We start from the raw sequence: 57,671 nt of genomic DNA on the forward strand, positions 1-57,671 counted from the left end.
TGCGTGAGGACCCCGCCGCACGCCAGGAGTTCCTCACGCTCACCCGACGGACCTGAAGGAGGCGACCATGCCCAGTAGCCCCACAGCCATCGTTGTCATCGGAGGCGGCCTCGCCGCCGCGACGGCGGTCGGGACCCTGCGCGACGAGGGCCACGAGGGCACCATCACGCTCGTCACCGAGGAGCCGGAGCGTCCCTACGAGCGACCGCCGCTATCGAAGAAGGTGCTGATCGGCGACGACCCGCCCGATGTCGCGTACGTCCACCCGGCCAACTTCTACGACGAGCACGGCATCGCCTTGTTGACGGACGACGCGGCGACGACCATCGACCGCAACGCTCGCGCCGTGACCACCCGCTCCGGCCGCCACCTCCGCTACGACCGTCTCCTGATCGCGACCGGCGCAGCGCCCCGCCGGCTGCCCGGCAACGACCTGGCACGCGTCGTGACGCTGCGCACCATGGCCGAGGCGATGTGGCTGCGCGACTCGTTGGCCGACGTGACCCACGTGACGGTCGTCGGCGCAGGCTGGATCGGTTGCGAGGTCGCCGCCGCGGCCCGGACCGTCGGGACCGACGTCACGATGGTCGACCCGCTACAGGTACCCCTCCAGCGGGTGCTCGGCGAGCACATCGGATCGGTCTTCGCCGGACTGCACCACGACCACGACGTGGACCTACGGCTCGGTGTCAGCGTCGACGAGATGAGGGGCGACGGGCACGTCGCCCAGGTGCGGCTGAGCGACGGATCGAACCTCGACACCGAGCTCGTCGTCGTCGGCATCGGCGTCGTCCCCCGCACCGAGCTCGCCGCACAGGCAGGTCTCGACGTCAGGGACGGGATCCTCGTCGACGCCTCGCTCGCCACCAGCGACCCGCGGATCCTGGCAGCGGGAGACGTCGCGAGCGCCTGGCATCCCCGCTACGGACGTAACGTGCGCGTGGAACACTGGGCCAACGCGCTCAACCAGGGCCGCACGGCGGCACGCAACCTGCTCGGGGCGGGGGATGTCTACGCGCGGCTCCCGTACTTCTTCAGCGACCAGTACGACCTGGGACTCGAGTTCGTGGGTCACACCGCCGAGGCGGACGACGTCGTCGTGCGTGGCGACCTCGATGCGCGGGAGTTCACGGCGTTCTGGACGGCGTCCGATCGCGTCGTGGCGGCGATGGCCGTCAACACCTGGGGCGTCGTCGAGGATCTCGAGGCCATCATCGACAGCGCGGCCCCGCTGGATCGCCGCCGACTGGTGGATGCCGACATCCCCCTGCGGGAGCTCTCGCCGCTCGCGAGCTGACGCCGCCGGCCGCCCCAACACATCGGCGTCGTCGACGCGTTCCGGGCGCAGGCGTGGGGAGCCGCCGTTCCCGGTCGCGCTGGGGGGGCGACCGGCTACCCTCCTCGTACGCCGAGCCCGGACACCGTCCGGGACGGGGGACCCAAGGTTCTGGGGCGAGTCCCGGCGCGAGCCGGGTAGGGCGGCCCTCCGGCCCGAGCCCGTCAGCTAACCCCGTAGGCGCGAGGAGGACGCCGGCCACTCGGCTCCTCGACCTAGCCCCGCGGTAGCTGCCGCGGCCGTCCCGCCGCCCTGCGCGAGCGAGGAGCGAACGTGACCCTCGGAACCACGATCGTCGTCCCGATCGCCAACCCGTCGTCGATCCGACGGCTGCTCGAGATGGCGGCGCCGATCGCCGCGCCCGACGCGGGACGCGTCGTACCGCTCACCGTCTTGCGCCCCGATGCGGATGCGGATGAGCGGGCGCACGCCTGGCGTGGCCTGGCTGACGCCGAAGCCTTGGGGCAGGAACTGGGCATCTCCGTCCGAGGCCGCGTCATCGAGTCGTCCGATGTCGCCAAGGGCGTCCTCGAAGCGATGGGGGAGCTCGAGGCGACGCTGGTCGTGATGGGCTGGCGCGGTCGCAGCTCCACGAGCAACATCTTCGGCGTGCTCATCGACACGATCGTCGGTCGCTCGGCGGTGCCGCTGGCGGTGGTGCGGCTGGGCACCGAGCCGGTACGTCGGATCGTGCTGCCGGTCAGCGCCGACCACCTGCTCCCCGGCGGTGGCCGGGGGCTCGGACTCGCTGCCGAGATCGGTCGCCGGTTGGATGCGGCGTCTCCCGAACCGATGACCGTGCTGCGCACGGGACCGCGTGAGGTCGAGCTGCCCGAGGAGGTCGAGCGTCTCGCCGACCGCGTGCATCACGACCCCCGCCGCACAGACGATGCCGTCGGAGCGTTCGCCCGCCCCGACGATGCCGTGGTGGCGGCGGTCGCCCCGACCGTGTCGGGACTGCGCGCGGCCACCACCCACCTCGCCTGGTCGGCTCCGGAGTCGACGCTCGTCGTCGCGATCGACGTGGGCCCCACTCCCCAGGATGGTCTCGCGTCAGCCGTGGAAGGGGCGGGGCGGCCCGCCCCGCGCCAAGCCGAGCAGCCGGTAGGGCGCACCGTGCGGATCGTGGTGACCGCCCGGATGCCGGATCAGAGCTCGACGCGAGCCGACGATCTCGAACGGGTGCTTCGGGGTGCCGGGGCGACCGAGCACGTGATGGCGTGGTGGCCCGCATCCGATCCGCATCCGCACGTGCGGGCGACGGTGACCGTGCGAGCATCGTCGGTGAACGCGGCGATGTCCGCGGTCATGGTCGCGGTGCACGAGGCGCCGGCGTTCCGGGGCGCCGAGATCAGCTACGACGTGGACCGCGCGAGCCAGCTCTGAGTCCGGTGAGGACGGGGTCGCGGAAGCGGCCTGGGCACTCAGGCTGTGCTACCGCTTCGCTACTTGAGCACTAGGCCACCAAAAGTGCCCTAGCCGGCGCCGCGACCGACGGGCCAGAGCAGGACCGGGATGGTGCGCAGGAGGAGCACGACGTCGCGCCCCACCGATGGGTTGCGCGCGTAGTCGAGATCGAGCGCGACCCGTTCGTGGTCGGGCAGACGGTTGCGGCCCGAGACCTGCCAGGGGCCGGTCAGTCCCGGCGTGACCGCGAAGTAGGTCCCGAGGTCGGGACCGTACGCACTGAGCTCCGACGCCGACCAGCGTGGCCGCGGGCCCACCAGGCTCATGTCGCCGCGTAGGACGTTCAGCAGCTGGGGGAGCTCGTCGAGGCTGAGGACACGCAGGATCCTGCCGACCCGCGTCACCCGAGGGTCGTTGCGGAGCTTGCCGTGCTCCCGGAAGTGGTCGCGGTGATCGGGGTGGTCGAGCAGCGCCGTGATGCGCTCGTCGGCGCCGTCCACCATCGTCCGGAACTTCAGGATGTGGAACGAGCGCCCGCCTCGGCCGTAGCGACGCTGCCGGTAGAGCACCGGCCCGCGTGAGCTGAGCGCGACCAGGAGCGCGACGAGGAGCCCGAGCGGCAGCAGCACGACGAGCGCCACCGACCCGACGGCCACGTCGAGGACCCGTTTCGACAGCGGTAGCGGTTGCGGCTCGGCATCTTCGATGACCGCGACCGGAGGAACGAGAGCCAACTCACCGATGTGCTCGGTGAACGGGACACGTTCGACGACGGCGTCGGCGCTGACGGTCGACCTCCCCTTCGGACCGGGCGGAACGTTACACGCTGGCGCCGCCCGGTGTGGTCACGTCGCGGTAGACCCCCAGCGTCGCCCGAGCCATGAGCGCGACGTCGAAGCGCTCCGTGAGTTCCTCCGCTGCGGCACGCACCAGCCCGGAAGCGAGTCGATCGTCAGCGAGGACTCGCCGGACGGCCGCTGCCAGGACGACCGGATCGTCACGCGGGACGAGCAGGCCCGTCACCTCGTGCGTCACCACGTCGACGGTCCCGACGACGTCGGTGGCGACGACGGGGACGCCCGCCCGGAAGGCCTCCAGCGGCACGTACGGGGCTCCCTCCCACCGCGATGGCAACACGAGCACGTCGAACTGCGGCAGCAGCGCCGCGGCGTCCTCGACGTGGCCCAGCAGGTGGACCCGTGAGGACAGGTCGGTGGCGTGCACCTGGGCGGCGACGGCCTCGGCTCGGGGACCATCGCCGACCACCACGACGTGGACGTGGCTGGGGAGCAGACGGGCGGCCGTCACGAGCACGTCGGGGCCCTTCTGCCGGGCGAGTCGGCCGACGAAGCCGACGATGGACGCATCGTCCGGCACCCCCCGCTCGTTGCGAAGGTTCCTCCCCGAGGGTCTGGGCGCCCGTGGGTCGATCCCGTTGGGGATCACCACCACCTGGTCCGGGCGCGCCGCCCCGGCTGCCAGGAGCAGGTCGCGCTCGCTGCTGGAGACGGCGACGATGGCGGTCGCGAGCGGTGCGAGCGAGCGTTCCACTAGGCGAACGGCGCGGGAGGGGTGCAGCCCGTTGGGGGTGTAGACGACCGCAGCCCGACGCGCGGCGGCGAGACGAGCGACGGTTCCTCCGACGGTGGCGTGACCGTGCACGACATCGGGCCGCAGGCGGGTGGTGAGGCGACGGACCTCGATGATGGCGCGCCCCAGGTCGGGGTGAAGGGGCTGGCGCCGCATCGGGGCGCGGTGGACCGTCACCCCGAGCTGTGCGAGCGCGCGAGCGGTGGCCTCCGGGTCGTGCTCTCCACGGATGCTCGGCTTCCGGGGTAGGACCACGTGGTGGTCCGCCGGGACGTGGCGCACCAGGTCGAGCAGGTGACGGCCGGTGCCGTGAGCCGTCGCCTCGATGACGTGCAGGACCTTCAACCGGTCAGGCACGCGGCGTACACCTCCTCGGTCCTCGCCACGGTGGAGTCCCACGTGAACGTCCTCGCGCGGGAGCGGCCACGTGCCGTCAGGTCCGCGACGAGCTGGTCGTCGCGCGCCAGCTCATCCAGCGCCTCGGCCCAAACGCCGACATCCAGCACGTCGAGTAGCCACGCCCCGTCACCGACGACCTCGGGGATGGCACCGGTCCGCGCGGCGAGCACCGGTGTCCCCGCGGCCATCGCCTCGAGCGGTACCAGCCCGAAGCCCTCGTCGAGTGCGGGGTGGAGGACCGCTCTGGCACCGGCCACCAGGGCCGGGAGGTCGTCATCCGGGACGAACCCGACGAACCGCACCCGCTCGAGCACCCCGAGCTCCGACGCGACGTCCCGGAGCGACCGCTCGGCTCCGCCGGGAGGACCCGCGACGACGAGTGGGAGGTCAGAGCGCGCCCGCGCCAACGCTCGGACCGCGGTGACGAGACCCTTGCGCGCCACGAGCCCGCCGAGGGCCAGCCAGTACCCCTCCGCCGGTAGGCCGAAGGGCACCGGCCCGCCGGGAGGCTGTCGGAAGCGATCGTCCACGCCTTCGTGCACCACGTGCACGCGAGTCGGGTCCACAGGGAGCGCGCGTGACAGGCGGTCCGCGACGACGCGGGAGGGCACGATGACCGCCGCCGCCTCGGGCAGCCGTCTCGCGATGCCGCGGAACAGCAACCCCCCACGGCGCGGGGACCACCTCGGCTGCTCCAGCGGGAACAGATCGTGGACGGTGTAGATGGTCGGTACGTCCGCCGGGACCGCGACGACGCCGTCAGCGACGTGCACGAGGTCGACGCTCGGCACCAGACGGTCGATGCGAGGTCGACCCGTCAGGGTCCATGCCGCCAGGACCCCGCGCCGGGTCCCGCCGATGCGCACGGTCGGGGCGGGCGCCCAGGACGGCGCCGCATCGCCGCGGTCGAACGGGGCGACGAGGACGACGTCGTAGACCTCCCGCCGCACCAGCCCGCCCGCGAGCTGCACGAGGTAGCGGCCGAGCCCCGTCATGTGCTCCAGCGGCGCATCGAGGCGGTGGGCAGCGAGCGCGACCAACGGGGCGGTCACCTCGTCACCAGCCCCTCGTACAGGCGGACCCAGGTCTCGATCGTCGTCCCGGTCGAACCGTGTCGCGTACCAGGTGGGGTGCGGTCCGGATCCTCGGTGCCGAGGTCCAGGGCGCGCTGCAGGGCGGCCACCAGGGCGGCAACGTCCTCGACCGGCACGAACGAGATGGCGTCGCCGTCCGTGCCCTGCTCGCGGAGCGCTGGCAGATCGCTGGCGACCGCCGGGATGCCGACGCGGAGCGCCTGCGCGAACGCCAGTCCCTGGGTCTCGGTACGCGAGGGTTGCACGTACACGCGAGCGCGAGCGACGAGCGGCCAGGGATCATCGACGTGGCCCCGGAAGTGCACGGCACCGACCAGGTCGCGAGCCGCGGAGCGCTCGCGGAGTGCCCGCTCGTAAGCGGGTTGGTGCGGGTCCGCGGCACCCACGAGATCGAGTTCGATGTCGGGGCGCGAGGACCGGAGCTGCCCGACCGCCTCGAGCAGCACGTCCTGGCCCTTGGTCGGATGCAGCCGGCCCACGGTGGCGATCCGGGCGGGGTCCCGAGGGTCCCACCTGACGGACGCCGGGCCGATGTGCCCTGCAACGACCGCGACCGGTGCCCCGAGCCCACGCAACCGCGCCGCCGCCGCAGCCGAGGGAGCGACCGCGAGGTGGACGATCGCGGCGCACACGCGGTCGAGGGGGCGAGGCGCAGCGAGAGCGTGGGCGTGCCACACCACCTTCGCCCGGGCCAGCCGGGCGGGCACCCCGTACAGGAGCACCGCACGATGGTCGTTGAGGTGCACCACGTCGGACCCTCGCAACGCGGTCGCCGAACGCCGCCAGTAGCCCGGCAGGCGGCTGAGTGCAGCCGCCCCGGCGCGCCCGCCGTAGGAGCTGAGCGGACCCGTGGCAGGGACGACGACGGTCGCTACCCCGTCCCGCGCGAGCGACCGGGTCAGCGGGCCCAGGGCCGGGGCGATGACGCGGACGTCCCACCCCGCACCGCGTAGCTCCGAGACCAGCCAGCGCAGCTGCGACTGACTACCGCCCCGCAGATGGGGGTAGGCATCCGCGAGCGTGATACGCCGTGCTCGGGTCACGCGGCCTCCAGCGCGCGGAAGCGGAGGGTGGGACAGCGCAGCCTACGAGAGCAGCCCGGCCACACCCACGCGCGCACCCCGACCCGGGGCGGGAGCCGCTTCGCCGTGCTGGACGAACGAGGTTGACGCATCCGTGCTCGACATGCTCTACAGTGTCCCGCCGACAGCATCCAGCACCATGACGCGCCGTCCCGGCACGGTCGGGCGCGGAAGAGGGGTAACCATGAACCGGATCCCGATCATCACCGCGATCCTCACCGGGCTGCTGTTGCTGCTGCCCGCGGCCGGCCACGCGCAGGACTACCCGCCGACGTCAGGCGGGATCTCGGTCGCCTGCTCGTTCGACGGCACCACCGTCTCCTGCAGCGGCCGCGGCTTCCAACCCTCGAGCGAGGTGACCGCGCGGGTGTTCGCCGCCGGCTCCACGACCGCCCGCCGCACGGACACGCTGACCGCGAACGCGCAGGGCGAGGTCCTCCACCGCTTCGAGCCGGTGTGCGACGTGAACTCGATCGACGTCGAGATGAGCGGGACCGACGCCAACGGCAGCGCCGGCTCCGCCCGCGCGACCGTCGACATCTCGAACTGCACGGGCGCGACGCCTCAGACCGGCGGTGGTGCGGCCCTGCTCGGACTGGTCGCGCTCGGCGGCTTCACGGCACTCGCCCGGCGTCGCCGCTGACCTCCCCAACCCCGTGATCCCGCGCCCGGTGGCGCGGGATCACTCGTTGGTCCCCGTCGCGTCGGTGTTCACGTGGACCTCGAGCGTGACCGGCCGGGTGACGTCGCCCGTCACGAGCACCTGACCATCCTCGACGCGGACCTCGACGGGTGGGCCCGGGACTCCATCGGGTCCGAGCATCGGGTCGTTGCCCCCGCCCTCGACCGCCGCCGACACGATCCGCCAACCCTCGGGTACCCCGAGGCGGAGGGACAGGCGGTCCGCTATCGCCTTGGCCTGACGATGCAGCCGCAGCCGGTACACGAACCCAGTGTCGGTCGGCTGGATCTCCGTCGGTCCACCGAGGGCGTACGAGAACGATCGGGTCGACCGTGCCGGCGTCTCGACGACGTGATCGACGGCACGCAGGCCGTGCAGCTCCACGACCCGTGGAGATTCGAACAGGTCGCCGTCGGCGTTGGTGATGCGCAGGTCCGTCGTTCCGCGCGGCACCCAGAGGGTGAACCAGCTCCGGTTGAGCCCGCGGGGGCCGGTGAACGCCTCGACGAACCCTCGCCCCGGCTCGCTCGAGCCGAGGATGTAGATGTCGTGGCCGGTCGTGCCGAGCGGGTTCTCCACCGCGACGTCGACCGAGCCCTCCCGCCGGACGTGACCATCGTCGCCGGGGACGAGACGCAGATCGATGCCGACGCGGTGGGCGACGTGGACGTCGGACTTGTTGCCCGCACCGTTGTTGACCGTGAGCGCGAGGAAGTCCATCCCCTCCGGATCGCGCAGCTCACCCGCGATGCCGAGCTCCTCGAGGACGGCTTGCTCGTGGGGCTGGGTGCTGTAGATCTGTAGGTGCCCGGCACCGGCCGCGGTGCCCAGGTGACGCAGCATCGTCAGCGCGCTCCACCGCCCCGACGCGATGCCCCGGAACGCGGATTCCGCGACCGCCTGCAGGTAGATCTTTCGCTCGAGGGACTCGCCGCCCATGTGGTCGTAGGCATCCACCAGGAGCGTCGTCGCGAGCGCCGCCGGCGGGATCTCGCTCGGCATCACTCCGTCGGTGACCTCCGGCGGGACGACCACGGGGCCCAGCGGGGCGTGGGCGTAGGCGAGCCCGAGCGGATCGATGACGAGCACACCATCGAGGCGACGGCCGCGCTCGCGCTCGTACAGGTCCAACATCACCTCGGCGACGGTCGGGAGGTCGGGGTCGAGGTTGGCGTTGCCGAGGAAGGTCAGCGCCCCGGCCTTGCCGTAGCGCTCGACGAAGGCCGGCTCGACACCGCGCGGGAGCGGGACGTCGGCGTCGTCGGCGACGACATCGGTCTGGTCGAGCACCTCGTAGCGCTCCGGACGACCGAGTTGGAACCCACCGTCCTCGAGGCGGATCGTCGTGAAGAACCCGATCAGTCCGCCGGTGCCACGGAGCTCGCCGGGGTTCTGCATCGCCAGGAAGTACTCGCGGGGTCCGTCCGCGCCGAAGAAGGACGGCAGGACCGACGCGAGCGCACGCGCATCCTCGACGAAGGCGAGCAGGCGTACCCCCTGGTCGAGCACCTCGGCCCGCCCCTGCAGCACCTGCTGGACGACTCCCGCGGCGGGGCGTGCTCGGAGCTCGCCCAGGGCCAGCTGGAGGGGCGCGACGTCGAGCGTGACGATGGCGTCGGCGACCTCCTCGACGCGCTGCAGGTCGAAGCGTCCGTCGGGGGTGCGTACGCCGCTACCGCGGTCGCCGCTCAGCTGCTGGAGCTGGCCCAGCGCGGTGGCGGCGATGGTCGCCGCCTCGTCGGCAGCCTCGATCCCGATCCGAGCGGTCACGAGCGACCGCCGCGCCGGCGGCAGCTGCTCGGCGAGCGACCACACCGGCCCGTGCGCGACGGCGGAGGCCCGCGCAACCGACGAGGTCATCTCCTCGAGCGCGACTCCGAGCCGATCGGCGTCGCCCGCCTGCAACGCCGCCAGCCCCTCCGTCAGCGCAGCCCGGCCACGGTCGACGGAGTTCTGGACGATCACGAGCTCGCGCGCGAGGAGCCCGCCAACGAACAGGACCACCGCGACCACGCCGAGGGCGAGGTAGGACCACCAGGAGTCGGTCACCCGTCCCGCCCCGGCGCGATCCGTCGGGTCCGAGCTCACCGAGCTGTCTCGAAGCCCGGGATGAACGGCGACCCGGGATCACGGTCGAGCTCGTCGCGGTACCACTCGATGGTCCGCTCCAGGCCCGATCGCAACGTGTGGCGCGGCTCCCAACCCAGCAGCTCGCGCGCCCTGCTGGCGTCGGCGTACATCCGCGGGATCTCGATCGGTCGCTCCGCCAGTACCCCGAGCTGCGCCTCGATCGGGTCGCCCATGAGCTCGAGGATGGTGGTGGCCAGCTCCGCGATGGCCACCTCCTCGCCACACCCGAGGTTGAGCAGCTCCCCCTCGACACCGGGCACGGTCGCTGCCCGCACGAGCCCGTCGACGAGGTCCTCGACGAAGTTGAACTCGCGGGTCTGCGTTCCACGGGTCATGAGGAGGGGCTGACCACGCAGACCGCGCAGGATGATCTCGGGGATCACCCGGTCCGGTGTCTGGGCGGGGCCGTAGGCGTTGAAGGGCCGGATCAGCACGGCGGGGAGTCCGCCGTGCTGCTGGCTCAGCCGGACGTACATCTCGGCGGTGTACTTGCTCACCGCGTAGGGCGACACCGGCCGGGGGTGATCGGACTCGCGGAACGGCACGTCGATCGCCCCGTAGATCTCGGACGTGCCGACGTTGACGAAGCGGTCGAGTTGCCTGCTCGACAGGGCCTGGACGAGGTTGACCGTGCCCTGCACGTTCACCTGCACGCACTCGTCGGTACGGGTCCAGGACTTGCCGACGTGCGTGTACGCCCCGAGGTGGAACACGACTCGGGGCGCGGCAGCCGAGACGACCGCCTCCATGGCGGTGCGGTCGCTGAGGCTGCCCTCGTGGAGGGTGATCACATCGCGGAGCGAGGTGAGCCGGACCGGGTAGACGCTCGACACCCCGCTCGTCAGGACGTGCACGTCGGCGCCCTGGTCAACGAGGCGGCGCACCAGGTGCGAGCCGATGAAGCCGGAGCCACCGGTCACGAAGACCGGGACACCGGCCAGTTGGGTCACCTCCGCCACGGCGCGACCCCCGGACCGGAGGCCAGCTCGGCCAGCTCGAGCGCGTCCTTGTACGTGTCGAGCGAGCGCCAGAAGCCACCGTGACGGTGGTGGTACAGCTCTCCTGCTGCGGCGAGCGCCGGCAGGACCTCGCGTTCGAGGTCCTCGCCCTGCCACAGCTCGAAGACCCGCTCGTCGAAGACGAAGTAGCCCCCGTTGATGCGGTGGTCGTCCAGCTGCGGCTTCTCGTGGAAGTCCACGACCCGGTCGGTCGCGTCGATGTCGAGCGTCCCGTACGGCGACGGCAGCGGCACCGAGGTGAGCGTCGCCGCTCCGGGATGGGACCGGTGGAACGCCAGGAGCTCGGCGAGGTCGACATCAGCGAGGCCGTCGGCGTAGTTGGCGAAGAAGGCGCCGTCGAGGAGGTGGCGGACCTTCGCGATGCGGCTGCCGGTCGCGGTTGCGTCACCGGTGTCGACGATCTCGACCGACCACGACCGGGGAAGTCGCCCCGCGAACTGCTCGATCTGCCCCGCCATGGCCCCTGCTGCGAGGACGAACTCGGTCCAGCCCTGGTCCGCGTAGATGCGCAGCAGGTGCAGCAGGACCGGCTCGCCCGCCACCTCGAGCAGCGGCTTCGGGACGGCGCGGGTATAGGGGTAGGCGCGGGTGCCCCGTCCCCCGCACAGGATCACGGTTCGCATGCGCCGCACGGTACCGGGTCGACCGGAGCGTCCTCACGCCGAGGACCGGACCCGACCCTCCCGGCATTACCGTCCCCCACGGCAGGAGGAGGCGACGTGGGGTCGGACGACCGGGGCGTGACCGTCCTCGTAGCGACCCGCGCCTGGGGTACCTCCGTCGATCGGTTGCTGCGCGCCCTGGCGGATCTCGACGCCCCCGGTGTCCCTTGGCAGATCCTCGTCGTCGTCAACGCTCCGACCCCGGCCCCGTCCTCCGCGGCGACCCCGCCGGAGGCCACCGTCCCGGGCGTCGCCGTGCACGTGATCCACGAGGGGCGGCGGGGCGCGAGCCACGCCCGCAACGCGGGTATCGATCACATCACCACTCCGTGGACGGCGCTGCTGGACGACGACGTCGTGCCCGACCGGGGCTGGCTGCGCGAGCTGATAGCAGGAGCGATCGACCACGGCTTCGATCTCGCGGGTGGGACCGTCCGGCTGGACCCGACCGTGCGGCTGCCGACCTGGCTTGAACCGTCGCTGCACGGCTTCGTGACCGCCATCGACCTCGGACCGGACGCCCGCCAGCTCGACACGGACGAGTTCGTGCTCACGGCGAACACGATCGTCCGCACCGCGCTGCTCCGCACCCTGCGGTTCGATCCCCGCCTGGGTCCCCGCCCCGGCAGCCACCTCACCAACGACGACCTCGATCTCGTGCGACGCGCACGGTCGCTGGAAGCACGCATCGGCTGGATCCCGCGAGCTGCGGTCACCCACGACGTGCCGTCGGAACGGTTGCGGCTGAGGTGGCTGGTCGCCCGCGCGTACCAGCAGGGGCGGTCCGACCGACGCCTGCACGCCGAGGAGGCCGACGTCGCCCGGCTCGGCGGTGTGCGCGCCGGGTGGTGGTACCTGCGAGACCGCATCCACCACTGGTGGCGGCGACGCACCGGCACACGCTCGTTCGCGATCCGCGGGATGGTCGAGCTCGCACGCACCGTGGGGTGGTGGCGCGAGAGCCTGACGACGGTCGTCGAGCGCTACCGTCGCCGGCCGTGACCTCGACCGACCCCTGCATCTCGGTGGTGGTGCCGACCTACCAGCGGCGCCACCACGTAGGTCTGACCGTGCGTGCGCTGCAGGCGCAGGACATCGAGCAGCCCTACGAGATCATCGTCGTCGACGACGGCACGACGGATGGGACCGCCGACATCCTGGAGGACTTCGCCCGGGACGACGCCCGGGTACACGTGCTCCGACGCCCACGGAACGAGGGACCGGGCCCGGCGCGCAACGCCGGGTGGCGGGCGGCGCGCGGCCACGTGGTCGCGTTCACCGACGACGACTGCGTCCCCGACCGAGGGTGGCTGGCGGCCGTCCTCGCTGCGTCGGATCGGGGAGCGGACGTCGTCATGGGAAGGACCTGCGCCGATCCCGACGGACTCGCGGCAGCGGGACCGTTCAGCCATTGGGTCGAGGTGGACGCGCCAGTGCCGTGGTTCCCGACCTGCAACATCGCCTACCGCCGGTCGCTGTTGGAGGAACTGGGCGGCTTCGACGAATCCTTCTCGGCACAACTCCGGCTGAACTTCGGTGACGACACCGACCTGGGCTGGCGCGCCCTCGGGCGAGGAGCCGAAGCACGGTTCGCGCCCGACGCGGTGGTGGTGCACGAGGTGACCGCGTCGGACTTCGGGGCGTGGTGGCGGGCACGGTTCCGACGCGTTGGGGTCCCGGATGTGGTGGCACGGCACCCCGGCCTGCGCGCGCAGCTGCCGTGGCCGTGGGTCTACCAGCGGTCCCACCCGCCGGCCCTCCTCGGCGCCCTTGGCATGCTGGCCTGGTCGCTGCGACCGAGGTCATGGCGTCGAGCGCTGCTGGCCGCCGTGGCGTTGCTGCCGTACGTGCGCTTCCGGGTGCGTGGGGACGGCGTGCTGGCAGTGCGGGGCGCGACTCGCCCCACCGCTGTGGCGGGGCTGTTCGTCGGCGACGTGCTCGAGGCTGCGGTGACCGTCCGGGCAGCCGTGCGGGCCCACATCGTGCTCATCTGACCGCTTGCGCGGTGACCGCGGAGAACGGGACATGCGGGGAGCCAGCGACGAGGCGCCAGCCGAGGTGCTGGACGAGCCAGTGGAGCCGACCCCGTAGTCCCTCGGGCGCGGGCTCACCGGCGGGACCCCAGGGGATGCCCACTATCGTGCCCGGCTCGGTGTCGAACCCGCTCTGGTGCAGCAGCTGAACGTGGCCACGCACGTTGGGGAGCCACCAGGTGCGATCGTGACCCACGATCCGCGCGAACGGAGTCCGCCGGTGCAGCAACGACGAGCGCGTGTCCACGTGCTCGACGGACAGCAGCTGGCCCGAGCAGACGCCGTGGATGGCGAGCAGCGCACCGAACGGATCGCGCAGGTGCTGCAGCAGGGCCCCACAGACGACGACGTCGAACATCCCGTGCACGCCGGGATCGAGGTCGTAGACGTTGCAGGTCAGCCGCTCGACCTGGCTGCTCAGCGCCCGATGCGCCACACGGAACCCATCACCGACGCGCTCGTCGCCCCGAAGGAGCTCCTCGGGGCGCTCACGCGGGAGCCAGTCGAGGTCGACCGCGTCATCGAGGTCGATCGCGACGACCTCGGCCGCTCCGCGGCGTTCGAGTTCGAAGGCGTAGAAGCCGTCGAACGTCGCCACGTCGAGACAGCGCTTGCCCCGGACGTCGGGCCAGGGGAGGTCGTCGACCACGGGCCGCAGGTCGAAGAAGCCGGGAGTGACCACGCCGGAACCGAGGTCGAGGGTGTGGTACCAGTGCGGGACCGCCGCGACCGCAGCGGCCAGCTCGCCCTCCACTCGCGGTGAGCGCACGCTCCTCCATCCGCACGTCGGGGCGCGGAGCCTACTGCCACCCGGTCGCCCCCTGGCCGCCGCTACGTTCCCAGCCGGACTGCGTCCCCGCCGGAGGTCACGTGAGCCGGCCCATCCTCGTCGTCTCCGCCTCACGGCACGCCGGGGGGGCGCACGTGGCCCACCAGTTGGCGCACCACCCCGACGTCCACCCGGTGCACGCCCGGGCCCTCGGCGGCACCGCGAGTACCGGGGTGCGCACACCCGACCGGGCGCGGTCACTGTCGCTGATCGACGCCCCACACGACCTCGATCCGTTGATCGGACCTCTCCCCGAGGTGGACGTCGTGCTGGTCGTGCGCGAGGGCCTCGACACGATCGCGGCGGCGCGCCGCGACGGGATCGGCTTCGAGACGGCCATGCACGAGTGGCGCACGGGCACCCGCGCCATCCTCACCCTGATCGGCAAGCCGCTGCTGCCACGGGTCCGGGTCCAGCTCGTCCACTACGAGCGGTTCGTGGAGGAGCCGGTAGGCACGGGGTCCTCACTCGCGGCGTGGCTCGGACTGCCGTCCGCGGCTGGCCCCATCGGTTGGACGAAGGTCGTCCACGACGCGCGCAACGACAGCGGCTCGGACCTGACGGCACTCGAACGCGCGCGCTTCGCGTGTGCGTCCGCGACCCACGCACGCGCGCTCGGGTACCCCGTTCCGCCGATCCGCCCCGCGCTCGCACCGCTCGCCGTCGCGATCGAGGTGGGGTTCGCACTGCACCGAGCCTTCGGACGGCTCCTGGCGTGACGGGGGCAACGAACCCGTCACCTCGGCGTACCACGGTACAGGAGCAGCTGCGAGCCTCCGTCGTGCACCGTCTGCGAGACGATGCCTCGCGCGCGGGCACGTCCCACGAGATCCCCCACGGTGAGGCGTCGGCCCGTGGCGTCGTTACCACCACCCGGATCGTCATCGGGGACGGTGACCGCCACCAGCCGGGCGGAGCGTTCGAGCCGGTCGAGCAAGTCTCGCGGATCGGCGAGCCGCTCGATGGCGTCGAGGACCAACGCCCCGTCGTAGCCAGCGGGGAGCTCGTCGCGGCCGAGGTCGTGGATGGGCGCGTCGATCCCTCGCCGCTCGAGTCGCCACCTCAGGTAGCGGCCCGCGGGGCCGACCTCGGCGAAGTCGACGTGGTAGCCCTCATCGAGCAGTCCGAGCCCGTCCGCTCCGCCGCCCCCCGCGTCGAGCAAGCGCGCCCCACGGGGGACGTGCCGTCGCACCTCGTCGAGGTAGGGCTCGGTCCTTCCCGCGAGCGCGCTCGCGGTGAGGCCGTACAACCTCGCTTCCTCTGACGCCTCCGCGGCTGTGGCAGCGGCCGTCGACGCGGGGCGCAACAGCCGGGATGCGTCGAAGTCCTCGCCGAGGTAGCGCCGGAGATCCAGCAGGTGTTCGGCACGCGCCCAGGCTGCGAGGAAGTCATCGGCGACCTGCTGCAGGTACCAGCGATCGGCGCGCCACTCGAGCGCGGCTCGGGCACGCGATCCCGCCGGAACCAGGTCGACCAGACGGGCCCATAGCGGCCGGACGGAGGGCTGCGCGGCGGCGCGCGCGATCCGTTCGTGGAAGTACGGGGGGTCGAACCACGGATGGGTGTCCGCCATCAGCCGCTCTCCCACCGCGATGCCAGCGAACCGGTTCCGCAGCTGGTCGAAGTCGTAGCCGTGCAGGTGCTCGGCGATGGCCTGTGGTTCGTACAGCAGCACGAGGCCAGCCTCCCCGAGCCGGTAACCGAGGTCGAGATCCTCGTAGTAGAAGATGAAGTCGGGGTCGAACCCGCCGACGCGCTCGAACAGCGTCCGCTTGACCGACACGTTGCTGGAGTAGAACCGACCGAAGCCCACGTCCCGGTGCGCCCACCCGTCGAGCTGGACGTAGTCGAACTGGGTCGCGGACCAGTCGAGCCACGAGCGGATCCGCCGTCCGCCAGCCTGGCGATGCCAGCGCACGTGCCCGAGCACCGCCACCTCTGGCTCCGGGTGCGCGGTGTGGAGATCGAGGTGTCCCTCGACGAGGACCGGCGTGGGGATCATGTCGTCCCCGAGGAACAGCACCAGGTCGCGTTCCGTGGCGGCAACGGCCCGGTTCCGGGCCGCGCCGGGTCCCGCGTGCGCATCGACGAGGACGTGGTTCACGTCGAGATCGTCGGGAACCGCCTGGTCGAGGCCATCCACCGCGACCGCCACCTCGAAGCCCTGCACGGTCTGGGACCGGAGCGCCGCGATGGTCCGGCGCAGGATGTCCCAGCGGTCGCGCGTGGGGATCACGACCGTCAGGTCCTGGGGCGAGGAGCTCATCCGCCGGCTCCCCGGAAGACGACGCGCAGGTGGCGGCCGGCGAGTTGCAGGTCAGCACGCAGCTGGCGACGTGCCGGGGGGTCGCGGCCGGGACGGGATACCGACGCCACGAGCCGGCCGAGCGCGACGCGCAGCTCACCGAGCAGGTTGAGCGCCGCGAAGACCCGCGTCCGGAGCGTGCCGAAGGCGAGCTCGTACCAGTCGTAGGTGGCGGCCGTCCACGGGGGTCCCGAAGCCGCCCCGGCGCGCTGCCGTGCGGATGCGCCTCCGACGTGCTCGACCTCGACGTCGCCGACGAACCACGTCCCCCACCCGTCCTGAGCCAGGCGCCAGCACAGGTCGACATCCTCGGCGTACATGAACCACCGCTCCCGGTACGGCCCGCCGTCGGGGAGCGCCGATCGACGCAGCACGTGTACCGCACCCACGACCCAGTCGACCTCGCACGTCCGGCCCGGCCGCACCGCCCCGGTCAGCCAGAACCGGTCGCGGACCCCACGCGGCAGCAGACGCGGGGGCACGAGGTTGGCGACGGCGAGCAGCGTGAGGCTCGGGAAGCGGTGGACGCTGTGTTCGACGGTACCGTCGGGGCGCCGCAGCAGTGGCCCCACGACCGCGGCTCGAGGTCGGCGCTCGAGCTCCTCGACGAGCTGGCGCAACGAGCGCGGTGGCGGGACCGTGTCGGGGTTGAGCGCGATGAGGACCGGTGCCGGCGAGTCACGCAGCGCGGTGTTCATGGCGCGGGCGTAGCCGAGGTTCCGCGGCGACCGCACGACCTTCACACCTGCTGCCTCCGCGACCTGCACGCTGTCGTCGGACGAGGCGTTGTCGACGACGACGACCTCGGCCGGGAGGCCGTCGAGTGCCGCAGGCAGCGACTCCAGGCACCGGGCCAGGTGGTGGGCGACGTTCCACGACACGATGCCGACCGTCACCTGGGTCGTGTCGGTCACGACGGACGGCACCGCACCGCGGAGGTGGGCATGCCGGTCCCCCCGAACCGCAGGCGCCGCACGGCATCGGTAGCGCGTCGACGCAGGTTCTGACGCGACCGCTCGGCCACGGCGGGGTGACCGGCCCCCAGCGGCTCGTCGAGCAATGTCTGCTCCTCCAGATCGAACCCGGCGATGTGCAGGAGCTGTCGGTGCCCCGCGGTGTTCGGCAGCGTCCACCTGCCGTTGCGCCCCTCGATGAACAGCAGCGGCCGTCGTGGGTGTAGCACGCTCGTGGCGAGGTCCACCGGCTCGATGGACAGCAGCCAGCCGTCACAGACGCTGCGGACCGCCTCGAGTGCGCGGAGTGGATCGCGCAGGTGCAGCAGCAGCGATCCCAACACGACGACGTCGAAGCTCCCGACTCGGTCGGGCGAGAGGTCGTAGACGTTGATGAAGCGGCGCTCGACCTGCGATCGTAGGAGTTCCCGCGCCACTTCGAACCCACGCCCCTTCTGCCCGGCCATGCCGGCCATCGCGGCGACGCCACTCTCACGTGCACGGATCATCCAGTCCCAGTCCGCGTGGTCCTCGATATCGGTGGCGACCACCGCCGCGGCGCCTGCGCGCTCCATCGTGAACGCGAAGAAGCCGTCCCAAGTGGCGAGGTCGAGGCAGCGTGCGCCAGCCAGCTCCGGCCAGGGCAGCACGTCGACGCGTGGACGCAGGTCGAACCAACCCGGCGTCACGACCGAGGGAGCCAGCTCCATCGTGTGGTACCAGAGGGGCACCTCGGCGACGGCACGCCGGGCAGACGACACGTCGGGCGGGACGACCTCCGGGTCCGGTGTGGCGGTCACAGGTACCCCAGGAGACGCATCTGCGCCTCCAGAGCCTCGACGTCGTCGTGGTGCTCGTTGCGGGCGTCCGGCCCCGCCCCGCCGGCATCCGTGGGAGCCGCGGTGTCCCAGACCTCGGGGCGCCGCAGCGTCCGTCGAAGGGCGGCGAGGGCGGGGTCAGGGGGGGTGGTCGTGCGCGGACGCAACTCCAGCGGATCCTCCGCGAGGTCGTACACCAGCTCTTGCTCACCCCACCGGAGGATCTTGTGGCGACCATCGGTGACGCTCGTGAGTGGCTCGGAGAACATCCGCCGGCCGCGTTCGTCGAGGTGCCACCGTTCGGTCACCTCGTCCAGCCTTCGCGCATCCGGTGCGACCAGCGGATCGAACTGGGCGACCGCCCCGTAACGGTCCGTCGCGGCCCAGGGGTGTGCCTTCAGACCGACCGTCTCAGCGATCGTGATGGGGAGTCGCTCGAGGCCGAACGGCTCGTCCGACAGCTCCAGGCCTCGCGCGACCAGCGGGACCCGGATGAGGCGCTCGTCCAGCGAGAAGGCGTGACCGATGAGGTGGCCCTCGCCGAAGTTCTCGCCGTGATCCGACGTGACGAGGACGATCGTGTCGTCCAGCACGCGGTGGTCGTCGAGCAACCCGAGGATCCGACCGATCCAGTCGTCGAGCGCCAGGATGGAGCGGGCGTACAGATGACGCATCCGTGCGAGCGCCTCGTCCGGCACCGCTTCACCGGTCGTGCAGTGCCGCCACACGGCTTCGAGGCTCTGGTAGCGGGGGACGTCCCGCGCGGCGCGCAACCGTTCGCGGAGCGGGAGGTCGTTCCAGGGACGGGGGGGCAGGTAGGGCGAGTGGCACTCGACGAGGTTGACGAACCAGAAGAAGGGCTGGCTCCCGTTCCAGGTGTCCAACCACCGTCGCAGGTGCGTCGCCACGGCCTCCGCACCGTCGTCGAGCTGCGCCCGCGCACCGTGCCACAGCCAACGGAGGGAGCCGAGGATGCCGCCCCCGCCGTAGACGTCGGCGCGTGGAAGGTCGACGTGTTCGAACACCTCGAAGCCGGTGTCGAACCCGGTCGCCGGGCTGATCCAGCTGTTGCAGCTCGCCCCGGCTGTCGTGTACCCGGCACGCTGCAGGACCGTGGGCAGGAGCCGTGGGGCTAGCTGCCGTACCACCTCGCGGACCCCCGCGGGCGTTCCTCCCGGCGCCTGCCCCAACCCGAGAGCTCGCGGCAGAGTCCCCGCGAACATCGCCGCGTGGCTGGGGACGGTCCAACTGCTCGGCGCGTAGGCCAGCGGAGCGTGGTCGCCGCTGGCCGCCAGCTGAGCGACGGCTGGTGATGCGCCGCGCGCTGCCCCGTAAGGTTCGAAGGCATCAGCGCGCGCGGTGTCGAGCACCAGCAGGAGGATGTTGGGGCGCATGGGACAGGATGATACGACCAGCCACGCACGCCGGTACTGGGACGAGCGCGCGGGCGAGAACGCGCTGTGGTACGTCGACACCTCCCTGGACTACGACGCGCCCGACGTCGAGCGCTTCCTGGCGGACGGTGACCGGGTGGTCACGTACGCGCTCGACCGGCACGAGCACCTGTTGCCTGGCCACGACCGCGCGCTCGAGATCGGCTGCGGCGTCGGCCGGATCTGTCGGGCGCTGGCCGACCGCTTCGACACGGTCATCGGTGTGGACATCTCGCCCCGCATGATCGAGCGGGCCCGCGAGCTGGTCCCCGACGACCGGGTCCGGTTCATCGTCGGTGATGGCGCGTCGCTCGGGCCCGTGGAGGATGCCTCAGTCGATGTCGTGCTCTCTTACACCGTCTTCCAGCACATCCCGGACCCGACCATCGTCGCGGCCTACATCCGTGAGGCCGCGCGGGTTCTGCGTCCCGGCGGGCTTCTCGTCGTGCAGTGGAACGGCCAGCCACGTGCCAGGTGGTGGGCGCTGCAGCGGCGCGCCCGCGTCCTGGCAGCCAGACTCGGGTTGGGGTCCCAGGCGGCGCGGTCGCGGGAGGCAGCGCCGTTCATCGGCGCACGCGTGCCCGTGGATCGGATGAGGGCCGTCGTCACCGACGCGGGTCTCGAGGTGCGCGAGGTGGCCAACGCAGGGACGTTGTTCAGCTGGATGTGGGCGCAGCAGCCACCTGCGCCCGCGTTGGGCGCTGCCGACCGGGGAACGGGGTAGTGCGCATCGCGCTGCTGCACCTGTTCGCGTGGCCGCAGGTCCGACGCGGCGGGGAGCGCTACCTGCACGAGCTGTCGCGCTACCTCGTGCAGCGCGGACACGAGGTCGAGGTCGTCGTCGCGTCCGCGGACGAGATCCACCACGAGGACGGGAGCCGCAGCACCGCCCTGCGCCCGCACGACCCGCACGTCTCGCCCGACGACCTCACCCTCACCGTGCGCACGGCCCTCACGCTGCTGCGGACGCGCCCGGATGTGGTCCACGCGTTCGTCCCCAACCTCGCACTCGCGGGCGTCGCCGTGCGGCGGCCGACCGTCTTCACGCTGCTGGGCTACGTCGCACCGCAGGAGCTGCGGACCTCGGCGTGGGAGCGAGCGGCCCACGCCTGCGACGTCGTGACGGCGCTGAACCCCGAGATCGCCGCCGACCTCCGGGCCGCCGCGGGCCGACCAGCCGAGATGCTGACTCCGGGGGTGGACCTGGCACGGTTCCCGCTCGAGCCGGGGGTGCGCGCGGGTCCTCCTCGGCTGCTCGTCAGCGGCAACCTCGGACCGGACACCGCCTACAAGGGTCTCGATCGGATGGTGGCCGCGTTCGCCGTCGTCCTCGACCGGCATCCGGGTTCGCGGCTGCTGCTGTCGGGTCCCGGCGACCCGGAGTGGGCGCTGCGCGGTACGGCGGCGGACGTCCGCGCACGCGTCGACGTGCTGGGCGCGGGCGATCTGGCCTCGCTCGTCCACCGCTACCAGCAGGCCACCGTGACGGTGAGCGCAGCTCATGACGAGGCCTTCGGTCTGGGGTTGCTCGAATCGCTCGCCTGCGGCACACCGATCGTCGCCGCACCCCGTGGCGGACCGTTGGGGATCGTCACTCCGGAGACGGGGCGCCTGGCGGATCCGTCTGACGAGCTCGCGTTCGCGGAGGCGATCGATGGGGCGATCGAACTCGCGCGGCGCCCCGAGACACCCGGGCGCTGCCGGGACCGTGCCGCTCGGTGGTCGTGGGACGTCGTCGGACAGGACCACGAGGCGCTCTACGCGCGACTCGTCGGCGCGCCCGCGCCGGTGCGGAGCAGGCCCCGCGTCGCGCCCGCACGGACGTCAGCCGCAGCGACTGCGGGCGGGCACGTCTCGGTCGTGATCCCAGTGCGTGATCGCGCCGGACTTCTGCGCGACTGCCTCGAGGGTCTCGCCGCCCAGACGATGCAGGACTTCGACGTCGTGGTCGTCGACGACGGTTCGACCGACGACAGCGGCGACGTCGCACGCGGCTTCCACGACCGGCTCGACGTTCGCGTCGTCACGACATCAGGCGTCGGCGCGGTGGAGGCGCGCCGGCGCGGCGTCGCGAACTCCGACGCCGACTACCTCGCGTTCACCGACAGCGACTGCATCCCGGACCCCGGCTGGCTCGCCGCCGGTGTCCGCGAGCTCGAGCGGGGCGCCGACGTGGTGCAGGGACGGACCCGCGCGGCGGGCCCCGTCACGCCGCTCGACCGCACGGTGGCTGCTGCCCCCGGTGACGGCCTCTACGCGACCTGCAACGTCTTCTACCGACGTGCCGCGTTCGAGCGGGCCGGCGGTTTCGATCCCGATCTCGGTGCCCGCGTGGGCTTCCGCCCCGGCCGTAGTCAGCGCGCACTGGGGATGGGCGAGGACACCGTGCTGGGGTGGAGGGTCCGTCGTCAGGGCGCCGCGACGCACACCGAGGACGCCGTCGTGCGCCACCAGGTGTTCCCACCCGACCTGCGGGACGACCTGCGCCGTTGGTGGATGGCGGGGGGGTTCCCCGGACTCGTCGACGAGGTGCCCGAGCTGCGCACCGAGTTCCTCCGGGCGCGGGTGCTCGTCCCCGGACCTGTCCGCCCGCTGCTGCTCGCCGGCGTGGGGCTGCTGGTCCTGAGACGGCGGGGCGCGGGTGTCGGCGCGCTGCTCGCGTGGGTGCTCGCCCACGGACGCCGCAACGGCTGGCGTCCCCGCTGGTGGGCCCACGCGCTGCTGCGCGACGCGGTCCTCGAGTCCGCGCTGATCGCCGGATCGGCACGCCGCCGCACGATCGTGCTCTGAAGGTTGGTCCCCCGCGTGTCACGAAGCCCGCCGTAAGCTCCCGCGCATGGACCTCGAACGCCTGCCGTGGAAGCTGCGGTACCGGACCCTGCGGGGTGTGGCGTCCACGCTGCGGCGATGGTCGGTCGAAGTCACGCACCGCCACACGACCGTCCGGTTCGGCCCCGGCTGCTACGTCGGACCGGGCTTCCACCTGACGATCCCCTACCTCGGCGGGCTCATCGTCGGTCGTGACGTCGAGTTCCGGCGCGGCTTCACCTGCGAGATCGCCGATGCGGGGCGGGTGACGATCGGTGACGGGGCGGTGTTCACCTACGACACCGTCATCCAGTGCTCCACGACGGTGACCATCGGCGAGCGGTGCGCCATCGGACGCGCTCTGATCGCGGACGGGACCCACCGCTTCCGGGACGCCACGACGCCCATGGACGAACAGGGCTTCGACTTCCGGCCCATCACGATCGGGGCGGACACGAGGATCATGACCGGGGCGGTCGTCACGAACTCGGTCGGACGGAGCTGCGTGGTCGGGGCGAACGCGGTCGTGCTCGATCCCATCCCCGATTTCAGCCTCGCGGTCGGGGCACCGGCCCGTGTCGTCGAGCACTACGGTCCCGACGTCCCTGAAGCGTGAGACGCCCCCGCCGCCTGCTGAAGCGACGACTCGAACACCTCGCAACCGTCTGCACCGGCAGCACGCCCGGTCCGGCAGGCCATCTGTTCCTCGCCTACCTGCGACTCCTCACCCAGCGTCAGCTTCATCATCTCCACGGGACGCGCGCCGGCGCCGTCCGGGTGCTGGGTCTCACGATCGCCTACGACGACATCGACCTACTGATCTTCCAGTTCGAGGAGATCTTCATCCGCAGGGCGTACGAGGTCGCACTGCCGCCCCGAGCCGTCGTGGTCGACGGGGGGTCGAAACATCGGTGTGTCCGTGCTCTACCAGCGGTGGCGACACCCGACGTGCCACATCATCGCGCTGGAGCCCAACCCGGACGCCTTCGCCCTGCTCCGACGCAACGTGGACGACAACGGCCTTGCGGAGGTCGAGCTGCACCCGCACGCGGCCGGTGCCACGAGCGCGCAGGTCGAGCTCCACATCCCCCGGGGCGAGGACGTGTACGGGGTGACGGACAACTCGCTGCGCGCGAGCACCGAGCGGCCGCCCGCCGGGGTGGCATCGGTCGCCATCACGGTTCCCTGCGTCCGGCTCAGCGACGTCCTCCCAGCCCGGGTCGACCTGCCCAAGCTCGACGTCGAGGGGGCGGAGTCGGAGATCGTCGAGGAACTGGTCGCCAGCGGCGGCATCTCGGCTGTCGACCGGGTTGTCCTCGAGCACACGGTCGGCGACTCGATGGCGGAACTGACCGCCATCGTGAGCCGACTCGAGGCCGCTGGCTTCCACGTCCGGCTCTCCTGGCCACGTACTGGATCCAACGACGTCCTCGTCCGCGCCAGGCGGGCCGCCTCAGATGACCAGCGTCCCGTGACGCACTGAGGCGCCGACCAGGCTCGCGACCTCGATGAGGTCGAGCGCGAACCGGATGGGCAGCGTCGGTAGCACCCGGCGCCGTGAGAGGACGCCGGGGCGCAGCCGCAGGCGCAACCACGGCAGCGTCAGCAACAACGCGACGGGCAGACGCTTCCCGGCGAGCAACCCCACCGCCGCCAGGACGGTGTACTCGTGCGTGTCCTTCCAGAAGATGCCGTGGCGCAGGTGCTGGGCCCGCAACTCGGGGTGCTTGCCGAAGAGCAGAGGCACGCCCGTCCAGCGTGTGGCGTCGTGGAACGCGGTCGCCAGCCGGGACGGATGGACGTCGTGGTGAACGACCGCGTCCTCGGCGTACCGCGACTCGGCTCCGGTCCCGAGCACACGCAGGGCCAGGTCGACGTCCTCGCCACCCGGTCGGGTGAAGCGCTCGTCGAAGCCGCCGACACGCTCGAGGTCCGCGCGGTCGTAGAAGATGTTGCAGGTCTCGTAGAAGCGCACCCCGGCGATGTCGAGGGTCCGAGAGAACGGACCGATGTCTCCCATCTGGTCGGGGTTGGCGCGGGTGCGGCCCACGACGATGCCGTGGCCAGGTGCGGCTGCATCGAGGCCGGCCGACAGCCAACCAGGCTGGGGGACAGTGTCGTCATCGGTGAACGCGATGACCGGGGCGCGGCTGATACGCCACCCGGTGTTGCGCCCCGCAGCGGGGCCGCGTGACCGCTCGTGGCGTACGACCCTCAGGTCGAGCGTGGTGCGCCGTTCGAGGTCGACGAGCACCTGCGGGGTCGCATCTGCCGAGCCGTCGTCGACGATGACGACCTCGAACGGTCTCCGCAGGTCCTGCCGTTCCAGCGCATCGACCAACCGCGGGAGAAGCGCGGCACGGTCGCGGGTCGAGACGACGACCGCCACGTCCGGCAGTTCGCCCACGGTCCTCTCGCGACTCGACAGGTCGGTCAGCATACGGACCAGTGCCGCAGCGCGACTCAGCCGTGGTCAGCGTGCTGCGGAAGGTCGGAAGCCGGGCGCGCGTGGACGGCCGAGAAGGGCCAGTGGGGCGTTCCCGTCAGTACCTGCCGTCCCAGCCGGCGCACCCACCTTCGCAGCAGACCGGGCAGACCAGGGCCGCTGGGCCGGTCACGCCCGCTCGGCCCCAGAGGGATGCCGACCATGCGCGCGTCGACGATGTCGAAGCCGGTCACCTGCAGCATCGCGAGGTGGCCCGCCCGGTTCGGCTCGCTCCACGTCCGGGTGTGGCCCACGAGCCGCTGGACCGGGGTGCCGCGCAGCAGCACCGACGTACGCAGGTCGACCTGCTCGACCGACAGCAGCACGCCCCGCGTGACCGACCGAACCGCCTCCAGCGCCGCGAGCGGATCGCGCAGGTGCTCCAGCAGCGCCCCGACGATCACGACATCGAACACCCCGATGCGCTCGGGCGACAGGTCGTAGACGTTCACGATCTGCCGTGACACCTCGGAGCCCAGCGCCTGGTGAGCCAGATCGAAACGCGCGCCCGTGGACTCGCGTCCGCGTTGCAGATCCGTCGGTCGCTCGCGCGGGAGCCAGTCGAGGTCGGCCTGGTCCTCGATGTCCACCGCGACCACCTCGGCGGCGCCCCGACGCTCGAGTTCGAACGCGTAGAAGCCGTCCATCGTCGCCACGTCGAGGCAGCGCAGGCCCTCGATGCGGGGCCACGGCAGCGCGTCCACGACGGGGCGGAGGTCGAAGAAACCCGGGGTCACGATCCCGGGGGCGAGCTCCATCGTGTGGTACCAGGAGGACTGCTCCTCGACCCGTCTTCCGACGTCGTCGGCCTCGATCACACGACGCTCCTGGTCGACTGCCCCGCGTGCGGCACGCTAGCTAGCGCTGGCAGGGGAGCGCCTAGGGGACCGCGGATACGCTCGTGCCATGTCCTCCACCTCGAGCCAGCCCGCCGCGGCTCGTCCCGTCCTCGAGCTGCGAGCCGGTCCCGTGTCGGTCCGCGAGCTGCTCGGGAACCTGACCGCGCACCTCGACCTGCTGCCGCTGCTCGCGCGTCAGCACTTCCAGGGACAGTTCCGGGCGGCCCGTCTCGGCCTCGCGTGGAGCGCGATCCAGCCCCTGATCCGGGGCGCGGTCCTCGCCGTGATCTTCACCCAGGTCGTGCCCATCGGGACGGAGGTCAGCTACCCCGCGTTCATCTTCGCCGGGACCGCGGTTTGGGCGTACCTGTCGCAGGTCGTCACGACCGGCACCACGTCGATCAGCGCGAGTGCGGTGCTGGCGAACAAGGTGTACTTCCCGCGGCTGTTGCTCCCGGCGATGCCGGCGGCTGCCGCGCTCCCGGCGTACCTGCTCAACCTCGTCGTCGTCGTGCTTCTGGTGCTCGTCTTCGGCGAGCCGCTCACCCTCCACGTGGTGACGCTGCCGGCCACGGTCCTGCTGGGCTGCGTGCTGGTCACCGTCGCTTCCGCCGTGCTCGGGTTGCTGCACGTCTACTACCGCGACGTCGGTCCGTTGGTCACGGCGTTGATGGGCGTCGCGTTCTACGCGACGCCCATCATCTACCCCGCGGAGCGGCTCGGGCAGTGGCGCTGGTTGCTCGAGGTCAACCCTTTGACCGGTGCCGTCGCGGCGGTGCGCTGGTCGCTGTTCGGAGGCGACGAGGACCTCGGCAACGCGGTGTGGTGGGCCCTCGCGTGGATCGTCGCGCTCTCGATCGCGGCCGTACTGGCGTACCGAAGTCACGACGCGCTGTGCACGGACCGGCTGTGACCGCCGACGCAGCGATCGTCGTCGAGCACGTCGACAAGGTCTTCCGCCAGTACCGCGACCAGGGGATGCTCCTGCAACGCCTGCTTCACCCGCTGCGCAGCCGGCGCCACGAGGACATCTGGGCGCTCCGGGACGTGTCCTTCCGGCTCGCGCCGGGCGACACCCTGGGCATCGTTGGACGCAACGGGTCGGGGAAGACCACGTTGCTGCGTCTCCTCGCGGGTGTCACCGCCCCCACGACCGGCCGCGTGCGGGTCGAGGGTCGGCGCGCCCCGCTGATCGGGGTCGGCGTCGGTTTCAACAACGAGCTGACGGGGCGCGAGAACGTGCACGTCAACGGCCGTCTCCTCGGCATGACCGCGGACGAGGTCGAGGAGCGCTACGACGCGATCGTCGACTTCTCCGAGATCGAACCGTTCATCGACACCCCCGTGAAGTTCTACAGCTCCGGGATGTTCCTGCGGCTGGCGTTGTCGGTGGCGCTGCACACCTACCCCGACGTGATGCTGGTCGACGAGGTGCTGGCCGTCGGCGACATCGCGTTCCAGAGCAAGTGCTTCGACCGCATGCGCGAGCTGCAGGACCGCGGCTCGTCGCTGGTGCTGGTGACCCACAACCTGCAGCTGCTGCAGAGCGTCACGCCCCGAACCATCATCCTCGACGAGGGACGGAGGGTGTACGACGGCGCCACCGAGGACGGGGTCGGCCTGTACCACGAGATCCTGGCGCGAGGTCCGCTGCTCCCCCAACGGCGACCCCCGCAGGGTGCGGTCCCGGTCCCATCCCCCGACCGCGGCGCCACGGTGACAGCGACCGTTCTCGACGAACACGGCGACCCCACGAGCCAGGTGGCCGCGCACCGATCGCTGACGATCGCCGTCCACGTCCGGTTCCGCTCGGAGGTCAGCGATCCGATCGTCGGGCTGGCTTTCGACCGGCCCGGTCTGGGTCCGCTGTTCGCCACGGCGAGCCGACCCGGTTCCTACCGCGCGACCCACGGGCCGGATAAGGACCTGCACGCCGAGATCACCTTCGCCGACCTCCCGCTGCTGTCCGGCACGTACGCGGTGCGGACGATGGTGCAGACCGAGGGCGACATCGAGCCGCTCGGCACGGGGCGACCGGTGTTGTTCCACATCACCAACAGCAACCCCGGCGCCGGAGCCGTCGACCTCCGACCGAGCATCCGGGTCGAGGGTGAGCCCGTCGAAGTGGTCGATCCGAGGCTGGCACCGTGACGGCGCGACGCCCGGCTAGGAGCGAGCGATGCGACACCTGATGATCGTTGTGCTCGAGAGCCTGCGTCACGACGTCTGGCTCGAGGCCAACCCGACGATCCTCGGGCGTCTCGGACCGGTGGAACGCCGTTTCTCGTACGCCTCGTGGACCGCTCCCTCCCACTACAACCTCCTGATGGGTCTGCTCCCCCACGACAGTCCCACGCACGTGCACGCCTCGGAGCACTACAAGGCGGACATCGCGCGCTACTCGATGCGGCTCGATGTGCCCGACGTGGAGTTCCGATCGATGTTGCCCTCGCTGTACCTGCCGACGTTCCTGCGCGGGACCCTCGGGTACCGCACGGTGGCCCGCGTGTCGATGCCGGTGCTCAACCCGCACACCCCGATCAACCACGACTTCGACGACTACCGGCTCATGCCGAGCCACAACGACTTCCACGGCATCCTCGACGACCTCGATCTGGCGGGCGACGTGCCGACCTTCTGGCTCCTCAACGTCGGCGAGACCCACTACCCCTACGCCACACCGGAGGAGGACCCGGCTGAGTGGCCCCGCATCTCCGGCCTGCACGGCACCCTCCGACGGGTCGGCGAGGACACCGAACGACCGCCGCTGTTCGACGCGGACGAGCTCGCACAGCTGCGCCGGCGTCAGGTCCGGGCGTTGCGCTACCTCGACGGCGCTTTCGAACGGCTCCTCGACACGCTGCCGGAGGACACGTGGCTGATCGTCACGTCGGACCACGGCGAGCTGTTCGGCGAGGACGGCTACTTCGGGCACGGGCCTATCGCCCACCGGCTGGTCCACGAGGTGCCCTTCGTCGAGCGGCTCGCCCGCTGAGAGGATCACGCCCACGGGTACGCTCGACGACCGCGCCCGAGGAGGCTCGGATGCGTCGCGATCACGACCGCCTGCGTGAGCTCGTGACGGAGCGGTCCTGGTACCACACGATGGAGCTGGCACCGGGCATCGTCACGCCGGGCTGGTTCGACACGCGCGCGATCGTCGACCTCGTGCCGCTCCCCAGGGACCTGTCCGGCCGGCGCTGCCTCGACGTGGGGACCTTCGACGGTTTCTGGGCGTTCGAGATGGAGCGGCGTCGGGCGAGCGAGGTGGTAGCTCTCGACGTCCCCGACGCATCCGAGTGGGACTGGCCGGTCGTAGCGCCGGAGGATGTGCGCGAGGCCGTCTCCGCCCGTCACGAGGGTGGTCGCGGCTTCGACATCGCGCACGCGGCCCTCGAGTCCCAGGTCCGGCGAGAGCGCGTCAACGTCTACGACCTCGACCCCACCGACATCGGCACCTTCGACGTGATCTACCTCGGCAGCCTCCTGCTGCACCTGCGCGATCCGGTCGGCGCGCTCGAGCGGGTGCGCTCGATCTGCGGGGGGATGCTGGTCCTGGTCGAGACGATCGACGCGGGGTTGACACGTCGCCACCCGGACCGCGCGGTGGCGGCGTTCGACGGCAGGGATCGTCCGTGGTGGTGGACGCCCAACGTCGCCGCGCTGGAGCGCATGGTCCGCAGCGGCGGCTTCGAGGTCACCGAGGGGCCCGTGCGGCTGCGTATCCCCGCCGGACAGGGTCAGGGCAGGGTCGCGTTGCGCCCCGCGACGCTGCTGACCTCGTCGGGCCGCGCGGCGCTCCGGACCAACTGGCATGGGGATCCGCACGCCGCCCTCGTCGCGCGTCCCCGTGGTTGATGGTTCGGGGCCGGGGGTCGTGACGCGGCGGTTGGTCTGGGTGACACCGGAACCACCCGACCTCAGCGGTGGTGGCGGACAGCTGCGCCAGGCTCACCTGCTCCGTGCCGTCGCGGAGCGGTTCACGACTCACCTGATCGTGCCCGAGACGTTCGAGGACCAGCGTGTGCGGGAGTGGATCGACCGGATCACGCCGGTGCCGCACGACCCGCCGCCTCCACTCGAGAGGTGGGGGCGCCGCAAGCTGCGCCTGCTGCGCCACCAACTGATCGAGCGCCTGCCCTGGGACGAGGCACTCGCGACGGCACAACGTCGCCACCTCGGTGCGGCGCTGGCGAGCGAGATCGAGCCGGGAGACGTCGTGGTGCTGGAACACCTCAAGCTCGCCCCGCTGCTCGCCGACCTGCCCGGATCCGTCCACCGCGTGCTCACGGTGCATTTCGACGGCGCCCGCCAGGCCGCCCAGCGCGCCGCGGTCGCCCCGACCGCTCGCAACCGGTGGTTCTGGCGCTCGCAGGCGCGACGCGTGCGGCGTCTACAGCTCACCGCCCGGGAGGAGACCGACGTTCTCATCGCGGTCTCAGAGCAGGACGCCTCCGCGCTCGGCGCGGTCGTCGTGCCCAACGGCGTCGACGTGGACAGCTTCTCCCCCACCCCGCTTCCGGCTGCCCCGCGTGCCGTGCTGACCGCCACGTTCGACTACGCCCCGAACGTCGACGGTGCGGTGTGGTTCGTGCAGCACGTGTGGCCACGCATCCGCGCCGACGAGCCCGACGCCGAGCTCCACCTGGTCGGACGACGACCGCTTCCAGCCGTTCGCGCGCTGACGGATCTGCCGGGCGTCCACCTCCACGTCGACGTCCCGTCGGTGCACCCGCACCTGCAACAGGCGCGCGTCGCGGTCGTACCGCTGCGCCTCGGTGGCGGGACACGCGTGAAGGCACTCGAGGCGCTCGCCGCGGGACGCGTCCTGGTCGGCACCACGGTGGGCGTCGAGGGCCTCGACGTCGAGGCAGGGGTCCACGCGCTCATCGGGGACGAGCCCGAAGCGCTCGCCACGGCGGTCGTTACGGCGCTGCGCGACGACGCGCTGGCGACGCGCCTCACGGCCGCCGGTCGTGACCTGGTCGAGCGGCGCTACGGCTGGGACACGATCGGGGCGCGGTTCCTCGAGGTGCTCGAGGGACTTGTCGACGCACCCTCCGCACGATCGTGAAGCCCGAGGATCAGGCGGAGGTCGCTGCCTCACCCAGCACGCGCGCGTACGCGGACGCGGCCGCCGGCCAGGTGTGCTCGCGCGCCCGCTGCAGCCCCCGGGTGCGGGCTTCGTCGAGTGCGTCCGGATCGTCGAGGATGCGCCGCAGGACGCCCACCATCGCGTCCACGTCACCATCGGGCACGAGGTAGCCGGCACCCTCGACGAGCTCGTGGATCGCGGTGTTGTCGAACGCCACCACCGGGGTGCCGCAGGCCATCGCCTCGAGCGCGGTGAAGCCGAAGCCCTCGTAGCGGCTGGTCACGACCACGACCGCGGCGCCCCGCAGCAGCGCGGGCAGGTCCTCGACGAACCCCAGGGTGCGGAGCCCGGGACGCTCATCGAGCCGGCGACGCACGTCTGGAGCCAGCGCGCCGGCGATCCGCAGCTCGTGTGGCAAGCCCAGCCGCTGGACCCTCTGGGCGACGAGCGCCGCCTCGTCGAGTCCCTTGCGGGGATCGGGTGTGCACACCGACACCAGGTACGGCTCGCCGTCACCGACTGGCCCGTCCGGGCCGAACGGCGGGCCCACCCCGTGGGGGATCACCTCGACACGGTGCGGGTCGAGGCCGAGCAGGCGGATGCCCTCGTCGGCGGAGAAGCGAGACACCGCGACCACCCGTGCTGCCTCGTGGAGGCGCGGCGCCAGCAGACGCCACTGGCGGCGCGCGAAGCCGTAGTCGGGGTGGTGCAGCGACAGCGGCGCCAGGTCGTGCAGCGTCTGGATCCAAGGGCGGGGCGCGCGGCGTGGCGGCAAGGTGCCCGGCGACAGCAGCACGTCGTGCTCGATGCGGTCGAGGTCGCGCGGCAGGCGCAGGACGTGCTCGACCGTCCCCGCACGGATGCGACGGCGCGGGACGATCCGACGACTGGCGGTCGCGGCCGTGCCGGCCGGGACGCGCACCGCGCCATCGGGGTCGGGGCGCTGGAGCACCTCGACCGTCAGAGCCGGCTGAGCCGCCAACTCGGGCAGCAGACCATCGAGGAAGCGCCCGATGCCGCGGCGGTCGGCGCCCGGGTGCAGGTCCCATCCATCCACGAGCACGTGCACCGTCACCCCGCAACCGAGGCCCATCCGGGCACCGTTAGCATAGGCACGGTGACAGCCCACCCCGCCGACGCCGAGGCACTCGCAGACCAGCGGGCATCGGATGAAGGTCCCTCCAGGATCCCCATGACGCTGCCCGAGGCGGCCGCGCTGGCTCTCGTTGTCCTGCCCGTCCTGCTCGTCCCGGTGCTCGCCGCGGTGCACCGCATCGGCACGCCCCCGGTCGCGGTGCGCGTGCTCGGCTTCGCCCCCGACGTCGCACTGCTGCTGCTGGTGCTCGTCGGGGCGCGCGCAGCCGTGCGCGCGGGCTCGCGACCGGATCGCCTGGACCTGGTGGTGGGCGCCTACCTCGCCGTGGTGACCGTCTACGCGATCGCTGCGTTCGTCGGACCGTCGCTGGGGTGGCGGCGTCTCGCTCCCACGACCGACATCGAGCGCGTGCTCCTGTCCATGCGGGGACTGGGGGCCGGGATGGTGCTGCTGCTGGCGTGCCGGGCGCTCGGGGCGCGGGTCCGCACGCCGGTGCTGCTGTGGTGGATCATCGGCGCTGCGATCGCCCTGAGCATCGCGGGGATCATCGAGTGGCTGTGGCCGGCGGGGTGGGCGCGGGTGTTCGGCTCGGAGGGGATCGGTGTGCGGTTCATGCAGGCCGATGTCTACGGGATCGAGGAGACGGTCCTGACCGTGCACACGTTCGCAGGCGATCAGCTGCTCGTACGGGCGGGATCGCTGCTGTTCGAGTACCTGCAGCTCGGGTTCCTCCTCCTGGGTGGCCTCACCGTGGCCTTCGTGGCCATCACGCGGGAGCGTTCGCGCGCCTGGATCGCGGTCGCGGGCGTCACCCTGGGCGCGATCGTCCTCACGCTCACGCGTGCCGCGGTAGCAGCGGCGGTGCTGGCTACGGTGGCGGTCGTCGCGGCGACCCAGGACCGTGTCGCCCGGCGCCGGCTCGTCCGGCCGGCAGCGTTGGCCGCGTTGCTGATCTTGGTCCTGGCGGTGCCGACCGGCCTCGCGGCGCGGGTCGGGGCGGCCGTGACCGGGAGCGAGACCTCGACACCGATCCACCTGTCCTCGATGGAGGAGGGCGTACGCGCCATCGCGGAGCGTCCTCTCGGCCAGGGGCTCGGCGTGGGCGCCTCGGCGTCCGCCCGGGCGCCGGACGCGACCCTGCTCACCGAGAACGCGTACCTCGACGTGGGCCTGCAGACGGGGGTCCCCGGGATGGCCCTGTTCGTCGCCGCCATCGCGCTGCTCGGGATCGCGCTGTGGCGCGCGCGCGTCCGCGGACGGCTAGCGGTGATCGCCTTCGCCTGGTGGGTCGGTCTGGCCGCCGGGGCGCTGGTCCTGCACACGTGGACGATGCTCGAGACGACGTGGTTGTTCTTCACGGTCGCCGGACTGGCCTTGCCTCGGAAGGCCTGAGTCGTGGATGGCTCCGCGGCCGCCCTTCACGCACCGCGGCTCGGTCCCCTGGTGGCTGTGCTCGGCCTAACGTAGGGGAACGTCAGCGATCGTCTCCAGGGGTCCTCGATGCCAAGCCGCACCCCGTTCAAGATCATGAACCGCACCGTGAACCACTTGCTCCACGGGCTCCTGCGCTCGCCACTGCACCGGCTCATCAGCGGCAAGGTCGCGCTGCTCAGCTACGGGGGTCGCCGCACCGGGCGACGGTACACGATCCCGGTCTTCTACCGCGACAAGGGTGAACGCATCACGGTCGCCGTGGGATGGCCCGACCGCAAGGTGTGGTGGCGCAACCTCACCGGCGCCGGGGCACCGGTGCAGCTGGTGGTCCGAGGCGAGGAGGTCAGCGGGCACGCGGTCGCCACGAGAGAGGGTGACGAGGACGCCATCGTGCGCATCGACCTCGACGACGACGGACAGACCCGCCCTGGGGTGGTCCGGTGAATCGCACGGAGAACCCGGAGGCCGCGGACGAGGCCTTCGAGGCCCACGAGTGGTCGCGCGCATGCGAGCACCTGGAAGCGGCGGAGGGACGAGCAGCGCTCGACCACCGCGACCTCGCGCGGCTCGCGACCGTGCGCTACCTGCTCGGACGAGAGCTCGACAGCATCGATACGTGGGCGCGAGCATCCCGGCTCGCCCACGAACAGCAGGATCACGTCCGGGCGGCACGGTGCTGCCTCTGGGCTGGCTCGTATCGCTGAACCGAGGTGATCTGCCGGCGGGCGACCTGACCCTGAACGTGCAGGATGCGCCCCCTCGACCGTAGGGTTCCTCGGACGCGCTCGATGGCGGAGGGCACGTGGACGGATCGAAGGTCAAGCACGACCTCCAGCGCTACCTGCAGGGGGGCCGCGAGGCGCTGCTGTGGAAGCTCGAGGGCCTCTCCGAGTACGACGTCCGCCGACCGATGGTCGCGACGGGCACCAACCTCCTGGGCCTGGTCAAGCACCTGGCGACCATGGAGGCCGGCTACCTCGGCGCGGTCTTCCAACGCCCCCTCGGCGAGCCGATGCCGTGGACAGGCGAGGGGGCCGAGCCGAACGCGGACCTGTGGGCGACGGCTGACGAGTCACGGGAACGCATCGAGGACCTCTACCGACGGGTCTGGGCACACACCGACGCCACGATCGACCAGCTCGATCTGGATGCGACTGGTCGCGTGCCCTGGTGGCCGCAGGATCGCAACCCGGTCACGCTGCACCGCATCCTCGTGCACGTGATCGCGGAGACCCACCGGCACGCAGGACATGCCGACATCGTGCGAGAGCTCATCGACGGCGCCGTCGGACTGCGACCTGACAACGACAACATGGCGCCCGGCGACGCGGCGTGGTGGCAGGACTACCGCGACCGACTCGAACGCGTGGCACGGGACGCCGCGGAAGCTGATCGGCGAGCTGCCGACCGATGAACGACACGACATCCGCCACGGCCGCGAACGGTCTCGTCCGGAGAGCTCGCTGGCTCGCGTACCTCACCATCGCCTGGAACGCCGTCGAAGCGGTCGTCGCGATCGCGGCCGGAGCCGCCGCTGGCTCGCTCGCGCTGATCGGGTTCGGGATCGACTCGACCATCGAGACGATGTCGGCCCTCGTGGTCGTATGGCGACTCAACGACGTCTCCGACGACCGCGAGGAGCGGGCGCTCAAGCTCATCGCCGTGAGCTTCTTCCTCCTCGCCGCCTACATCACCGTCCAGTCGGCACGCGACCTCATCACCGGAAGTCAGGCCGAGACGTCGATCCCCGGCATCACCATCACGGCCCTCTCCCTCATCGTGATGCCGCTGCTGGCGAGGGCCAAGCAACATGTCGGCCAGCGGATGAGGAGCCGCGTCGTCCTCGCCGACGCGGTCGAGACCTGGCTGTGCACCTACCTGTCCGCGATCGTCCTGGCGGGACTGCTCCTGAACGCCACGGTCGGCTGGTGGTGGGCTGACCCGGTCGCGGCCCTCGGAGTCGCCTACCTCGCGCTGCGCGAGGGACGCGAGGCGTGGGAAGGCTGATCAGCCTCCACCCCGCTCCTGGTTGCCTACGCTCTGCCCCTCCCACGGCACCGGGAGGCCGCGTGACGTCGATCCGCCGGAGCCTGCCGCAGATCGCGACGGTCGGCACGGCGATCGTGCTCGCCGGTACCGCCGTGACCGGCGCCCACGGCCAGGATTCCGACCTCTCCGGGGTGCCGCGCGCCGACTGCGGCCCGGGATCGGAGCCCGAGACCGCCGAGCAGGGACGCGTGCCCGCCAGCGACCACGAGTCCGGTCGCGCCGACCACCCCTACACCTGCAACACCGAGATCGTCGGCCACCACGGCTCGACCGGCGGCTTCAAGGTGCACCGGTACGTGGACGCTTCGGGGACCGAGTGCGCGTACTACGACTCGACCGTGCTGCTGCCGATCAACGTGCTGAACCAGGCCAGCGACGGCGCGGGCGTCATCGTCCTCGACATGTCCGATCCCGCCAACCCCGTGGCGACGACCACGCTCGTGACACCGGCGATGCTGTCGCCGCACGAGTCCCTCGTCCTGCACGAGGGCCGGGGGCTGCTCGCCGCGGTGATGGGGACGGCAGCCAGCTACCCCGGGATCGTCGACATCTACGACGTCTCGCAGGACTGCACCCGCCCGACCCTGCTGTCCTCCACACCGGTCGGCTTCCTCGGTCACGAGTCGGGGTTCTCGCCCGACGGGATGACCTTCTGGTCGAGCTCGGAGGCGACCGCGTTCGTCGCGGCCGTGGACGTGTCCGACCCGACCCTGCCCGTCACGCTGTGGGTGGGCACCAACCCCTCGCACGGCATCACCATCAGCGAGGACGGGACCCGCGCCTACCTCACGCCGGTCGGGACGAACGCCACCCCGCCGTTCCCGACGGGTCCCGACTTCCGCAGTGGCGTGACCATCCTCGACGTCACCGACATCCAGGAGCGACGTCTCGACCCCCAACCCCAGGTCGTGTCCCAACTCACCTGGCCTGAGGCGAGCATCGCCCAGACCGCCATCCCCGTCAGCATCGACGACCACCCGTACCTGGTGGAGATCGACGAGTTCGTCCCGGTCCCGGATCTGTTCGACACGGACGGCGTTCCCGGCGCGGCGCGGATCATCGACATCGCCGACGAGACCGCTCCGAGGGTGGTGTCCAACATCCGGCTCGAGGTGCACGATCCGCAGGTCCGCGAGGCGTCGGGGCTGCGGGACGACCCCAACGGCAGCAGCGGGGTGCTCGGGTACGTCGGCCACTACTGCGCCGTGCCGCGGCGCGAGGACCCCGGGATCGTGGCGTGCAGCTTCGTGGCATCGGGACTGCGGGTGTTCGACATCCGGGACCCGCAGAACCCCCGTGAGATCGCCTACTTCAACGCCCCGCCCGACCCGGAGTCGTTCACGGGACAGGGCGGCACGGCGTTCGCGATGTCCGCCCCGGCGTTCGTGCCGGAGCGGGGCGAGATCTGGTACTCGGACGTGAACAGCGGGTTCTGGGCGATCCGCGTGACCAACGACGTGTGGCCGTTCCCCGCGGACCGTTCACCCACGGAGGGGCGGGCTCGGGACGAGTCCGCTCCGGACGCCGGTCCAGCACCCGTGAGCAGGCCCAGCACGCCGGGGACGGGCAACCCTCTACCCGCAGGCGCAGCGGCCGCGGTGCTTCTCGCGATGGGGGTGGCGGCGCGACGTGCGTCGCGGCGTGGGACGGGCCCGCAGCGGCGGGGTGGCCCGTGACCGGGGCCGTGGAGTCCGGCGGGGCGCGCGACGGCGAACGGCGGCTGCCCCGAGGCCCTGTTGCCACGGCGGCCTCCCTGGCCATGACCATCGCCGCCACGCTGGTCCTGTCGATCGTGCCTGCGGAGGGCCACCTGCCCTCCGCCGCGGACGCCTACCGGTGGGTCGACCCGCCCTCTGGGATCGCGCCGACCTCCCCGGCCGAGGCTCGTCGCGCCCAGGTACCCGCCGAAGTCTTCGCTGCCGGACGAGCCGACGTCTGGACCCCGGACCTCCAAGCCATCGTCGCACTGGGAGCGACCGCCACCGGGGGCGGGGCGGCGCACGTGAGCCTGTCCCCCATCGCCCCGGCCCGTTTGCCGGCGCTCCCCGCGTCGCTGGTGCCGAACGGCAACGCCTACCGCGTGGAGGTGTCGACGCCGGGTTGGCGGCCGGCAGGGGTCGAGCTGCGGCTGGCGACCCCGTTCCCCGCAGCATCGATGTGGTCCCTCGAAGGCGGCCGGTGGATCGAGCTCGACGGCTCGACCGGCCCGGACCGCGTGTCCGCGCCGGTTGGGGGTACCGGGGTGTTCCTGGCCGGAGCTGTGCGGACCGATGGACACGACAGCTGGTGGGCCCGCATCTCGCACGACCCGCTACGTCCCGCGCTGCTCACCGCGGCGTTGATGAGCGCGCTCCTCGGCGGCCGTCGGCGACGCTCGGCGCACCCACCCCGGGCCCGTCGAGGAGGCCAGCTCGTGACGATCCGGCTCGACTGGCCTCCTGCTTCATCGTAGGCCGTCTCGCGACGACGGTTCACGAGCCAGACTCGTGTGGGGTCGGGACATCAAGCAACAGGTCGGTCGCGATGCGCTGCACCTCTGCGCGGGTGCGCCCTCGATGGTCGGAGGCCAGGAACTGGCTGCCGATGAACACGGTGAACACCAGGAAGCAGCGGGCCTCGACCTCGTCGTCATCGGCGATGAACTGGCCGAACAGCGAGCGCAGGTAGTCCATCCGGCGGTTGTCGACCCGCCGGAGACGGTCGGCGACGGCCTCGTCGTGTCGGGCCCAGTTGCGGATGGCGAGCTCGATCCTCGGGAGCTGCTTGCTCGACGACGCGAGCGCGAACAGCCGAGCGAGCTTTGCCCGCGCTTCACCGCCGGCAGCGTCGATGTGCTCGATCACGCTATCCACGACGCTGTGCTCCCACGTGTCGAGCATCTCGTCGAGCAACGCGCGACGCCCATCGAAGTGCCAGTAGAAACCGCCCTTCGTGACCCCGAGGTCCCGCGCGAGAGCCTCGATGCGGACAGCGTCCGGCCCACCAGCGGCGACGGTGCGCAGCGCTTCCTCGATCCAGCGCGCCCGGGGCGTGCGTACGTGGGCCATGCGTCTATCCGAGGATGCGAGTTGACGGCGCCGCCGAGCGCGCTACGGTTCTTCCATACGGTACCGTATGGAAGGTCTAGGTGTGAGACTTCCGCCGAGTGCACACAGATCGCGACCATGGCGCATCCACGAGATCGCCCCTGACTTCCGACTCGAGGACGTCTGGAAGCTGCCCACTCCGGGCAGTCCCGAGGACTTCCCTCGACTGGTCGACGGCTTCGCCTCCGGTGATCCGCTGCGCAGCGATTCGTCCATGGTTCGCGCACTGTTCGCGATCCGGTGGAAGCTCGGAGACCTGCTCGGCTGGGACCGCCCGGACTCCGGCGTGCACTCACGGATGCCGACGCTCCGCGATCGCCTCCCCGAGGACCTCCGAGGTTCGGCATCTCTGGTGGAGTTCGAGACGCTGCCCTTCGCGCCGCTGTTCCTGCTCGCCGACGAGTTCGCTGCCGAGACCGCGAACCGGACGATGCACGGGATCCTGCACCTCGGATGGGTTCCCGACGCGGGGGGCGGCTACCACGGGCAGATGGCCGTCCTGGTCAAGCCGAACGGTTCCTTGGGGAGTGCGTACATGACCGCGATCAGGCCGTTCCGGTACCTGATCGTGTACCCCCAACTCTTGCGGCAGATCGAACGGACGTGGACGCAGAACGAGGTGCGAACATGACGTCCCCGCTCACGGACCACACCGCTCGGCCCCACGACAACGTGCGTGCGAACACCAGCACCGACCGCTGGACGGTACGGGGGTGCCTCCCGTTTCTCCTAGGGTGAACACCGGCCAGTGCACGGCGGGCCAGCTCACGTTCGTGAGGGTGTCCTGCTTGGTGGAGTGAGGAGACCTCGGTGCCCAGCGGGGCGTTGTTCGGCTTCATCGCGACCGGTGTGACCCTGGCCATCTTCCTCTGGTGGACGGCACGCGAACTGCGTCGGGTGGAACGCCCCGATGACGAGCCCCCGTCCTCGAAGGAGGCCGGGGTGGAGCGGTGAGCACCAAGGACCGCGCGACCCTCGAGCCACACACGACCGAGCTGTCGCGGTCGCTGTCGGAGTTCGACATCACGATGATCGGCGTCGGCGCCATGATCGGCGCTGGCATCTTCGTGCTGACCGGGATCGCCGCCGGGACCACCGGCCCGTCGTTGATGCTGGCGTTCGCCCTCAACGGCGTCGTAACCATCTTCACCGCGATGGTGTACGCCGAGCTGGGATCAGCGATCCCGGAGGCGGGCGGGGGCTACCTGTGGGTCCGTGACGCCCTGGGACGTTCCCAGAGCTTCCTGGCTGGCTGGATGTCGTGGTTCTCACACGCGGTCGCGGGCAGCCTCTACGCCTTGGGGTTCGGGGCGTTCGCCAACCTACTGGTCGAACGTGCGGGTTGGGGGCTGCCTCACATCGTCGGACTGGGCCCGGAGAAGTACGTCGGGGTGCTGATCGCCGTGGCGTTCCTCGCCATCAACTTCCGGGGAGCCTCCGAGACCGGGCTGGCGGGCAACATCGTCACGCTGGCCAAGTTGATCGTCATCGGGCTGTTCATCGGCTTCGGCCTTTTCTCCATGCTGCGGGAACCGTCCACCTCGGTCGAGCACTTCGAGCCGTTCATCCCGCGTGGGTACGGACAGATCTTCGTGGCGATGGGGATCACGTTCATCGCCTTCGAGGGCTACGAGATCATCGTTCAGGCGGGTGAGGAGGTCCGTGATCCCAAGCACAGCATCCCGCGCGCCGTCTTCAAGTCCCTGCTGATCGTCATCCCGATCTACGTCCTCGTGGCGATCACGGCCGTCGGCGCCATCGACGCTCAGGGCGATCAGGCGACCTGGCAGTTCCTCGGCGAGCAGAAGGAACTCGGTCTGGCACTGGCCGCGGACGCGTTCATGCCGTTCGGCACGGTCATCATCCTGATCGGCGGGTTGCTCTCGACGATCTCGGCACTCAACGCCACGACCTACTCCTCCACCAGGGTGGCGTTCGCGATGGGACGCGACCGGGTCCTGCCTGACGCGTTCGGCAAGGTCCACCAGCGCTTCCAGACCCCCCACATCGCCCTGGCAGCCTCCGGGTTGATCATCGTGTTCATGGTCCTGGCGATCCCGATCGAGGACGTCGCCGCAGCCGCGGACGTGATGTTCCTCCTGCTGTTCCTCCAGGTGAACTACGCCGTCATCCGCATCCGCGGCGAGTTCGGAGATCGGCTCGACTACGGCTACCTGATGCCGTTCTACCCCTGGGTGCCGATCATCGGGATCATCACCAAGGCGTTCCTGGCCGTCTACCTGTTCAACTTCTCCCCCCTCGCCTGGCTGTTCGCCGGCATCTGGATCGCCGTCGGGGCGGGCGTGTTCGTCGCCTACGCGCGCACCCGGGTGGCGTCCGAGGACCGGCCCCAGATCACCTACGAACGCAAGGCGGGCCCGCGGGAAGAGCATCCCGTGTTCGCCGCCATCGGCAACCCGCAGACCGCCGAACCGATCCTCACGATCGCAACCGCCGTCGCACGGGCGCGCGGCGTGCAGGTCGTTGCCATGCCCGTCGTACGGGTGTCCCGGCAGATCCCCATCCGCCAAGCACGCCAGCGCACGGACGAGGCCCAACCCGCCATCGACGCGATCGAGGCGTTCGCCGCCGAGGTCGACGACGTGGCGATCAACGTGGTCGTCGGTGTGGGACGCGCCATCTCCAAGACCATCGTCAGCATCGCCGAGCGAGAAGGCGCCGACCTGCTCGTCATCGGATGGCGTGGGACGGTCCACCCGGGCAACGTCCGCGGCTCGGTGGCGCAGGAGGTGCTGCGCCGCGCCCCACAGGATGTCTACGTGGTCAAGCCTCCGAGCGACGTCGCGACGGTGGAGCACGTGCTCGTGGGCGTCAGCCCAGGGATCCGATCACCGGACGCGGTGAGAGCTGGTTCGGCGCTGGCTCGCGGCACTGGAGCACCGCTGCGTCTGCTGACGGTCCGGCGTCCGAACCAGGCGCAGAGCGGCGAACTTGAAGCGCACCTCGAGGCTGCGCGGCAGCACGCCATCGATCTCGGTGTGCCGCCTGCCAGCACCGAGACCGAGATGCTCGAGTCACCCTCGGCGCTCGACGCCTTCGAGGAGGTGGCTAGCCCGAACACCGCGTTCGTCACCGGGGCGTCCCGGGACTGGATGTTCCGACGCACGCTCCTCGGCCAGTTCTCCGACGCGGTCGCCAACCGGTTGCCCGGCATCACCATCGTGGTGCGACCGGGCGAAGCGCGAGCCCTGTACTGGTGGCGCCAACTCACCGATCTGGTCCGGCGACGCAGCGCGTCGCGAGAACGTTCCATCGGTAACTGACCGCCGCGACCCCCGCATCACCAGTCAGCGCACCAACGAGGATGATGGTGTGCAGCGCGGCGCAGGCGACGTCCTCGAACGAGATGGTGCGGAAGCCGAAGCTGGGCGCTGGTGACCGGGTTCGGTCCCGTCGCCAGCCAGCAGGTACCCCAGATCCGTCGCGGGGCGATGCGTCGGCGCGAGCGGTCTCTCACCGCACCTGGTCGTGGCGTTCGACGACGACGACTCGCTGGACGCAAATCCGTTAGATTGTTCAACTATATGGAGCTGCAGCGGGAGGGTGACGCACCATGGCCAAGGGCAACGAGGAGATAACGGGCTGGAAGGTCTACAGCCGCCTGATCCGGAAGATGTCAAGGCCGGGTGTGCTACCAGCGTTCGTCAAGGCTCGCCGACTGGACAACGACACTGTCGACTCTCTCGGTCAACGCGTCGTTGTCGCGTCCGCGACGTGGCCTGACGAGATCGCGATCAAGTACGAGGACCTGGCGATCACCTGGCGCGAGTTCAACGAGCGCACCAACCGCTACGCCCACGCACTCGCCGACAGAAGCATCGGCAGGGACGACGTCGTGGCCGTCGACGTGGTCAACCGGCCGGAGATGCTCGTGGCGACGATGGCGGTCCTGAAGCTCGGGGGGATCGCGGCGCTGATCAACACGGGGATCAAGGGCGACCCGCTCGCCCACTCGCTGCGCGTCGTGGATCCGAAGGCGATCATCATCGGCGAGGAACAGGTCGCCTCGCTCGAGACCATCTCCACCGACGGGATCGCCGAGACGTGGCTGTGGATCTCGGACGGGGGCGGGGCGGGCTGTCCTCACGAGTGGACCGACCTCGACGAGGCTGCCGCCAGCGCCCCGACGACCAACCCGCCCGTGACAGCGAGCCTCAAGCTCGGGCACCCGGCGATCTACATCTACACATCCGGGACGACGGGCCTCCCGAAGGCGGCTATCACCAAGCACCTGCGACTGCGCATGGGAGGCATGCTCGTCGGCAAGGCGATCCTGGAACTCACGCCGTCGGACACCGTCTACTCGCCGCTGCCGCTGTACCACTCCACGGGCCTGCTCGGTGCCTGGGCCTCTGCCGTCCACACCGGGTCAGCGATCGCGATCGGCCGCAGGTTCAGCGCATCGACGTTCTGGGACGAGATCCGTCGGCACGAGGCCACGGCGTTCAACTACGTCGGCGAGGTACTGCGCTACCTGCTCAACCAGCCCCCGACACCCGGGGACCGCGACCACAGCGTCCGTGGCATCTACGGGGCGGGGTTGCGGCCGGAGATCTGGGACGAGTTCAAGGAGCGCTTCAACATCCCCAACATCTACGAGGTTTGGGGGGCGTCCGAGTCGCCGAACGGCTTCCTCAACCTGTTGAACTTCGACAAGACCATCGGCTGGAACCCGATGGGGTGGAAGACCGTCGAGTGGGACATGGTGCGGGAGCAGCCGGTACGCGGCGCAGACGGGTTCATGCGCGAGATCGGTCCCGGCGGCACCGGACTGCTGATCATGAAGATCGACGCGCACCAGGAGTTCGCGGGCTACACGGACGCCGAGGCGACCGAGAAGAAGATCCTCCGAGACGTGTTCGAGCCGAGCGACGCGTGGTTCGACTCCGGCGATCTGGTCCACAACCTCGGTCACGGTCACGCCCGGTTCGTCGATCGGACCGGCGACACGTACCGCTGGAACGGCGAGAACGTCGCCACGACCGAGGTCGAAGGCGTCGCCGGAGCGTGGCACCAGGTCGATCAAGCGGTCGTGTACGGCGTCGAGGTCCCTGGCACGGAGGGACGCTGTGGCATGGTGCTGCTGATGCTGCACGAAGGCCAGGAGCTCGACGCCGAAGGGTTCGCCAAGCACCTGCGCTCGCAGCTGCCCAAGTTCGCCGTCCCTCGGTTCGTGCGGATCAGCTCCACCGTCGCCATGACCGGAACCTTCCGGCCGCAGAAGTTCGACCTCAAGTCGGACGGCTACGATCCGGCCAAGATCACCGATCCGCTCCTGATCCTGGTCCCGGACGAGGACGCCTTCCGGCCCGTCACGCCCGAGGTGGTCGACCAGGTCGCCTCCGGCGATATCCGCCTCTAGCGACGCTGCTCGTATGACCGATCAGGCCCCACCCCCCACCCATGGCGCTGCGCGGCGAGCCCCGCGGCTGCGGCTGGTCGCGACGCCCGAGGCCACGATCGCCACGTGGGAGTGGGAGGGGGACGGGCCGTCCATCCTCCTCGTCCACGCAGCCGGCTTCCACGGTCGGTGCTGGGACCGGGTCGTCGACGCACTGCCCCCGACGTACAGGGTGCTCGCCGTCGACTGTCGAGGCCACGGTCGTAGCAGCACGCCCGAACCTCCCTACCCCTGGTCGAGACTCGCCAACGACCTGGTCGAGGTCGTGGACCAGCTGGATCTGGACACGTTGATGGGGGTCGGTCACTCGATGGGAGGCCACCTCGTGACGCGGCTCGCCGCTGCACGGCCCGGCCGCTTCGATCGTCTCCTGCTGCTCGACCCGGTCATCGTCGCGCCAGAGCTCTTCGACCTCATCGCAGCCGCCGCGGACCTCGTTCAGCCCGTCCGTCGACGCAGCGACTTCACATCCGCACGCGACATGGCGGAGTGGCTCGCCACGCGCGAGAGCTTCGTCCGCTGGGACCCCGATGTGCTCGACGACTACTGCCAACACGCGTTGCGCTCGGCCACCGACGGCGACGGCTTCGAGTTGGCGTGTACACCGGAGATCGAGGGTGCGGCCTACGTCGGCCAGACGGAAGCCGACATCTACGACGACGTGCGATCGATCGAGTTCCCCGTCCACGTGGTCCGCTGCCCGCAACGCCTCGAGGCCCGGGGCCTGACCGACCTGTCGATCTCGACGGCGTTCACGTACTCACCCACATGGCCCGAGCTGGCTCAACAGTTCCGGACCGCCACGGACCAGCTGCTGCCCGACGGCATCTCTCACCTGTTCCCGATGGAGAGTCCGCGCCTCGTCGCCGAGCTGATCGCGGCGCAGGCAGAGGCGGGAAGCGAACCGATCCCGTAGGACGCCGTCTGGGCCACACATCCGTATCAGGGGTGCAGTCGTGCGTCTACGGTCCGCGGCATGGAGCTGTCGGCAACACGGACGGCGACGATCGTCGCGCTGCTGGTCCACGTGCTCGTGACGGCCGGCCCGGTCTGGGCGCAGACGGATCTCGTGACCATCACGGTCGACCCCTCGGTCACCGTCGGCCCCACGAACCAGCACCTCATCGGTTTCGGCTGGAACACCGGTCAGCCGCTCGATCCCATCGCGCCGCTGTCACCTGAGACGATCCGGATCGACGCCTCCCTGCAGCAACTCTCCACTGGGCCCGACGAGCTCGATCTGGGTCCGCTGCTGCAGAAGATCGCCGAGATCCGACGCATCGGCAGCGAACCGCAGGTGATCCTGAGCTACACACCTGCGTGGCTGGGTGAGCCCAACGCGGCCGGTCGCGACCCGACCCGGGTCGCTCCCTCCGACCTCGATGCGTGGGAGGCGCTCATCGAGCAGGTCGTCGAGGGCGTGGCGACCGCCCCGGCGCCGGCATCCCGCTTCGAGGTGTGGAACGAGCCAGATCTCCCGATCTTCTGGCAGGACACCCTGACGGCCTTCCTCGACATGGCGGTCCGCACACACCGCGCCGTCGCCACGATCGCAGAGCGCACCGATCTGCCTCTGGAGATCGGGGGGCCAGCGACGGTCTTCCCCAACGCGCCGTTCATCGCGGCCTACGTGCAGCGGATCGGCTTCGAGGGTCTGCCGCTCGACTACGTCAGCTGGCACTACTACGGCAACTACCCGCTCCTCGGCCCGGACGGAGCCGAAGGCACCATCCCCGATCCCTTGCTGCCTCTGTACCCCGCGATCGGCCGCGAGAACCCGATCACCAGCCCGCGCATCCTCAGCCTCGGTGTGGAGGTGGTCCGAGCCGCTGTGGTCGCAGCCTCACCCGGCGTCGAGACGCGGCCTCCACTCGTCCTCGACGAGTGGAACCTCTCCGCCGGTGGCCTCGACCAACGCCACGACACACACGTCGGAGCCTCCTTCGCCGCGGGGACGCTGATCGAGCTGGAACGCGTGGAGCTCGACCGCGCGGACCTGTACCGAGCGCGCTCGCAGGCGCAGCGCGGTGACTGGGGCATCGTGTTCCCCGATGGCTCACGCAAGCCGACGTGGTGGACCTTCCACGCATGGCACGAGACCGCAGGGCAGCGGATCCGGACGGTCGGCGACGATCCCAGGGGCGGGGTGTGGGCACGCGCGACACGTACCGACCGGTACGTCCACGTGCTTCTGGTCAACTGGCTCGCGCAGGGTGGAGCCGAACGTGGAGCGGCCGTGGCGGTGCCGGGCATGTGCACGGCCGAGATCGCGAGGCTCGATGCCTCGTCCTCCGACCTCTCGACGTTCGCGGCGGTCGAGATCGTCGACGGCGCGGTCGAGCTCGCGCTCCCCGTTCAGTCGCTGACGTGGGTGCGCACCGCCAGCACCTGCCCCGACTCGTCCGACGCGTCGACCGCGCCCGAGCCCTCCGATGTCGAGCCCGTACCGATGCCGACGACAGGTGGAGGTAGCGCAGCCGCAGCGCTGGCCATCACGATCGGTCTCGTCCTCTTCAGGCATCGACGCCCGTAGCGAGGTCACGTCACAACACTGGGGAGGCCTGGGAACGGGGCCGGGCAGATCCCCACGCCCAACGCAACGCCGTGACGAACGGGTCGAGCATCAACCCGGCGATCAACGCGGCGACGCCGCCAGCGAGGATCCCGGCGCCGATCGCTATCCCCACTCGTCGCATCCGTACCTCAGCCGTCGTTGTGAACAGTAGATGGGGGGCCGAGACCCCGGCTCCGAGCGTCGCGATCATGGGGAGCCGGAGGTCCTCACGGCAGGGAGCCCGTGTGCGGGAGCGCTCCTCGGGGGGCCGCCAGCGGGATTGTAGGGCTCGACCAGACTTGCAGCCGAAGCCCGGCCGGTTCCGTCAGCGCCACCGCGCACCCCCTGTTCATGACGCTCATCGGTCCGTAGCGTCTTGCCCCTCGGGGCGGCACCTCCTGTCGGCCATCGCTGCCTCGCGAGGGACTGTGGCGATGAACGAACATGCGGTCGTGATCGCGGGTGGAGGTCCCACGGGCCTGATGCTCGCGGGCGAGCTGGCGCTGGCGGGAGTCGACGTCGTCATCGTCGAACGACGCACCGATCAGCACGTCGACGGATCGCGAGCCGGGGGTCTTCACTCGCGCACCATCGAGGTACTGGACCAGCGTGGCATCGCGGAACGGTTCGTCTCGGCCGGGAAGGAGCATCCGCGCCTGGCCTACGCCGGGATCATGTTGGACATCGGCGACCTCCCTACCCGCCACAACTACGTGCTCGCGCTGTGGCAGCGCGAGTTCGAGCCCATCCTGGCCGACTGGGTCGATGAGCTCGGGGTTCCGATCCTTCGTGGCTCCGAGGTGGTGGGCTTCGCTCAAGACGACAACGGCGTCGACGTCGAGATCTCCGACGGCACGTCGCTTCGAGCGCAGTACCTCGTCGGGTGCGACGGAGGACGCAGCCTGGTACGCAAGGCCGCCGGCATCGACTTCGCCGGGTTGGATGCCTCGACCAGCTGGATGATCGCCGAGGTCGAGATGGACGAGGAGCCCGAGCTCGGCTTCCACCGCGACAGCGCCGGCACCCACGCCATCGGTCGGAGGGAAGACGGGGAACCGATCGGGGTCGTGCTCACCGAACGGAACCTCGAGCACACCGGCGAGCCCAGCATGGGCGAGCTCCGCGAGGCACTCGTCGCCGTGTACGGGACCGACTACGGGCTCCGCAGCGCCCACTGGATCTCGAGGTTCACCGACATGGCACGCCAGGCAGCCTCCTACCGCCACGGCCGCGTGCTGCTCGCCGGGGACGCCGCACACGTGCATCCCCCGCACGGCGGCCAGGGCCTCAACACCGGGGTGCAGGACGCCGTGAACCTCGGATGGAAGCTCGCCCAGGTCGTGGTCGGCACGTCGCCCGACAGCCTGCTCGACACCTACCACGACGAGCGCCACCCTGTCGGGGCACGAGTCATCCACAACACCATGGCGCAGGTCGCGCTGGGCCGCCCCGACGAGCGGTCGCAGGCCGCCCGCGACACCGTGCACGACTTGCTGAGCGCAGATGAGCCACGTCGACGCATCGCCACCATGCTCTCCGCTCTCGACATCCACTACGACCTCGGAGAGGGACACCCGCTGCTCGGGCGGCGCATGCCTGACCTCGACCTGCACACCACCGACGGTCTCGAGCGCGTGTTCACGCTGCTGCACGACGCCCGGCCAGTGCTGCTCAACCTCGGCCAACCGGGCCGCTTCGACATCACGCCATGGGCAGATCGAGTCCAGAGGATCGACGCCGAACATGTCGGCACGTGGGAGCTCCCGGTGATCGGCGAGGTCACCGCTCCCCCAGCCGTGTTGATCCGCCCCGACGGCTACGTGGCCTGGGTGGGAGAGCTCAGCGACCCCGGGCTTCCCGACGCGCTGACCACCTGGTTCGGAGCGCAAAGGGCGGCGTAGCGCGAAGGGGATCCGGTCCAGCACCTCGTGGAGGGGGCGTGCCCGTCAGACGAGTCAGCTGCCGCGCCCGGGCGCATCCGAGGCGCCGGGATCGAGCTCGGCGAACACGACGATGTTGTCCTCGTAGCTGCGTACGCGACGGTCGAACGGGCCGCCGCAGGTGATGAGCCGGAGCCCGGCGTGGTCGATGTCGCCGTACACGGCTGCGGTCGGGAAGGCGTCCTTGGAGTGCTGTTCGACGCGCGTCACCCGGAACACGACGGTGGTGCCGTCCTGGCGAGTCACCTCGACGGCGTCGCCCGGCTGTAGATCGTGCAGCCGGGCGAAGACGCCTGCGCTGCCGCCGTGGTCCACATGGCCGGCGAAGATCGCCGGGCCGAGCTCCCCAGGTGTCGGCGCCCCCGTGTACCAGCCGGCGGGGAAGGCGCCGGGCGGCACCTCCATGCTGCCGTCGTCCTGCAAGCCGAGGCCGACGAGCGCGGAGTCGACCGCGATCGCCGGGATGCGCACGCGCGTCGGCACGGATCGCGTCAGCGTCAGTGGGTCCGGCGCGAGCGGGGCGATCGGGGCGCGGGGGTCGAGGACCGCACCGCCGCCGAGCCAGGAGGCACCCCGGGGGTCCGCGGGTACGGGGACGACCGAGGTGGGGGCAGCCGCGGCGGCGACGACGTCAGGTGCCTCGGTCGGGACCGCAACGGGCATCGCCGCCTCGGCAGGGGCGAACGCCGTCCCCAGGAGCACGGCCACGGCGGCCAGCAACCGCGCACGGGGCCGGATCACGGCGGTGGGACGGGTCGCCCGAGCGGAGGAGGTCACGATCCGAGGCGGCGGCGCGCGCCGAACAGCACCAGGCCGGCGAGGGCGGGGAGCAGGAGCAGCACCCCCGCGGCGCCCTCCGGGGCCCGATCCATCGCCACGCTACCGTCGCCGGCTGGGACCCCTCCGCTCGGGACGTCGGGCACCTGCGGGGTCCCGCTCGTCGGCGGGGTCGGGCCGGACGGCGCGTCCGGTGCCGCCGGCGCGTCCGGTGCCGTCGGCGCGTCCGGGGCACCGGTGGTCGGGCTGGTGGTCGCGCCGGTCGGACCCGGCGTGGAGTCGATGGGGGCGGCGACCTCGGAGGGGGAGGTCGACGGGGTCGGGGTCGCGTCCGGGCTCGGGCTCGCGTCCGGGCTCGGTGTCGGGTCCGGGGTGGGCGAGGCGTCCGGGCTCGGTGTCGGGTCCGGGGCGGGCTCGGACGGGCAGTCCGCCCGCGTGATCGTGTTGGTGTCCATGGTGACGGCGCCGTCGCGGGCGAGGGCACGGCCGCGGATGGTTGCGCCGGTGTTGAGGGTGACCGAGGCCAGTGCCAGGATGTTGCCGGCGAAGGAGGTGCGGGTGTCCAGCGTCGCGGAGCTGCCGACCTGCCAGAAGACGTTGCAGGCGTCTGCGCCGTTGATCAGGCTCACGCTGCTGTCGACCCCGGTTTTCAGCGTGCTGCCAGTCTGGAAGATCCACACCGTGTCGGGGTCGTTCTGGGCGTCGAGGGTGAGGGTTCCGGTGATGAAGAAGGTGCCGTCTAGGGAGTTGTAGACCCCGCCGAACAGGGTCTCTCCGCCAAGTTCGGTATCCACGGTGGTGCGTGGTTGCTGAGCGGCGGCGTTGTCGTACGCGGTCACCAGGTCGATCTTGGCATCCCGGGCGGTGTCGTTGGCGATGTGGCGCTGCCCGTTCAGCGTCACGCTGTCGAACCCCGAGACCGCGCTGCCCGGGTGCAGGCCGACGTCGCCCGTGATGGTGGTCGGTCCGGTGTTGGTGATCGTCTCCCCGGCCAGGACCGCGAAGCTCCCCGCGGTGCCCAGGTCGACCTGGGTCGCGGCACGGGCGGTGCCGTACGGGCCGGCGAGCACGACCGCCGCCACCATCCCGAGCACCGCGGCGATGGACACGGCCCGGAGGCGGGTGTCCCGGGTCCTGGCTGTCGCTGTGCCACTGTCGTTGGGGCGGCCCATGAGCCGATCCTTCCGGATCGCCTCGTCGGGCGGTCCAACCGTGCGCCACCCCGGACGGGCGGACGTCGATGCTGCTACCTGAGTTATCGGCAGTTTATTTCTAGAACTTTATTGCTAGTATAGTGGCGATGCCCGAATGGAGCTTCCTTACGAACCACGCCCGGGTCCTGCTCGCCATCGCGGCCGACCCGGAGCTCCGGCTGCGCCAGATCGCGGACGCCGTGGGCATAACGGAGCGACGGGTCCACGGGATCGTCACCGACCTCACCGACAGCGGCTACCTCACGAAGGAACGGGCGGGGCGGCGCAACCGCTACGCCATCCACACCCAGCAGCCGCTGAGCCAGGATCTCAGCGACCGCGGCACGGTGGGGGACCTCGTGACGCTGCTGGCACCCCGGGGCGACGATCCGGCCGGCGCCGCTTCCTGACGGCGAGCGTGCGGTGGCGCGGTCGGACGCGGCCCGGCACTGGGGGCCGCGCCGGTGCAGTTCAGCGACCTCCGGGGCCCGTCGATCGGGTCGTGGCCCCAGCGGGCTGCGGCTCTAGCACGCGGGCTCGGTGTCAGCCAGCGCTCAACCCCAGAGGCCGTCGAACAGCGGTCCGGTGATGGTCAGTTCGAGGCCGGGGAGGGCGGCGAAGAGCGCGAACAGTGCCAGGGCGGCGCCCGCCAGAGCGAGATCCTTGAGGAACTGGACCTGCTCCATCTGCCTCTCCTGGTCGTCGGCTGCCTTCCAGGGTCCGTGCATCATGAACGCGGTCGGGACCAGGAAGATCACGAGCAGCAGCGCCCCGAGGTCGGCCCACACCCCGAGCAGCACCATCAGCCCGCCGACCAGGATGAGCAGGCCCGAGACCGTGACCGCGGCGCGCGGCGACGGCACCCCCTTGGACTGCGCGTACCCGGTCATCGCGTCGGTCTGGGTCAGGTGACCGAACGCCGACATCAGGAACAGACCCGCGAACAGGACCCTGCCCACTAGCACCACCACATCCATACCCGGACTCCCACTCGACGATCGTTACGTCCCATCATCACACATCCTAGGCACGATGGTCCTGCCTACGACGGTGAGGTCGAGCCCCCCCTCGTCGACCGGCTGCGCCGCTGACGCACATCAACCTGCCGTCGGAGCCTCCGACCATGCGCTGACGACTTCCTCGATCGCCGGGGATCGAGCCGCTTCCCACCGGTACTCCGAACGGGGCGGCCGGTCCTCGTACTGTCGGCGCTCGAGCACGCCGGCATCGACGAGGCGACCGAGACGGTCCGTCAGGACGGTGCGCGCGACGCCGAGGCCCCTCGCGAGATCCTCGAACCGACGCACCCCGGAGCGCGTCGGCGCGCACCTGGCTCTGGCCTCACCATCCACCGCGACAGCACTGCGTCTCCTCGATTCGCCGACGATGTGATCGACCGTGCCCCGAAGGTCGCTGGCGGGTGGGCGGGCGCGGTCTCGGAGCGACTGGGGCCGGGACACGCCGGCCCATCCGCGCGCGCGCCTGGTGCAGGCGCGGGCCGCCGCGTTGGGCGGAACATCTCGCCGAGTTCGATGGCGTCATACGACACGACAAGTTCCGCCAGTGCCTCTCGCTGGGAGACGTCGACGCGGACATCGCCGAACTCGCACGCCGGGGCGCTCGTGTTAGGGTCGCGGCGAGCTTCCGGCCCGACGTCGAAGCACTTGGGTAGCCCCGACGAGAGGGGGCGTAGGTGAACGGCAAGCGCGTGGGCCGGCTGGTCCTGGTGGCCATGGTGGCGGCACTGGTCGGGGCATCGCCCGGGATCGCCGTGGCCGACCACCCCCAGCCACAACCGGACGTATCGCAGATGGACTACACGCCGATCGGCTTCTGGGAGCCGGGGACGCCCATCCCCTCCCCACTCGACCCGCCCGCCGACCCCAACCCCTCGGGTCGGTGGGTCGCGTACGACACGAACCTCTACGAGACGCTGAACTTCCCGATGCGTCAGGCCGGTGACACGACCGACGATGATCCGCCGGGCAGCGGGGACCCGCGCCACGGGTTCTGTCCGCCGGCGCCCGAGTCGCCCGTCTTCGGCCGGTGCGACAACCACCAACTGGAGTATCTGGACCACTACGAGGCCGCGATGCGCGAGATCCTCGGGGACTTCGGTGTGGTGATCCACCGCTACGAGTTCGAGGTACCGGACGACGGCCTTCCGACGGGCACCTACCTCGGCACGCAGCACGGCCGGGGCATCAACATCGCCGCGACCGTGCCGGGTGCGGACCATCCAGACGAGCGCGTGCTCGTCAGCGGGCACTACGACTTCACGGACAGCGGTCCTGCCGCCGCCTGGGACTCCGCCGAGGGTCACGCCGAGGTCATCCGCATGGCGGCGATCATGGCCGACTACTGGCGTAAGACGGGCACGCGGCCATCGGCGACGATGACGTTCGTGCCGTGGGACGCCGAGGAGGTCGGCACCATCGGTTCCGCCCACTACGCCGACAACAACATCCCGCCCGGCGAGGAGCACAAGGTTCGGGGCTACTTCAACGTCGACCCGTGCGCGGGCGCCTACCCCGCGTTCCGCAACGGCAACCCGACCAGCCGCGTCCCTGAGGTCATGCAGCTGGCCAACCCGGCCCCGTGGGCCGACGAGCCCGACGTGCAGGCGCGCATCGAGGCGTTCAACGCACGCGCCGAGACCATCGTCGACGAGGTGTTCGACAACCTCGACGACACCATCACCACCGGTGGGACGGAGTTCCCGATCTTCGTGTCCGACGCGGAGGCCGAGGAGTCCGGCGAGGCGTCGCAGCGCGACGAGATCGTGACCGCCGTGGGCGGGTTGGCGCTCTTCACGAGCGACTACCGCAACTTCGAGGCGCTAGGCATCCCGATCTTCAACCTGTTCCCCGACTACTTCGGCCCCCACGCCGACGGTGAGCCGGCCTCCTCCGAGGGCCTGGGGATCCTGCACACGCCACGCGACAACCTGACCACGATCAACGCGCTCACCAGCACCGACCAGACCGGCATGACCGCGTCGGAGGGCTGGGCCAAGGGCATGGAGATGTGCGCCCAGCTGGAGTCCTGGTACATGCTGCAGCCCGAGATGGCCGGCGGCCAGGACGTCACCGCGGACGTGGTCGCCTACTACGAGGCGCTGCCCAACGAAGCCATCGTCGGACAGGACGCCGTGCGCTTCGACGCGTCCGGCAGCTACCGCTACCTCGACCCCGCCGCCCGCTCCTTCGTCGACGACGCACAACTGACCTACGCCTGGGACTTCGGCGACGGCACGTCGGGAACCGGCAAGCTGGCCGAGCACACCTACAGCGAGGTGGGAGTCTTCCTCGCCACGCTGACCGTTACCGACACGTCCACGGGGGCGACCGGGTCGATGTCGGTCCCGATCACGGTCATCCCGTCGAACCTGCAACCGCCCGTGCTCGATGACCTGCCCGAGGAGGACGAAGACGGGACGTTCGAGCTGACCTGGACCTACGACGGCTCGACCGAGGGGTTCGAGCACTACGCGGTCGAGGAGAGCACGGACGTCCGCGTGCTGCTCGCCGACGATGCTGAAGGTGAGCTGGACGCGCTGTGGGTCGCCAACGATCCCGAGCACGATCAGGTGCATCCGTGGCAGCCCAGCGACGGGTCGCCGTCGCTCTACGGCAACAAGGCGCACGAGGGACGCAGCTACTGGACGGGCACCAACCCACCAGCCCCCTCGCCGTTAAACGTGGCCTCGACGCTGACCCTCCGCGAGCCGTTCACCGTGCCGCTCGAGGGCGATACCCAGCTGACCTTCTGGTCGTACTACGAGAGCGAGAGCGACGACGCCGGTGTCGTCGAGGTCGCTCCCGTGGTGGGGGGCAGGATCGGCGGCTGGGTGGAGGTGATGCGCGAGGAGGGAACGATCCTGAGCGAGGGCAAGGGGCCTGCCGGGGCGCTGGTCAACCGCACGGTCAGCCTCGCCCGGTTCGCCGGCAAGGACGTGGTCCTGCGGTTCCGCTACCAGCTCGGTGGCAGCGATCCCGTGGTCTCCCAGCCTGTGGGGTGGTACGTCGACGACGTAGCGGTCGTGACGGGGACGTGGTCGCAGATCGGCCAGGCCACCGAGACCACCTTCGAGGTCACCGACCGGCCCAACGGGACCTACGGCTACCGGGTCCGTGCCGTGTTCGCCGACGACGTGACGTCCGGTGCGAGCAACCCGGAGGTCGTCACGGTGACCGACAGCAGCACCTCGCCCCCGTCCCCCCCGTCCCCCCCGTCCCCCCCGACTCCCCCACCCGCCCCGGAACCCGAGCCGGAACCCCTGCCCGCCACGGGCGGAGGCGCCGTCACCCTCTCGCTGCTGCTGCTCGTCGGCGGGCTCTTCGCGACCCGCCGGCGGGGACGCAGCGTGCCGCATCCGACGCGCTGAGGGCACTGAGCGCCACAGAGTTCTCCGCGGGCGTCCCCGCGTCAGAGGCCGCCCTTCCGCACGGCTCTAGGTGCTCCCATCGATGCCTGTCGATGTCAAGGCCCGGTACCTGTGCGACACCTTGGCTCCGGTACCTGGGTGACACCGCTTCGGTCAGTGAAGCGGGGTGGGGCGGCGTTGATGCCGTCGGGTCTGCCAGCGGGGTTGGCGAACGCGCCGTGCTCGCGGGATCGGTCGTGACGGATCGGGTGGGTCCGTGCGAGCTGGCCATCCACGGCGATCTGGACCGTGTTCCCCAACGATCGTGACGACGGCCGACATGCGCTTGTAGCGGTTGCCGACCCGGTAGGCGTGCCCCGCGAACGACACGCTGCCGGAGCCGTCGACCTTGCGGACCACCGGCACCCCCACGGTCGCGGGACGGCGCGGCTGGCGCTGCTGCAGCCGCGGCGCCGGAGCCGGCCCGGGCCGGAACCGCCGCGCGTGGCTCGCGACGTGCACGCCACGGTTGAAGATCTCCAGCACCCCCTCGCGTGAGGTGACCTGCACGGTCTGACCCGCCAACCACCGGCCCGCCAGGTACTTGAACGTGTCCAGGCTGATCGTCCCCGACGTGGACACCTTGCAGGTGACGACCTCCACGTCTGGGCCGGCCACCACCTCCACCGGCGCCAGCGCTGCGGGCTCGACCGGCTCGAGCGGATCAGCGACCGCCAACTCGAACCGCTCCAACGGCGTGACCATGCCGATGCCCTGATGGGGCCGCTCGGTGTTGTAGCGCGCGACCCAGACGTCGATGGCGGCCTGCGCCTCCACGATCGAGTCGAAAGTCTTGCCGTCGAGGAACTCGCGCGTGAGGGTCTTGTGGAACCGCTCCACCTTCCCCGTCGTGGTCGGCGAACGGGGCGGCCCCTGGCGCAACAGCGCAGCGAAGTCTCGCGAGGTGCGCGTGAGCAGGATCCGATCCCGTTCGATCTGAGCCATCCGCTCCCCGCGGCGTCACGATTGACGGTAGCCGAGAGGTCCCGTCTGGGTACGACAACAAGACGTACCGCCCCGACCGCTCGACTCGGCGCTCGCATGCCGCTCAGGATCGGAACGTTTCGGGGAAGTCCAGGACCCACACCCTCCGCTGGGAGCGCACCGTTCAGGCCCACAGACTCGTCAGGCTGCCTCCTCGACGATGGCCGCGGCTCCTTGTTCCATGCAGGACAACGTCGCGGTGGCGTCGAAACGATCCTGCGAGAACGTGAGCCGGAGGTGGTCGATGCGACGGGTCGTGCTGCTCGTGATCGCGGCTGTGCTGGTGCCGTTGCCCGCGCTCGACGCGAGAGCCGGGACCTCCTGTGTCCCGTGGACCATGCGGACGGTGGCCGACGGGCTGGGCAGCCTCGAGAACCTCGAGCCCGACGGGACCGGCGGGATGCTGATCGGCGCCTCGTCACGCAACGCCGTCGAGCGGTTGATGCCCGACGGCAGCCGTACGACCGTGGCGTCGGTGCGCGCGCCCGGCGGTCTGCGGGTACGTGGTCAGACGCTGTACGCCGTGACCGGTGGCAGCTTCGTCGCGGGGCTGACCGGCGCGGAGGGGACGGTCGACGCGATCGGTCTGCGCATCGGCGAGCACGTCACCTACTCGCGCCCGCTGGAGTTCCCCAACGGGCTGGTGTTCGAGCCGGACGGCGATGCCTACGTGAGCCGTGACTTCGGTGAGGATGCGCACATCACCCGCATCCCGGCGTCCGATCCGATGCACCCTGACACGCGCTGGGCCGCTCTGAAGGACACCAACGGTCTGGCCATCGACCCGACCAACACGTGGCTGTACGCCTCGACGACCTTCAACGCCGAGGCCGCCGTTTATCGCATCCTCCTCGACGACCCGGCCGTCATCGAACGGATCGCCGAGCTGGGATCGCTGACCGATCCGTTCAACGGGCTCGACGACATGACCATCGGCAACGACGGAGAGCTGTACATCACGGCGAATGGGATGGGGCGAATCTGGCAGCTGGACCCCGAGACGGGCGAACGGTGCATCATCGCCTCGGGACTTCAGAACCCCACCGCCGTCAAGTTCGGGCGCGGACCCGGCTGGCCCGCCGACCACCTGTTCGTCAGCGGCTGGGACGGGCGCATCCGCGAGCTCGCCCCGCCCGGTTGAGCTGCACGGCGAGCGCGTCCCCTGCTAGGCCGGGCGCAAACCCACAGCTGGAGGCGCCAATGGCCCTGTCCGAGCGCGAGAAGGCGGACCTGCTCGCGTCCGTCCCGCTGTTCGCCTCGATCGGACGTGCCGAGCTGAACCAGGAGATATCAGGGGTTCCGAGTGGTAGCGGGGGCAGGATTTGAACCTGCGACCTCCGGGTTATGAGCCCACTCGACTACGTCCAGCTGGTGACGTCGAGTGCCGTCCTGTGCCGTTGCGTCCAGCGATTCGGCCGGTCTTGTGACGGCTGGTGTCGCCCTGTACCGGCCTGGACCGGGACGTTCGTGAGCGAACCGTGAGCGAGCGACACTCGCCCAGAAATCACCGTGTGACGAGTTGAGCAGCTACGAGGTTGCCCTTGCGGGCGTGCAGGGTGGCGGCCTCCTCTCGTGCGACGTCCGTGCCTGCCTCGTCCCCAGCGAGCTCCAGGATCTCGGCCAGGGTCTCGTGGAGCAGTGCGCGGAGCGGCAGCAGGCGGTCGGGCACGCCGGTGATGGCCTGGCGCACCAACCGCTCGGCTCCCGTGTG

General features: G+C 71.0%; 55 protein-coding genes (2 of these 55 cut by a window edge). 33 read left to right on the forward strand and 22 right to left on the reverse strand.

Annotated features, from left to right (window positions below):
- The 3 genes from folE to KY469_11345 all read left to right on the forward strand — a co-directional run.
- On the forward strand, nt 1–56 hold the final stretch of the coding sequence (gene folE, locus KY469_11335; protein ID MBW3663682.1) for a GTP cyclohydrolase I FolE. 562 nt of this gene lie to the left of the window's left edge; the window shows 56 of its 618 coding nt (coding positions 563–618); the start codon falls outside the window, past its left edge; the stop codon is at nt 54–56.
- An 11-nt stretch (nt 57–67) separates the two neighbouring features.
- A complete protein-coding gene (locus tag KY469_11340; GenBank protein ID MBW3663683.1) occupies nt 68–1,297 on the forward strand; it encodes an FAD-dependent oxidoreductase in 1,230 nt (409 codons plus the stop codon).
- A 312-nt stretch (nt 1,298–1,609) separates the two neighbouring features.
- The gene (locus KY469_11345) at nt 1,610–2,722 is read left to right on the forward strand and encodes a universal stress protein (GenBank protein ID MBW3663684.1); all 1,113 of its coding nucleotides are present in this window, start codon (nt 1,610–1,612) and stop codon (nt 2,720–2,722) included.
- A gap of 89 nt (nt 2,723–2,811) precedes the next feature.
- Here KY469_11345 and KY469_11350 read toward each other — a convergent pair whose 3' ends face one another.
- The 4 genes from KY469_11350 to KY469_11365 all read right to left on the reverse strand — a co-directional run bounded on the left by KY469_11350 (nt 2,812) and on the right by KY469_11365 (nt 6,869).
- Nucleotides 2,812–3,486 (reverse strand): sugar transferase, encoded by a 675-nt coding sequence (locus KY469_11350; GenBank protein MBW3663685.1) that lies wholly within the window; start codon nt 3,484–3,486, stop codon nt 2,812–2,814.
- 76 nt (nt 3,487–3,562) lie between these two features.
- Nucleotides 3,563–4,690 carry a glycosyltransferase gene (locus tag KY469_11355; protein ID MBW3663686.1) on the reverse strand — a complete coding sequence of 376 codons (1,128 nt, stop codon included), beginning with the start codon at nt 4,688–4,690 and terminating at the stop codon, nt 3,563–3,565.
- Entirely contained in the window at nt 4,675–5,784 is a 1,110-nt protein-coding gene (locus tag KY469_11360; protein MBW3663687.1) for a glycosyltransferase family 4 protein, read from the reverse strand. The genes KY469_11355 and KY469_11360 overlap by 16 nt, the downstream gene beginning before the upstream one ends.
- Nucleotides 5,781–6,869: a glycosyltransferase family 4 protein gene (locus tag KY469_11365; GenBank protein MBW3663688.1), complete on the reverse strand. Its 1,089-nt coding sequence runs from the start codon at nt 6,867–6,869 to the stop codon at nt 5,781–5,783. The genes KY469_11360 and KY469_11365 overlap by 4 nt, the downstream gene beginning before the upstream one ends.
- A gap of 223 nt (nt 6,870–7,092) precedes the next feature.
- On the opposite strand from KY469_11365, the gene KY469_11370 reads away from it, so the two are divergent.
- Nucleotides 7,093–7,551 carry a hypothetical protein gene (locus KY469_11370; protein ID MBW3663689.1) on the forward strand — a complete coding sequence of 153 codons (459 nt, stop codon included), beginning with the start codon at nt 7,093–7,095 and terminating at the stop codon, nt 7,549–7,551.
- A 39-nt stretch (nt 7,552–7,590) separates the two neighbouring features.
- Here KY469_11370 and KY469_11375 read toward each other — a convergent pair whose 3' ends face one another.
- The 3 genes from KY469_11375 to KY469_11385 are packed head-to-tail and all read right to left on the reverse strand — an operon-like array spanning nt 7,591 to nt 11,362.
- Complete coding sequence (locus KY469_11375; GenBank protein ID MBW3663690.1) at nt 7,591–9,639, reverse strand: DUF4012 domain-containing protein; 2,049 nt, start codon at nt 9,637–9,639, stop codon at nt 7,591–7,593.
- Between the two features lie 35 nt (nt 9,640–9,674).
- Nucleotides 9,675–10,679, reverse strand: coding sequence for a GDP-mannose 4,6-dehydratase (locus KY469_11380; protein ID MBW3663691.1), 1,005 nt, complete (start codon nt 10,677–10,679; stop codon nt 9,675–9,677).
- On the reverse strand, nt 10,667–11,362 hold the full coding sequence (locus tag KY469_11385; GenBank protein ID MBW3663692.1) for an NTP transferase domain-containing protein: 696 nt from the start codon (nt 11,360–11,362) through the stop codon (nt 10,667–10,669). The genes KY469_11380 and KY469_11385 overlap by 13 nt, the downstream gene beginning before the upstream one ends.
- A gap of 96 nt (nt 11,363–11,458) precedes the next feature.
- On the opposite strand from KY469_11385, the gene KY469_11390 reads away from it, so the two are divergent.
- On the forward strand, nt 11,459–12,403 hold the full coding sequence (locus KY469_11390) for a glycosyltransferase family 2 protein (protein MBW3663693.1): 945 nt from the start codon (nt 11,459–11,461) through the stop codon (nt 12,401–12,403).
- Nucleotides 12,400–13,395, forward strand: coding sequence for a glycosyltransferase (locus KY469_11395; protein MBW3663694.1), 996 nt, complete (start codon nt 12,400–12,402; stop codon nt 13,393–13,395). The genes KY469_11390 and KY469_11395 overlap by 4 nt, the downstream gene beginning before the upstream one ends.
- Here the strand turns inward: KY469_11395 and KY469_11400 are convergent.
- Nucleotides 13,388–14,203: a hypothetical protein gene (locus tag KY469_11400; protein MBW3663695.1), complete on the reverse strand. Its 816-nt coding sequence runs from the start codon at nt 14,201–14,203 to the stop codon at nt 13,388–13,390. The genes KY469_11395 and KY469_11400 overlap by 8 nt on opposite strands.
- 101 nt (nt 14,204–14,304) lie before the next feature.
- Here KY469_11400 and KY469_11405 point away from each other — a divergent pair, with 101 nt between their 5' ends.
- Nucleotides 14,305–14,982, forward strand: coding sequence for a hypothetical protein (locus KY469_11405; GenBank protein MBW3663696.1), 678 nt, complete (start codon nt 14,305–14,307; stop codon nt 14,980–14,982).
- 17 nt (nt 14,983–14,999) lie between these two features.
- Here the strand turns inward: KY469_11405 and KY469_11410 are convergent, their stop codons facing one another.
- Genes KY469_11410 through KY469_11425 form a run of 4 tightly spaced genes read right to left on the reverse strand, consistent with a single transcriptional unit; the run spans nt 15,000 to nt 19,733 of the window.
- Complete coding sequence (locus KY469_11410) at nt 15,000–16,529, reverse strand: glycosyltransferase (GenBank protein MBW3663697.1); 1,530 nt, start codon at nt 16,527–16,529, stop codon at nt 15,000–15,002.
- Nucleotides 16,526–17,482 carry a glycosyltransferase family 2 protein gene (locus KY469_11415; GenBank protein ID MBW3663698.1) on the reverse strand — a complete coding sequence of 319 codons (957 nt, stop codon included), beginning with the start codon at nt 17,480–17,482 and terminating at the stop codon, nt 16,526–16,528. Before KY469_11415 ends, KY469_11410 begins: the two co-directional genes overlap by 4 nt.
- Entirely contained in the window at nt 17,479–18,321 is an 843-nt protein-coding gene (locus tag KY469_11420) for a class I SAM-dependent methyltransferase (GenBank protein MBW3663699.1), read from the reverse strand. The genes KY469_11415 and KY469_11420 overlap by 4 nt, the downstream gene beginning before the upstream one ends.
- Entirely contained in the window at nt 18,318–19,733 is a 1,416-nt protein-coding gene (locus KY469_11425) for a sulfatase (GenBank protein MBW3663700.1), read from the reverse strand. Before KY469_11425 ends, KY469_11420 begins: the two co-directional genes overlap by 4 nt.
- Between KY469_11425 and KY469_11430 the strand changes: the two genes are divergently transcribed.
- The 4 genes from KY469_11430 (at nt 19,732) to KY469_11445 (ending at nt 24,063) form a co-directional block, all read left to right on the forward strand.
- A complete protein-coding gene (locus KY469_11430; GenBank protein ID MBW3663701.1) occupies nt 19,732–20,496 on the forward strand; it encodes a class I SAM-dependent methyltransferase in 765 nt (254 codons plus the stop codon). The genes KY469_11425 and KY469_11430 overlap by 2 nt on opposite strands.
- On the forward strand, nt 20,496–22,562 hold the full coding sequence (locus KY469_11435) for a glycosyltransferase (protein MBW3663702.1): 2,067 nt from the start codon (nt 20,496–20,498) through the stop codon (nt 22,560–22,562). Before KY469_11430 ends, KY469_11435 begins: the two co-directional genes overlap by 1 nt.
- A gap of 46 nt (nt 22,563–22,608) precedes the next feature.
- Nucleotides 22,609–23,196, forward strand: coding sequence for a hypothetical protein (locus KY469_11440; GenBank protein ID MBW3663703.1), 588 nt, complete (start codon nt 22,609–22,611; stop codon nt 23,194–23,196).
- A gap of 303 nt (nt 23,197–23,499) precedes the next feature.
- Nucleotides 23,500–24,063, forward strand: coding sequence for an FkbM family methyltransferase (locus tag KY469_11445; protein MBW3663704.1), 564 nt, complete (start codon nt 23,500–23,502; stop codon nt 24,061–24,063).
- Here the strand turns inward: KY469_11445 and KY469_11450 are convergent.
- Nucleotides 24,034–24,987: a glycosyltransferase gene (locus KY469_11450; protein MBW3663705.1), complete on the reverse strand. Its 954-nt coding sequence runs from the start codon at nt 24,985–24,987 to the stop codon at nt 24,034–24,036. The two genes, KY469_11445 and KY469_11450, sit on opposite strands and share 30 nt — an antisense overlap.
- A 56-nt stretch (nt 24,988–25,043) precedes the next feature.
- Nucleotides 25,044–25,883 carry a class I SAM-dependent methyltransferase gene (locus tag KY469_11455; GenBank protein ID MBW3663706.1) on the reverse strand — a complete coding sequence of 280 codons (840 nt, stop codon included), beginning with the start codon at nt 25,881–25,883 and terminating at the stop codon, nt 25,044–25,046.
- An 88-nt stretch (nt 25,884–25,971) separates the two neighbouring features.
- On the opposite strand from KY469_11455, the gene KY469_11460 reads away from it, so the two are divergent.
- Genes KY469_11460 through KY469_11480 form a run of 5 tightly spaced genes read left to right on the forward strand, consistent with a single transcriptional unit; the run spans nt 25,972 to nt 30,978 of the window.
- Nucleotides 25,972–26,817 carry an ABC transporter permease gene (locus KY469_11460; protein MBW3663707.1) on the forward strand — a complete coding sequence of 282 codons (846 nt, stop codon included), beginning with the start codon at nt 25,972–25,974 and terminating at the stop codon, nt 26,815–26,817.
- Nucleotides 26,814–28,055: an ABC transporter ATP-binding protein gene (locus KY469_11465; GenBank protein ID MBW3663708.1), complete on the forward strand. Its 1,242-nt coding sequence runs from the start codon at nt 26,814–26,816 to the stop codon at nt 28,053–28,055. Before KY469_11460 ends, KY469_11465 begins: the two co-directional genes overlap by 4 nt.
- Nucleotides 28,056–28,083: 28 nt before the next feature.
- Entirely contained in the window at nt 28,084–28,899 is an 816-nt protein-coding gene (locus KY469_11470) for a sulfatase-like hydrolase/transferase (GenBank protein ID MBW3663709.1), read from the forward strand.
- A gap of 50 nt (nt 28,900–28,949) precedes the next feature.
- On the forward strand, nt 28,950–29,762 hold the full coding sequence (locus KY469_11475; GenBank protein MBW3663710.1) for a class I SAM-dependent methyltransferase: 813 nt from the start codon (nt 28,950–28,952) through the stop codon (nt 29,760–29,762).
- A 40-nt stretch (nt 29,763–29,802) separates the two neighbouring features.
- On the forward strand, nt 29,803–30,978 hold the full coding sequence (locus tag KY469_11480) for a glycosyltransferase family 4 protein (protein ID MBW3663711.1): 1,176 nt from the start codon (nt 29,803–29,805) through the stop codon (nt 30,976–30,978).
- A 10-nt stretch (nt 30,979–30,988) separates the two neighbouring features.
- On the opposite strand, the gene KY469_11485 is transcribed toward KY469_11480, so the two are convergent.
- Nucleotides 30,989–32,074 carry a glycosyltransferase family 4 protein gene (locus KY469_11485; protein ID MBW3663712.1) on the reverse strand — a complete coding sequence of 362 codons (1,086 nt, stop codon included), beginning with the start codon at nt 32,072–32,074 and terminating at the stop codon, nt 30,989–30,991.
- A gap of 117 nt (nt 32,075–32,191) precedes the next feature.
- On the opposite strand from KY469_11485, the gene KY469_11490 reads away from it, so the two are divergent.
- The 7 genes from KY469_11490 (at nt 32,192) to KY469_11520 (ending at nt 38,030) form a co-directional block, all read left to right on the forward strand.
- A complete protein-coding gene (locus KY469_11490) occupies nt 32,192–33,487 on the forward strand; it encodes an O-antigen ligase family protein (GenBank protein ID MBW3663713.1) in 1,296 nt (431 codons plus the stop codon).
- A 108-nt stretch (nt 33,488–33,595) separates the two neighbouring features.
- Entirely contained in the window at nt 33,596–33,973 is a 378-nt protein-coding gene (locus KY469_11495) for a nitroreductase family deazaflavin-dependent oxidoreductase (protein ID MBW3663714.1), read from the forward strand.
- The gene (locus KY469_11500; protein MBW3663715.1) at nt 33,970–34,233 is read left to right on the forward strand and encodes a hypothetical protein; all 264 of its coding nucleotides are present in this window, start codon (nt 33,970–33,972) and stop codon (nt 34,231–34,233) included. Before KY469_11495 ends, KY469_11500 begins: the two co-directional genes overlap by 4 nt.
- A 98-nt stretch (nt 34,234–34,331) precedes the next feature.
- Nucleotides 34,332–34,943 carry a DinB family protein gene (locus KY469_11505; protein MBW3663716.1) on the forward strand — a complete coding sequence of 204 codons (612 nt, stop codon included), beginning with the start codon at nt 34,332–34,334 and terminating at the stop codon, nt 34,941–34,943.
- The gene (locus KY469_11510; GenBank protein ID MBW3663717.1) at nt 34,940–35,536 is read left to right on the forward strand and encodes a cation transporter; all 597 of its coding nucleotides are present in this window, start codon (nt 34,940–34,942) and stop codon (nt 35,534–35,536) included. The genes KY469_11505 and KY469_11510 overlap by 4 nt, the downstream gene beginning before the upstream one ends.
- 62 nt (nt 35,537–35,598) lie before the next feature.
- Entirely contained in the window at nt 35,599–37,254 is a 1,656-nt protein-coding gene (locus tag KY469_11515; protein ID MBW3663718.1) for a hypothetical protein, read from the forward strand.
- Nucleotides 37,251–38,030, forward strand: a complete 780-nt coding sequence (locus KY469_11520) for a hypothetical protein (protein ID MBW3663719.1) — start codon at nt 37,251–37,253, stop codon at nt 38,028–38,030. Before KY469_11515 ends, KY469_11520 begins: the two co-directional genes overlap by 4 nt.
- A 19-nt stretch (nt 38,031–38,049) precedes the next feature.
- Here the strand turns inward: KY469_11520 and KY469_11525 are convergent, their stop codons facing one another.
- Nucleotides 38,050–38,625 carry a TetR/AcrR family transcriptional regulator gene (locus KY469_11525; protein ID MBW3663720.1) on the reverse strand — a complete coding sequence of 192 codons (576 nt, stop codon included), beginning with the start codon at nt 38,623–38,625 and terminating at the stop codon, nt 38,050–38,052.
- 82 nt (nt 38,626–38,707) lie between these two features.
- On the opposite strand from KY469_11525, the gene KY469_11530 reads away from it, so the two are divergent.
- The 7 genes from KY469_11530 to KY469_11560 all read left to right on the forward strand — a co-directional run bounded on the left by KY469_11530 (nt 38,708) and on the right by KY469_11560 (nt 48,541).
- Complete coding sequence (locus KY469_11530) at nt 38,708–39,295, forward strand: DUF2867 domain-containing protein (protein MBW3663721.1); 588 nt, start codon at nt 38,708–38,710, stop codon at nt 39,293–39,295.
- Nucleotides 39,296–39,474: 179 nt separating this feature from the next.
- Entirely contained in the window at nt 39,475–39,618 is a 144-nt protein-coding gene (locus KY469_11535; GenBank protein MBW3663722.1) for a hypothetical protein, read from the forward strand.
- Nucleotides 39,615–41,948 carry an amino acid permease gene (locus tag KY469_11540; protein MBW3663723.1) on the forward strand — a complete coding sequence of 778 codons (2,334 nt, stop codon included), beginning with the start codon at nt 39,615–39,617 and terminating at the stop codon, nt 41,946–41,948. The genes KY469_11535 and KY469_11540 overlap by 4 nt, the downstream gene beginning before the upstream one ends.
- A gap of 290 nt (nt 41,949–42,238) precedes the next feature.
- Entirely contained in the window at nt 42,239–44,047 is a 1,809-nt protein-coding gene (locus tag KY469_11545; protein MBW3663724.1) for a long-chain-acyl-CoA synthetase, read from the forward strand.
- A gap of 13 nt (nt 44,048–44,060) precedes the next feature.
- On the forward strand, nt 44,061–45,002 hold the full coding sequence (locus KY469_11550; protein ID MBW3663725.1) for an alpha/beta hydrolase: 942 nt from the start codon (nt 44,061–44,063) through the stop codon (nt 45,000–45,002).
- Between the two features lie 60 nt (nt 45,003–45,062).
- On the forward strand, nt 45,063–46,619 hold the full coding sequence (locus KY469_11555) for a hypothetical protein (GenBank protein MBW3663726.1): 1,557 nt from the start codon (nt 45,063–45,065) through the stop codon (nt 46,617–46,619).
- A gap of 455 nt (nt 46,620–47,074) precedes the next feature.
- On the forward strand, nt 47,075–48,541 hold the full coding sequence (locus tag KY469_11560; GenBank protein MBW3663727.1) for an FAD-dependent monooxygenase: 1,467 nt from the start codon (nt 47,075–47,077) through the stop codon (nt 48,539–48,541).
- Between the two features lie 54 nt (nt 48,542–48,595).
- On the opposite strand, the gene KY469_11565 is transcribed toward KY469_11560, so the two are convergent.
- Both KY469_11565 and KY469_11570 read right to left on the reverse strand, forming a co-directional pair.
- Nucleotides 48,596–49,243 (reverse strand): class F sortase, encoded by a 648-nt coding sequence (locus tag KY469_11565; GenBank protein MBW3663728.1) that lies wholly within the window; start codon nt 49,241–49,243, stop codon nt 48,596–48,598.
- A 110-nt stretch (nt 49,244–49,353) separates the two neighbouring features.
- A complete protein-coding gene (locus KY469_11570) occupies nt 49,354–50,529 on the reverse strand; it encodes a DUF3494 domain-containing protein (GenBank protein MBW3663729.1) in 1,176 nt (391 codons plus the stop codon).
- A gap of 128 nt (nt 50,530–50,657) precedes the next feature.
- Here KY469_11570 and KY469_11575 point away from each other — a divergent pair, with 128 nt between their 5' ends.
- Nucleotides 50,658–50,960, forward strand: a complete 303-nt coding sequence (locus KY469_11575; protein ID MBW3663730.1) for a winged helix-turn-helix domain-containing protein — start codon at nt 50,658–50,660, stop codon at nt 50,958–50,960.
- A 144-nt stretch (nt 50,961–51,104) separates the two neighbouring features.
- Here KY469_11575 and KY469_11580 read toward each other — a convergent pair whose 3' ends face one another.
- Nucleotides 51,105–51,527: a DoxX family protein gene (locus tag KY469_11580; protein MBW3663731.1), complete on the reverse strand. Its 423-nt coding sequence runs from the start codon at nt 51,525–51,527 to the stop codon at nt 51,105–51,107.
- A gap of 120 nt (nt 51,528–51,647) precedes the next feature.
- Nucleotides 51,648–51,938, reverse strand: a complete 291-nt coding sequence (locus KY469_11585; GenBank protein ID MBW3663732.1) for a winged helix-turn-helix transcriptional regulator — start codon at nt 51,936–51,938, stop codon at nt 51,648–51,650.
- Nucleotides 51,939–52,243: 305 nt separating this feature from the next.
- Here KY469_11585 and KY469_11590 point away from each other — a divergent pair, with 305 nt between their 5' ends.
- Nucleotides 52,244–54,937, forward strand: a complete 2,694-nt coding sequence (locus tag KY469_11590) for a M28 family peptidase (GenBank protein MBW3663733.1) — start codon at nt 52,244–52,246, stop codon at nt 54,935–54,937.
- Between the two features lie 153 nt (nt 54,938–55,090).
- On the opposite strand, the gene KY469_11595 is transcribed toward KY469_11590, so the two are convergent.
- Entirely contained in the window at nt 55,091–55,921 is an 831-nt protein-coding gene (locus tag KY469_11595; GenBank protein ID MBW3663734.1) for an integrase core domain-containing protein, read from the reverse strand.
- A 283-nt stretch (nt 55,922–56,204) separates the two neighbouring features.
- Between KY469_11595 and KY469_11600 the strand changes: the two genes are divergently transcribed.
- A complete protein-coding gene (locus tag KY469_11600) occupies nt 56,205–57,101 on the forward strand; it encodes an SMP-30/gluconolactonase/LRE family protein (protein ID MBW3663735.1) in 897 nt (298 codons plus the stop codon).
- 363 nt (nt 57,102–57,464) lie between these two features.
- Here the strand turns inward: KY469_11600 and KY469_11605 are convergent, their stop codons facing one another.
- On the reverse strand, nt 57,465–57,671 hold the 3' portion of the coding sequence (locus KY469_11605; GenBank protein MBW3663736.1) for an AAA family ATPase. 3,624 nt of this gene lie beyond the right edge of the window; 207 of the gene's 3,831 nt are visible here — the last part of the coding sequence; its start codon lies off the right edge, out of view — the gene reads right to left on this strand; its stop codon occupies nt 57,465–57,467.

This window comes from Actinomycetota bacterium, assembly GCA_019347575.1.
In the GTDB taxonomy this organism is placed as follows: domain Bacteria; phylum Actinomycetota; class Nitriliruptoria; order Nitriliruptorales; family Nitriliruptoraceae; genus JAHWKY01.

Bases quoted from the DNA above. Each gene is read 5' to 3' on its own strand.
- KY469_11340 (MBW3663683.1), top strand. From the start codon at position 68: ATGCCCAGTAGCCCCACAGCCATCGTTGTCATCGGAGGCGGCCTCGCC.
- KY469_11370 (MBW3663689.1), top strand. From the start codon at position 7,093: ATGAACCGGATCCCGATCATCACCGCGATCCTCACCGGGCTGCTGTTG.
- KY469_11385 (MBW3663692.1), bottom strand. From the start codon at position 11,362: ATGCGAACCGTGATCCTGTGCGGGGGACGGGGCACCCGCGCCTACCCC.
- KY469_11410 (MBW3663697.1), bottom strand. From the start codon at position 16,529: ATGAGCTCCTCGCCCCAGGACCTGACGGTCGTGATCCCCACGCGCGAC.
- KY469_11430 (MBW3663701.1), top strand. From the start codon at position 19,732: ATGGGACAGGATGATACGACCAGCCACGCACGCCGGTACTGGGACGAG.
- KY469_11425 (MBW3663700.1), bottom strand. From the start codon at position 19,733: ATGCGCCCCAACATCCTCCTGCTGGTGCTCGACACCGCGCGCGCTGAT.
- KY469_11440 (MBW3663703.1), top strand. From the start codon at position 22,609: ATGGACCTCGAACGCCTGCCGTGGAAGCTGCGGTACCGGACCCTGCGG.
- KY469_11460 (MBW3663707.1), top strand. From the start codon at position 25,972: ATGTCCTCCACCTCGAGCCAGCCCGCCGCGGCTCGTCCCGTCCTCGAG.
- KY469_11470 (MBW3663709.1), top strand. From the start codon at position 28,084: ATGCGACACCTGATGATCGTTGTGCTCGAGAGCCTGCGTCACGACGTC.
- KY469_11475 (MBW3663710.1), top strand. From the start codon at position 28,950: ATGCGTCGCGATCACGACCGCCTGCGTGAGCTCGTGACGGAGCGGTCC.
- KY469_11490 (MBW3663713.1), top strand. From the start codon at position 32,192: ATGACGCTGCCCGAGGCGGCCGCGCTGGCTCTCGTTGTCCTGCCCGTC.
- KY469_11495 (MBW3663714.1), top strand. From the start codon at position 33,596: ATGCCAAGCCGCACCCCGTTCAAGATCATGAACCGCACCGTGAACCAC.
- KY469_11510 (MBW3663717.1), top strand. From the start codon at position 34,940: ATGAACGACACGACATCCGCCACGGCCGCGAACGGTCTCGTCCGGAGA.
- KY469_11525 (MBW3663720.1), bottom strand. From the start codon at position 38,625: ATGGCCCACGTACGCACGCCCCGGGCGCGCTGGATCGAGGAAGCGCTG.
- KY469_11545 (MBW3663724.1), top strand. From the start codon at position 42,239: ATGGCCAAGGGCAACGAGGAGATAACGGGCTGGAAGGTCTACAGCCGC.
- KY469_11550 (MBW3663725.1), top strand. From the start codon at position 44,061: ATGACCGATCAGGCCCCACCCCCCACCCATGGCGCTGCGCGGCGAGCC.
- KY469_11555 (MBW3663726.1), top strand. From the start codon at position 45,063: ATGGAGCTGTCGGCAACACGGACGGCGACGATCGTCGCGCTGCTGGTC.
- KY469_11560 (MBW3663727.1), top strand. From the start codon at position 47,075: ATGAACGAACATGCGGTCGTGATCGCGGGTGGAGGTCCCACGGGCCTG.
- KY469_11565 (MBW3663728.1), bottom strand. From the start codon at position 49,243: ATGCCCGTTGCGGTCCCGACCGAGGCACCTGACGTCGTCGCCGCCGCG.
- KY469_11570 (MBW3663729.1), bottom strand. From the start codon at position 50,529: ATGGGCCGCCCCAACGACAGTGGCACAGCGACAGCCAGGACCCGGGAC.
- KY469_11575 (MBW3663730.1), top strand. From the start codon at position 50,658: ATGCCCGAATGGAGCTTCCTTACGAACCACGCCCGGGTCCTGCTCGCC.
- KY469_11580 (MBW3663731.1), bottom strand. From the start codon at position 51,527: ATGGATGTGGTGGTGCTAGTGGGCAGGGTCCTGTTCGCGGGTCTGTTC.
- KY469_11595 (MBW3663734.1), bottom strand. From the start codon at position 55,921: ATGGCTCAGATCGAACGGGATCGGATCCTGCTCACGCGCACCTCGCGA.
- KY469_11600 (MBW3663735.1), top strand. From the start codon at position 56,205: ATGCGACGGGTCGTGCTGCTCGTGATCGCGGCTGTGCTGGTGCCGTTG.